This is a genomic window from Bacteroides sp. 90-K9/2 (assembly GCF_047310725.1).
GTDB lineage: Bacteria > Bacteroidota > Bacteroidia > Bacteroidales > Bacteroidaceae > Bacteroides > Bacteroides vicugnae.
In genome coordinates, this window is sequence record NZ_JBCGVL010000014.1 from 57,672 (window position 1) to 115,342 (window position 57,671).

Annotated in this window: 40 protein-coding genes and 2 pseudogenes (1 of these 42 only partly in view); 10 read left to right on the plus strand and 32 right to left on the minus strand. The window is 42.4% G+C overall.

The window, feature by feature from the left end:
• Positions 1-191 precede the first annotated feature (191 nt).
• The gene (locus AAHJ11_RS21030) at positions 192-1,151 is read right to left on the minus strand and encodes a tyrosine-type recombinase/integrase (RefSeq protein WP_217722661.1); all 960 of its coding nucleotides are present in this window, start codon (positions 1,149-1,151) and stop codon (positions 192-194) included.
• A gap of 140 nt (positions 1,152-1,291) precedes the next feature.
• Between AAHJ11_RS21030 and recO the strand changes: the two genes are divergently transcribed.
• The 3 genes from recO (at position 1,292) to AAHJ11_RS21045 (ending at position 4,393) form a co-directional block, all read left to right on the plus strand.
• On the plus strand, positions 1,292-2,020 hold the full coding sequence (recO, locus tag AAHJ11_RS21035; RefSeq protein WP_004298226.1) for a DNA repair protein RecO: 729 nt from the start codon (positions 1,292-1,294) through the stop codon (positions 2,018-2,020).
• A 185-nt stretch (positions 2,021-2,205) separates the two neighbouring features.
• Entirely contained in the window at positions 2,206-3,159 is a 954-nt protein-coding gene (locus tag AAHJ11_RS21040; protein ID WP_320974356.1) for a hypothetical protein, read from the plus strand.
• 7 nt (positions 3,160-3,166) lie between these two features.
• The gene (locus AAHJ11_RS21045) at positions 3,167-4,393 is read left to right on the plus strand and encodes an acyloxyacyl hydrolase (protein ID WP_413580080.1); all 1,227 of its coding nucleotides are present in this window, start codon (positions 3,167-3,169) and stop codon (positions 4,391-4,393) included.
• Between the two features lie 361 nt (positions 4,394-4,754).
• On the opposite strand, the pseudogene AAHJ11_RS21050 reads toward AAHJ11_RS21045, so the two are convergent.
• The 18 genes and pseudogenes from AAHJ11_RS21050 to AAHJ11_RS21135 form a co-directional block, all read right to left on the minus strand.
• Positions 4,755-5,369, minus strand: a pseudogene (locus AAHJ11_RS21050) (DUF5036 family protein); the annotation flags it as partial.
• Positions 5,369-5,722, minus strand: a pseudogene (locus tag AAHJ11_RS21055) (hypothetical protein); the annotation flags it as partial. The pseudogenes AAHJ11_RS21050 and AAHJ11_RS21055, both read right to left, overlap by 1 nt.
• Before the next feature lie 500 nt (positions 5,723-6,222).
• Complete coding sequence (locus AAHJ11_RS21060; RefSeq protein ID WP_004298215.1) at positions 6,223-6,672, minus strand: GatB/YqeY domain-containing protein; 450 nt, start codon at positions 6,670-6,672, stop codon at positions 6,223-6,225.
• Positions 6,673-6,757: 85 nt separating this feature from the next.
• Positions 6,758-8,068, minus strand: a complete 1,311-nt coding sequence (gene ftsZ, locus AAHJ11_RS21065) for a cell division protein FtsZ (protein WP_004307359.1) — start codon at positions 8,066-8,068, stop codon at positions 6,758-6,760.
• Positions 8,069-8,125: 57 nt separating this feature from the next.
• Complete coding sequence (gene ftsA, locus AAHJ11_RS21070; RefSeq protein ID WP_074558442.1) at positions 8,126-9,571, minus strand: cell division protein FtsA; 1,446 nt, start codon at positions 9,569-9,571, stop codon at positions 8,126-8,128.
• A gap of 92 nt (positions 9,572-9,663) precedes the next feature.
• Positions 9,664-10,401, minus strand: a complete 738-nt coding sequence (locus AAHJ11_RS21075; RefSeq protein WP_004298212.1) for a cell division protein FtsQ/DivIB — start codon at positions 10,399-10,401, stop codon at positions 9,664-9,666.
• A gap of 74 nt (positions 10,402-10,475) precedes the next feature.
• Entirely contained in the window at positions 10,476-11,852 is a 1,377-nt protein-coding gene (murC, locus tag AAHJ11_RS21080) for a UDP-N-acetylmuramate--L-alanine ligase (protein ID WP_148364153.1), read from the minus strand.
• 30 nt (positions 11,853-11,882) lie between these two features.
• Positions 11,883-12,269, minus strand: coding sequence for a GxxExxY protein (locus AAHJ11_RS21085; RefSeq protein ID WP_195648902.1), 387 nt, complete (start codon positions 12,267-12,269; stop codon positions 11,883-11,885).
• Between the two features lie 31 nt (positions 12,270-12,300).
• Positions 12,301-13,431, minus strand: a complete 1,131-nt coding sequence (gene murG / locus AAHJ11_RS21090; protein ID WP_074558447.1) for an undecaprenyldiphospho-muramoylpentapeptide beta-N-acetylglucosaminyltransferase — start codon at positions 13,429-13,431, stop codon at positions 12,301-12,303.
• 35 nt (positions 13,432-13,466) lie between these two features.
• Positions 13,467-14,795, minus strand: a complete 1,329-nt coding sequence (locus tag AAHJ11_RS21095) for an FtsW/RodA/SpoVE family cell cycle protein (RefSeq protein ID WP_413580081.1) — start codon at positions 14,793-14,795, stop codon at positions 13,467-13,469.
• 36 nt (positions 14,796-14,831) lie between these two features.
• A complete protein-coding gene (gene murD, locus AAHJ11_RS21100; RefSeq protein ID WP_004298208.1) occupies positions 14,832-16,166 on the minus strand; it encodes a UDP-N-acetylmuramoyl-L-alanine--D-glutamate ligase in 1,335 nt (444 codons plus the stop codon).
• Between the two features lie 180 nt (positions 16,167-16,346).
• Positions 16,347-17,615 carry a phospho-N-acetylmuramoyl-pentapeptide-transferase gene (locus AAHJ11_RS21105; RefSeq protein WP_148364151.1) on the minus strand — a complete coding sequence of 423 codons (1,269 nt, stop codon included), beginning with the start codon at positions 17,613-17,615 and terminating at the stop codon, positions 16,347-16,349.
• A 90-nt stretch (positions 17,616-17,705) separates the two neighbouring features.
• Positions 17,706-19,154: a UDP-N-acetylmuramoyl-L-alanyl-D-glutamate--2,6-diaminopimelate ligase gene (locus tag AAHJ11_RS21110; RefSeq protein WP_217722694.1), complete on the minus strand. Its 1,449-nt coding sequence runs from the start codon at positions 19,152-19,154 to the stop codon at positions 17,706-17,708.
• 29 nt (positions 19,155-19,183) lie between these two features.
• On the minus strand, positions 19,184-21,310 hold the full coding sequence (locus AAHJ11_RS21115; RefSeq protein WP_195648970.1) for a penicillin-binding protein: 2,127 nt from the start codon (positions 21,308-21,310) through the stop codon (positions 19,184-19,186).
• 70 nt (positions 21,311-21,380) lie between these two features.
• Positions 21,381-21,737 (minus strand): FtsL-like putative cell division protein, encoded by a 357-nt coding sequence (locus AAHJ11_RS21120; protein ID WP_148364150.1) that lies wholly within the window; start codon positions 21,735-21,737, stop codon positions 21,381-21,383.
• Between the two features lie 6 nt (positions 21,738-21,743).
• Positions 21,744-22,658: a 16S rRNA (cytosine(1402)-N(4))-methyltransferase RsmH gene (gene rsmH / locus AAHJ11_RS21125; RefSeq protein ID WP_148364255.1), complete on the minus strand. Its 915-nt coding sequence runs from the start codon at positions 22,656-22,658 to the stop codon at positions 21,744-21,746.
• Positions 22,645-23,115: a division/cell wall cluster transcriptional repressor MraZ gene (gene mraZ, locus AAHJ11_RS21130; protein WP_004307337.1), complete on the minus strand. Its 471-nt coding sequence runs from the start codon at positions 23,113-23,115 to the stop codon at positions 22,645-22,647. Before mraZ ends, rsmH begins: the two co-directional genes overlap by 14 nt.
• 395 nt (positions 23,116-23,510) lie before the next feature.
• On the minus strand, positions 23,511-24,014 hold the full coding sequence (locus tag AAHJ11_RS21135) for an RNA polymerase sigma factor (RefSeq protein WP_004298201.1): 504 nt from the start codon (positions 24,012-24,014) through the stop codon (positions 23,511-23,513).
• Positions 24,015-24,273: 259 nt separating this feature from the next.
• On the opposite strand from AAHJ11_RS21135, the gene AAHJ11_RS21140 reads away from it, so the two are divergent.
• Positions 24,274-25,092, plus strand: coding sequence for a 1-acyl-sn-glycerol-3-phosphate acyltransferase (locus tag AAHJ11_RS21140; RefSeq protein ID WP_148364149.1), 819 nt, complete (start codon positions 24,274-24,276; stop codon positions 25,090-25,092).
• Positions 25,093-25,118: 26 nt separating this feature from the next.
• Positions 25,119-26,135, plus strand: coding sequence for a GNAT family N-acetyltransferase (locus AAHJ11_RS21145; RefSeq protein WP_148364148.1), 1,017 nt, complete (start codon positions 25,119-25,121; stop codon positions 26,133-26,135).
• Here AAHJ11_RS21145 and AAHJ11_RS21150 read toward each other — a convergent pair.
• Complete coding sequence (locus AAHJ11_RS21150; protein ID WP_148364147.1) at positions 26,107-27,453, minus strand: deoxyguanosinetriphosphate triphosphohydrolase; 1,347 nt, start codon at positions 27,451-27,453, stop codon at positions 26,107-26,109. The two genes, AAHJ11_RS21145 and AAHJ11_RS21150, sit on opposite strands and share 29 nt — an antisense overlap.
• A 126-nt stretch (positions 27,454-27,579) precedes the next feature.
• Here AAHJ11_RS21150 and dut point away from each other — a divergent pair, with 126 nt between their 5' ends.
• From dut to AAHJ11_RS21175, 5 genes are read left to right on the plus strand one after another with little or no spacing between them, the layout of a single operon-like run.
• A complete protein-coding gene (dut, locus tag AAHJ11_RS21155) occupies positions 27,580-28,011 on the plus strand; it encodes a dUTP diphosphatase (protein WP_004307331.1) in 432 nt (143 codons plus the stop codon).
• A gap of 24 nt (positions 28,012-28,035) precedes the next feature.
• A complete protein-coding gene (locus AAHJ11_RS21160) occupies positions 28,036-29,808 on the plus strand; it encodes a tetratricopeptide repeat protein (protein WP_148364146.1) in 1,773 nt (590 codons plus the stop codon).
• The gene (locus AAHJ11_RS21165) at positions 29,805-30,380 is read left to right on the plus strand and encodes a DUF4292 domain-containing protein (protein ID WP_148364145.1); all 576 of its coding nucleotides are present in this window, start codon (positions 29,805-29,807) and stop codon (positions 30,378-30,380) included. Before AAHJ11_RS21160 ends, AAHJ11_RS21165 begins: the two co-directional genes overlap by 4 nt.
• A complete protein-coding gene (locus AAHJ11_RS21170) occupies positions 30,377-31,678 on the plus strand; it encodes a murein hydrolase activator EnvC family protein (protein WP_148364144.1) in 1,302 nt (433 codons plus the stop codon). Before AAHJ11_RS21165 ends, AAHJ11_RS21170 begins: the two co-directional genes overlap by 4 nt.
• 24 nt (positions 31,679-31,702) lie before the next feature.
• Positions 31,703-35,719 (plus strand): two-component regulator propeller domain-containing protein, encoded by a 4,017-nt coding sequence (locus tag AAHJ11_RS21175; protein ID WP_413580082.1) that lies wholly within the window; start codon positions 31,703-31,705, stop codon positions 35,717-35,719.
• Positions 35,720-35,813: 94 nt separating this feature from the next.
• Here the strand turns inward: AAHJ11_RS21175 and AAHJ11_RS21180 are convergent, their stop codons facing one another.
• From AAHJ11_RS21180 to AAHJ11_RS21235, 12 genes are all read right to left on the minus strand, one after another.
• Positions 35,814-37,499, minus strand: a complete 1,686-nt coding sequence (locus AAHJ11_RS21180; RefSeq protein WP_148364142.1) for an arylsulfatase — start codon at positions 37,497-37,499, stop codon at positions 35,814-35,816.
• Positions 37,500-37,511: 12 nt separating this feature from the next.
• Positions 37,512-38,873, minus strand: coding sequence for a sulfatase-like hydrolase/transferase (locus AAHJ11_RS21185; RefSeq protein ID WP_320996080.1), 1,362 nt, complete (start codon positions 38,871-38,873; stop codon positions 37,512-37,514).
• A gap of 236 nt (positions 38,874-39,109) precedes the next feature.
• Positions 39,110-40,051 carry a hypothetical protein gene (locus tag AAHJ11_RS21190; RefSeq protein ID WP_320996081.1) on the minus strand — a complete coding sequence of 314 codons (942 nt, stop codon included), beginning with the start codon at positions 40,049-40,051 and terminating at the stop codon, positions 39,110-39,112.
• A gap of 35 nt (positions 40,052-40,086) precedes the next feature.
• Complete coding sequence (locus AAHJ11_RS21195) at positions 40,087-41,796, minus strand: RagB/SusD family nutrient uptake outer membrane protein (protein WP_195648895.1); 1,710 nt, start codon at positions 41,794-41,796, stop codon at positions 40,087-40,089.
• A gap of 19 nt (positions 41,797-41,815) precedes the next feature.
• Positions 41,816-44,932 carry a SusC/RagA family TonB-linked outer membrane protein gene (locus tag AAHJ11_RS21200; protein WP_148364138.1) on the minus strand — a complete coding sequence of 1,039 codons (3,117 nt, stop codon included), beginning with the start codon at positions 44,930-44,932 and terminating at the stop codon, positions 41,816-41,818.
• 32 nt (positions 44,933-44,964) lie between these two features.
• Entirely contained in the window at positions 44,965-46,719 is a 1,755-nt protein-coding gene (locus tag AAHJ11_RS21205) for a RagB/SusD family nutrient uptake outer membrane protein (protein ID WP_148364137.1), read from the minus strand.
• Positions 46,720-46,723: 4 nt separating this feature from the next.
• Positions 46,724-49,531 carry a SusC/RagA family TonB-linked outer membrane protein gene (locus tag AAHJ11_RS21210; protein ID WP_148364136.1) on the minus strand — a complete coding sequence of 936 codons (2,808 nt, stop codon included), beginning with the start codon at positions 49,529-49,531 and terminating at the stop codon, positions 46,724-46,726.
• A gap of 92 nt (positions 49,532-49,623) precedes the next feature.
• Positions 49,624-51,189: a sulfatase gene (locus AAHJ11_RS21215; protein ID WP_148364135.1), complete on the minus strand. Its 1,566-nt coding sequence runs from the start codon at positions 51,187-51,189 to the stop codon at positions 49,624-49,626.
• A gap of 75 nt (positions 51,190-51,264) precedes the next feature.
• Positions 51,265-52,203, minus strand: a complete 939-nt coding sequence (locus AAHJ11_RS21220) for a DUF1735 domain-containing protein (protein ID WP_413580083.1) — start codon at positions 52,201-52,203, stop codon at positions 51,265-51,267.
• 14 nt (positions 52,204-52,217) lie between these two features.
• The gene (locus AAHJ11_RS21225) at positions 52,218-54,014 is read right to left on the minus strand and encodes a RagB/SusD family nutrient uptake outer membrane protein (RefSeq protein WP_148364133.1); all 1,797 of its coding nucleotides are present in this window, start codon (positions 54,012-54,014) and stop codon (positions 52,218-52,220) included.
• Between the two features lie 19 nt (positions 54,015-54,033).
• The gene (locus AAHJ11_RS21230; RefSeq protein ID WP_320974367.1) at positions 54,034-57,105 is read right to left on the minus strand and encodes a SusC/RagA family TonB-linked outer membrane protein; all 3,072 of its coding nucleotides are present in this window, start codon (positions 57,103-57,105) and stop codon (positions 54,034-54,036) included.
• Between the two features lie 18 nt (positions 57,106-57,123).
• On the minus strand, positions 57,124-57,671 hold the 3' end of the coding sequence (locus AAHJ11_RS21235; protein WP_148364131.1) for a RagB/SusD family nutrient uptake outer membrane protein. The gene runs 1,333 nt beyond the window's last position; the window shows 548 of its 1,881 coding nt (coding positions 1,334-1,881); its start codon lies off the right edge, out of view; it ends in the stop codon at positions 57,124-57,126.

The following is a 57,671-nucleotide window of genomic DNA, read 5'->3' on the forward strand; positions in this document are numbered from 1 at the left end:
ATAGTTGGAACATGAACTAAAAGTGATTCGTGTTCTCATATCTTATTTTATTCTTCGGAAGAAGTTGAATAAAATAATCTATAATTAATTTGGAATGTAATACTCTTTTTATATATCTTTGTGCAGTATTTATATCCGTTACCTAAGAAGTAATGGATAAGGTAGATTGCTGATAGATAGCTGCTTATATTTTATTGATGACTTGTGCTGTAAGATTCTACGTAAAAACAATTCAATTGGTTGGCTTCTGTTCTTTTCTTCAAACCAAAACCTTTCAGATAAGTTTGTGTGGTTTTTATTGATTTATGTCCTAATGATTCACTGATCATTTCAATAGGGATTCCCTGGTATTTGGCATTTGTTGCCCAAGAATGCCGGATGGTATATGAACTGACAGGTGATTTTAGGTTTAGTTCTCTTGACAGGCTTTTTAATTGATTGTTGAATCGGCGGAGGGCTGACTGATATTCCTTATATATGCCTTCTTCTTTTCGTCTCTTATCTCCTTTCATTATATTAAATAGGTAGTCTGGGCAATCTTCTCTCGGCGGATTGTTGTTACGCAGTCTGTTTATCTCTTTCTTGGAGGTGTCCAGGATTTCAAGGCTTATTGGTGTGCCTGTTTTTATGCGATTGTATCTAAGGATTCCGTGTTCCAATGCCGATTTTTCTAAATGTGCGAAATCAGAGAACGGCATACCGCAGAATTGGAACATCAACCGTGCGATAGCTTGCGTACGACTTAAGTGTTGGGATTGAGGAGCTTTGTAGAGAAGTGTATGCAGTTCGCTGACAGGGAGTGCCCTTTTCTGCCGTACATCTACGCCAGTGTATACGTCGCGAAACAACCGGGGGATGAAGCGGGCTATACCTGCCTCCACACCACGGTTATAGATGCTGCGCAACATACGCATATAGGTCGAAACAGTGTTTGGTTTCAACCCATGTTCGTGGAGATGCTGTCCGTATCGTCTCAAACTATCGCGGGTGACCTGTCCGAAAGCTATGCCGGGAGTACCGCAGAACCTCGTGAATGACAGAATTGCATTCTTATACACATGTGCTGTCGAATAACGACCTTCTTCCTGTAAATTCCGGATATATGCTTTGGCGCATCCGGTAAATCCGTTTTTATTACTTTTTCGTTTCATAAGCTTGTTTATCTTTACTTGTTATTCAGGGACTATAACAAAAGTAGTTATCTTTTTTGTTGTTAATGCCTTTAAAAACTCTCTGATTACTATCTATTTTTTGTAGTTTTGCTTCGGATTGGAAACGAGGTTATTTGGTTATGTTGCAAAAAACGAAAGGAATAGTTCTTCATACATTAAAATACAATGATACTTCTATCATTGTAGATATGTATACAGAGTTGTCCGGCAGGGCTTCTTTCCTTGTAACAGTACCCCGTTCACGGAAGGCGGCTGTAAAATCCGTACTTTTCCAACCGTTGTCTTTTATCGAGTTCGAGGCCGACTATCGGCCCAATGCAACACTCTATCGTGTGAAGGAAGCGAAATCCTTTTATCCATTTTCTTCCATACCTTATGATCCGTATAAGTCTTCGATGGCACTTTTCCTGTCGGAGTTTCTTTACAGGGCTATCCGGGAGGAGGCGGAGAACCGTCCGTTATTCGCCTATCTGCAACATTCTATCATTTGGCTGGACGAGTGTGGAGAGGGATTTGCCAATTTCCATCTGGTTTTCCTGATGCGTCTTTCGCGTTTTCTAGGGCTTTACCCGAATCTGGAAGATTATCATACCGGCGATTACTTCGATTTATTGAATGCCTGTTTCACTTCCATTCGTCCCCAGCTACATTCTTCTTATATCAATCCTGAAGAGGCCGCCCGTCTCCGTCAGTTGATGCGCATGAACTATGAGACCATGCATCTTTTCGGTATGAGCCGTGCGGAGCGTACTCGCTGCCTGACGATCATGAATGATTATTATCGTTTGCATCTGCCGGACTTTCCGGCATTGAAATCACTGGAGGTATTGAAAGAACTGTTTGATTAATTAGTAACTTCTCTCCATCTGCTTGCTATATATTGTTTTAGCTCCGTTTTAGCGTCCGCCACTGTATATGGTAATTAATCAGGTGATAATAACACTTCTTAATGTGGGTTTGTATGCTGTTCCTGAAAATATATGTTACTTTTGTCCGTAGAGAATAAAAGAGCATGAACAAGAGAGAAAACAATATGAAAAGATTCCTATACCTGACAATCTGTCTTCTTATCCTGGGGGAGTTTTATGGTTGTAACGGAGACGTATTTGTCGACGACTTCCGTCCTTCCGATTCCGAACTGATGTTGGACGGGAACGGGGATGTTGCCACTATTCAATTTGCAGCTGCCAATTGGGATTGGTTAACAATGTATACAGCTTCCGGTTTTCCCTTTCAATATAAAGTATATGATGCGGACAATCGCCTGGTAACAAATGATCAAGGTCCATTGCTGAACGGATTAGGCAAGATTGTGTGTGTCGGGGAGATGATTGATTTCACCATCGAACGTGTTCATCCCGAAGAAGTGAAGATAACGGTGGGCGAGAATGCCCTTTCCGCTCCTTTTCAATTTCAACTCACGGCAAGCAACGAGTATGAGTGGCAGGAGATACACGTCGAGATCTCTCCGGCAGACAGATATGTAATGGACAGTATTATTTATTCTTTGGATGCATATTCTTACGATCCGGAAAACAAGATAGAGAAAAAAGAAGGCGTCTCCTTTCATAACTTAACAAGTGTTTCGTCTACATACACGTTTTTTCCTTTCGAGTCTTTTTACCATTTTATAAAATTCAAAAGCGATGTGCCCGAAGCTTTTCAGCTACTGGGCGAAGCCGGTCTGACAGTGGAAATACCAAGTATGAAAGACGGATATTTAGTGATGAACGGCAAACGGGTGCCATTCATTTCTGAGCAACAAATGTTGCCTTCCTCCAATACGGAACAGAAAGAAGACATAATTCCTCCCCGAACTTCTCGATATTACACTTTATTGATGATGTATGACTGGCTGGAAACCAGATATACCCTCTATGTTTCTCACTCCAAATCCAAGAAACAACGAATCGTAACCGGCACGTTACAAAGCAGAATGCCTGTAAAATATAACATAATACACAAGGATATCCCTTTCAATAACTAGCATATCAATGATTAGAAATAGGAACGCCATACGGTTGCTGTGCCTCCTTTGCCTCCTGGTACATCCGGCAATCAACGTAAATCTGGAAGCCCAGACAATCATCGGACAACGGAACGACAGCGTCAGCCATCCCTTGATCCGCCATCAGCTCGGCTTTGACATCCGTCCGGGCTATATCGTCTCCACCCATAGTTTTCTGCAAGGAGACAATGCGCAACAAAAGAAAATCGACCAATCGCTTTCTTTCCATTTCAAGTACGCTTTCAGATTCGGCAAAGAATCCAATCTAGGCAGGCTCTTTCCTCATACCTATCAGGGTATTGGCGTTTCCTACCATACCTTCTTTAGTCCCGTTGAATTGGGAAATCCGGTGTTGGTATACGCTTTTCAAGGGTCACGTATCGCGCAACTGTTGCCCCGCCTATCGCTCGATTACGAATGGAACTTCGGAGCTTCTTTTGGCTGGAAGAAATATGACGAACTATCCAATCCGCAAAACGTGTTGGTTGGCTCCAAGATCAATGCATACATCAATCTCGGCTTTTTGCTGAACTGGCAAGTTCACAGGTATTGGAAACTGGCGGCAGGCGTAGATCTCACCCATTTCTCCAATGGAAACACGCATTATCCTAATGGCGGTCTTAATGTTATTGGAGGAAGAGTCGGCATCGTACGTACTTTGGGCGCGGATGAGGCGCCCGGTTCCATCACTCCCGGACGGCTCTTTATAAAGCCTCACGTCAGCTATGACTTGGTAATTTACGGAGCCACCCGCAAAAGAGGACTGATTGGAGACGATGTGTCGAGTCTGATTCCCGGTTCGTTCGGCGTGGCGGGCATCAATTTCGCCCCGATGTATAATTTCAATAACTATTTTCGGGCAGGGCTTTCTGCAGATGCGCAATATGATGAGAGTGCCAATCTTAAGGAGTATAGAGTGGGCGAGTTCTACTCGGGTGATTTGAAGTTTCATCGTCCTCCTTTCCGTAAGCAATTTGCCATGGGGTTATCTCTTCGGGCAGAACTGGTGATGCCTGTTTTCTCTATCAATGTCGGCGTCGGTCGGAACCTGATATACAGTGGGGATGATACAAAAGGGTTCTACCAGATTCTGGCTCTCAAAACTTATGTCACCCGGCATTTGTTTTTGCACGTGGGATATCAGTTGAGCAAGTTTAAAGACCCCAGCAATCTGATGCTGGGACTTGGATATAGATTCCATGACAAACGATGAAAGGGCAATCTTCGTTTGTTAATAACCTCCTTTTTTCAATTTGATTAAAATGTAAGTCCTCCTAATTGGATTATCCCATTGTCCTTCCAAACATGATTCACTTTTACTTCTGTGATACCGGCGTCAGGATATCGTTGCTGATATTCTGATGTTTTATCACTCTGTAGAATATATCCGTATGACATTTTTGTAGCAAATTTAAAACCGAATTTCTCTGTTTTATCGTCATACATTAGGGTTAAAGAGGTAATCTTTTCAGGTTCGTACGACTGCTCTTCAGAACAACTGTATGAAGATACCAATAATTAAAGAGATGTTTATTCCTCTCCTTTTCCCTTAGTTCTACTGGATAATAAAGCTCTTATTTCACATTCACTTCTACGACTGTAAAGACATTATTTGAACGGATATAAAGGTCGAATGTTCCATAAGGTCCGTAGACTATGTCAGGTGCTTTAGTTAGGGTTATTCTTAATTTGTTATTGGCAGATGTTACATTTAATCCTTTTTTTCCTGCACTATGTTCTTTCAAGAAAAACTCAATATTTTGGGGTAATGCTAATTCAACCGTTTCACCTATGTAGTGAAGGCTTCCAATATTATACTTATATGCAGGCAGTTCATTATTGTCAGGGACAATTGGTATGTATTTTACAATTGCACCGATAGTCATGTCGCTATTTAATATTTTAGATACAACATAGGCTTGGTAATAACTTGCTTCTACTTGAATAGCACGATTACCTGACGGAAAATCTATAAGTGTATTTTTATCCAAAATCTGATAAATATGCCCCGGCGTAACCGCTACTTCGTGTGTGAGGTTGGTTAGCGAGGGTAGAATATTTGCTCCAACTCCTGCGCCATTTCCTACGTCAGAAATGAAATTAGAAGATGTGACGAAGTTATTAGCTTCATTGATATAAGTTCCTGATTCGCCTAAATAAGTTTTTCCATTGTGCTCATTAAGCATATCTTATAGTATGAAAAGAGATCGTTCATATAAAAAATGGTATCATTTGTAATTTCAGTATTCAAGAATCCGTCTTTTGAACAAGGGTCTTGTAATAAAAAGTAGACTTTTATATTCTCATTTTTTCTTGTGATCAATTCTTTCCCTTGCATTTGTTTTTCTTCTACAATCGTTTCTCCTGGCTCGATGGAATGAATGAAATGTGATATATCCATTTTATATGAATTTAGAGAGTCGGCATTATTTTCATATTCAAGATTTATAGTGTTTCTTGAATTATTTGTTTTATTATGACAACTGATTAGTGTGAATAAAACAAAGCCAATTGTTATCAATGTAGATATTAATTTGAACATAATTTTAATATGGAATGAGCATTCAGTTTTGATGCTATATTATCAACCTTATCTATTCTTTCAGTACGGAAATGGATTAAACTTATCCTCCGCTTGGCTTTCATTATATATTTCCTTTGTCCCATATATTGTGGGAAAAGATTCCCAGTCAATTGGGAAAGTATTCCCTTATTTTGTGGGAACAAATTCCCTAAATATATAGGAATACTTTCCCACAATATATGGGACAATCAGAACGAATGCTTATCTTGAACCAAGAAGAGGAAAGGGATGGTATCTGACTATGAGAAAAACATAAGGCAGTTTATTTCAATCTTGCAAAAAATGCGGTGAATCGGGTGAAACCTATGTGAAAGGAAGCCCTTCACCCGAAATCCCTTTATTCATCGATGTTTCAGAGTGGTGAAGGAGGTGAATGCCGTATTTAAAGAAAGTTGCAGATGTGTGTAAGATAAAACATCTTGCACACATCTGCAACGGTATCGTGAAAGTTCCGGAAGTTATCCCAAAAGCTCTTTCACTTTTGCAGAAATGGCACGTCCTTCTGCAAGACCTGCTAACTTCTTGGAGGCAACTCCCATTACTTTACCCATATCTTTACCGCTTGTTGCACCTGTTTCAGCAATAATTTCCTTTAAGGCAGCTTCCAGTTCTTCAGCGGTCATTTGTTTCGGCAGGTATTTCTCCATAACGGCTACCTGGCCTAATTCTACGTCAGCCAAATCCTGACGACCTTGTCCGATATAGATTTCAGCAGAATCTTTTCCTTGTTTCACCAGTTTCTGGATAATCTTCAGAGCAGCATCATCTGTCAATATATCGTTAGCTCCCGGGGCTGTTTTAGCTTCGAGGAAGAACTTCTTTATATTTCTCAAAGTTTCAAGGGCTACTTTGTCTTTCGCCTTCATTGCGGTTTTAATGTCTTCGCTGACTTGATCGAATAAATCCATACTATTGTAATTAAAAATTAAAGATTAAAAATTAGATCTGAAGCCTGATTTTGCGAGTTTATAATTTTCGTTCTTAGTTCTTTGTTTAGAACGTAATCACACCGTTGTCATCTGTAGCTTCTTCCGTGGCTACTTCCTCTTCCAGAGCGGCTTTCGTCCGGATTTTGGTAAGAGTAGTCTTGTCACGCATATAGGTGGGAGAATCTTCTACCATGGCGATGATGTCGTCGTTGTCCAGATCTTCCGTGTTGAAAAGATAGATGTGGCGGCGTTTGCGGAGGCTCTTGCTTCCGATGTTGCTGGCACTTTCACCGTATGCCTTGCGGATACGTTCCTTGTTCTTTTCTTTTTCCTCTTCCAGTTGCAGTTGGCGTTCTTCCTCTTCCTGGCTGCGTGCAGCGTGCAGGCTGTCCATTCCGGGAACGTCTTCCACACCGAATCCTGTTGCCAATACGGTGATTTTTACTCTTGTTTCCAGTGAGTTGTCGATGGCAACACCCCAAATCACTTCCACCCCTTCGCGGAATTTGCTCATGAACTCGTGTATCTCGTTCATTTCCTCCATCATCAGTTCGGACGACGGGCAGAAAGATACGTTCAACATTACTTTCTTGGCATTGAAGATATCATTGTTGTTGAGCAACGGAGAATGCAGGGCATCGTCGATTGCTTTCGTCACACGATTTTCTCCTTCACCGAATCCGGTACTCATGATTGCTACTCCACCATCTTTCAGGATGGTTTTCACATCAGCGAAGTCAAGGTTGACCGTACCCCGCATGGTGATAATCTCGGCAATGCTCTTGGCAGCAATGGAAAGAGTATCATCGGCTTTGCCGAAGGCGTTCATAAAGGTAAGGTCGGCGTATATTTCACGCAGGCGTTCGTTGTTGATAACCAGTAGGGCGTCAACGTGCTGGGCGATACGTTCAACACCGTCCAATGCCTGGATAATTTTCTTTTCTCCTTCGAAGATAAAGGGAATGGTGACGATACCGACAGTCAGAATATCCATTTCCTTCGCAATGCGGGCGATGACCGGGGCAGCTCCCGTTCCGGTTCCTCCTCCCATTCCGGCGGTGATGAATACCATTTTGGTGCCGTCGTTCAGCTGGTTTCTGATATCTTCTATACTTTCTTCGGCGGCGTCGCGTGCCCGTTCGGGACGGTTGCCGGCTCCAAGCCCTTGCGTGATGCTACGACCCAGTTGCAGTTTCACCGGGACAGGTGATTCGGCTAGTGCCTGGTTGTCCGTGTTACAAAGAACGAACGTTACATCATGGATGCCTTCCCGGTACATGTGGTTTACAGCGTTACCACCACCACCACCTACACCAATCACTTTGATGATCTTCGGTGAATCTGTCGGGAAATCGAATTGTACTATCTCGTCCATATCTTGATTGAATTATGAATTACGAATTATGAATATTGATTAACAAGCTGCTGAAGGTTACTTCATATCGTCGTCGGAGAAGATTTCTTTCGTCAACGAATCGATCTTGCGTTGAATCCAGCTCGGACCCGCTTCTCTTTTCCGTCTTTCTTTCTCTTCCTTTTCCTTTTGCTTGCGAAGTTTTTCCGCTTCTTTGGCGGCTAACTTGGCTTCCCGCTCTTCTTCCTCTTTCTTGAGACGGGCGATGCGGGCCTGTTCTTTCAGTTCCTGATCGTCCTCAAACATATCTACTGTATGCACTTCCGGCTCCGGTTTGGAGACTGATGGTGCAGGAGCTTGTGGAGCAGTTTCGGTCAGGCAGCAGTTCTGGTTACCTTCAAACAGGAGTCCGAACAAAGTGTTCTGCGAACCGTCTTTCTTCAGTATGTTGCTGGGCGCATGAACCGTATTGCGTGGGAGTTTCGCCATCCGTATCTTTTCTATCTTGCTGCGTTTGCGCAAGGTTTCGTCCAGATTCTTCAGGTTGGCGGCTCCTCCTGTCAGGATGATTCCTGCCAGCAGTTTGTCCTCGTAGCTCGATAGTTGTATCTGGTTCCATACGTTGGCAACGATTTCCTCGACACGGGCTTCGATGATATTGTTAAGATCCGCCACTTTGATGATACGGTTGTCATCATCCAGTTTGCAGGTTGCTTCTTCCTGTTCGGGGTCCTCTTCATAGAGGGCGTCACCGTAGGCTTTTTTCAGGCGTTCGGCTTCTTCTTCCTCCATTTGCAGGGTGGTGATGTCACGCGTGATGCTGTTGCCTCCCAAAGGCAATACAGTCAGGAAGCGGAGAATGTTATTCTTGTATACAGAGATGGTAGTTGTGTCTGCTCCGAAGTCGATCAGTGCACAACCCGAACGGCGTTCGCTTTCTGTCAGTACGGCATTTGCGGTTACTAACGGAGCGATCAGTTGGTCGGCAATATCAATTTTAGCCTGTTGGAAACAGTGCTCCAGGTTCTTACGTACGGAAGCACGGGCAACGATATTGAGGAAACGTCCTTCGATGTGGCTTCCTACCAGACCTACCGGATTGGCTTGCAGGTTATTGCCCACCTTATATTCTTGTGGAGCTACGTCCAATATATCCATATCGACCACCGGGATGGCAATGTTCTCATCACCGATAGCGCTTACAAGCTCTTCGGATATGATAGCTTCTTCCTCCAGGTCGCGGCTTACTACATTGCGGACGGTGCGGAGTGATTGTCCGCCGATGCCTACATATACCTTGGCTATTGAGTTTTTCAACTCACCTTCCAGTCTGTTGATGATTGAAGTCAGGCTTTGCGCTGTCTTGTCCAGATTAAAGATTACTCCTTTACGAATGAACGTAGAAGAGTCTTCTTGGGCATACGCTAATACCTGCATGCTTCCGTCACTGTTCTTTCTTCCGGCCACACCGGTTATCTTCGATGAACCAAGTTCAATAGCGGCGATAAATTCTGTTGTTGCCATATATATTTATTTACGATTTTACGATTTACAATTTACGATTGAAAAAAGACTATTCACTCATCACCTATCATCTATCACCTATCATTTATCATCTACTCTCGTTTTGTGCAGATAATCTGGTTGCTGAATTCGAGGTTGATACGTGAATATTTGTTCCAGCCTACCCGGTTGAGTCCTTTTTTGTAGAACTCCTTCAAACGTGCCAGTTTATCTTCAAAATTCTCCAGTTTTCCAAGATAGACCAGATGATCTCCCACACGCGGCACCAATTCGATATTCTGGTCGGGCAACACATGGATCTGCTCTATCTGGGCGTCCCAGAATTTATTATTATGCAAAAATACACCAAACTTATATAAATCCTTCATTGCAAACGACTTTTCTACGTTTCCGGTGACAATTACCCGATGAGCGACACATTTTGCTTCCGGTGGCATGATAGTTCCTTTGTTGTCAAGGTAGTAGTTTTGGCCGTTGGCACTCATGACGCGAAGGATAGGAATACGCTGTGTCACTTCCACGCACACTTTGCCACTGGGTGTTTTGTAGCATTCGGCTTCGTCAATCAACGGATGTTTGCTTAGTTCCCGTTCCAGTGACTTGGTGGAGATGCGCTCCATCTTCTTCCCGATGGGATAGATCCCTTTCTGCTGAAGGATACCTTTCAGCTCTTCTTTGGTGATGAAGCCGGCGTATGCGGTATCCTTGATAACCAATTCCATGTCACGGCAGGTCTGGTCGGCAGGCTTGCGGTTGAAAGCGGTGATAGCTACGGCAAGGTAGGCTATGAGCACCAGCATGACGATGGATAGAAGGATTCTTTTAATCATAATCAAAAATTAAAGATTAAAAATTAAAATGCTTGCACTGTTTCGGACAGGCTGCCGGATGATTATTCATTTATTTATCTTTTTTCTAATAGTTCCTTTATTTCGGGGACATAGTTGTCGATGTCTCCGGCTCCTAAAGTTATTAATACTTCAATGTTTTTATCTTTCAGAATGTTCAGTATCTCTTCCTTTTTGCACATACTTTTTTCGATACCCGGACGGAGATTATCATAAATCAGTTTGCTGGTGACGCCCGGGATTGGTGCTTCACGTGCCGGGTAGATGTCTACCAGAATCACCTCGTCGAGTAGCGACAGGCTATCGGCAAAGTCCTGATAGAAGTCGCGGGTACGGGTATAGAGATGAGGCTGGAAGATGGCTGTGATCTTCTTGTCCTTGTAAAGTTCGCGCATAGACAGCACGCTCTGTTTGATTTCAGAGGGATGGTGTGCGTAGTCACTTAGAAAGACAATCCGGTCGTTCTTGAGTTTGAAGTCGAACCGGCGGTCTACTCCGCGGAAACTTGCCATACCTCTTTTTATCTCTTCATCGGTCACCCCGTTGAGGTGTGCCAATGCCATGGCGGCTACGCCATTTTCTATGTTGATACTTACCGGAATTCCCAGTTGGATGTCGTTGATACGGGTGTCCGGAGCAACAAAGTCGATGAATATCTCTCCGTTTCCGATGCGGATGTTTTCTGCATGGAAGTCGCCTTCGTCACGTGAGTAAGTGTAGACACGAACGCCCGGCTGCACTTTGGGTTGCAGGGAGATGCCTTTGCGGATAATCAGTGCGCCACCCGGTTGGATTAGCGTGGTGTAATGTTCGAAACTTTCCAGGTAGGCTTGCTCTGTTCCGTAGATGTCCAGATGATCGGGGTCGGTAGACGTGATTACCGACATATAAGGCGACAGCCAGTGGAAAGAACGGTCGAATTCATCCGCTTCAATCACTGTGTAAGGGCTTGCTTGAGAGAGCAGCAGGTTGGTGCTGTAATTTTTCGAGATTCCTCCGAGAAAAGCGGTACATTCCACATGTGACTGGTGAAACAGATGGGCTGTCATAGTCGATGTGGTTGTTTTCCCGTGAGTGCCTGCCACACACAGACCTTTGCTCGAGTGGGTAATTGTTCCCAATACTTGGGCGCGTTTCTGTATTTCGAATCCGTTGTTACGGAAATAAACGAGTTCTTCGTGTTCCTGCGGAACGGCCGGAGTGTATATGACTAACGTACTTTCCTTGTCTTTGCAGGCTTCGGGAATCAGGTCGACGTTTTCTTCATAATGTATTTGTGCGCCTTCGGCAATCAGCGTTTCAGTCAATGGAGTAGGAGTGCGGTCATATCCGGCCACTACCTTTCCTTTGAAAAGGAAGTAGCGTACAAGTGCACTCATACCGATGCCGCCGGCACCTACGAAATAGACTGATTTTATCGTTTCTATATTCATTTCTTTTTATTTTTTTATTTTAGGCACGGATTACACGGATTTCACGGTTTCATGATGTGTCAATATTTTACGTTTAATCTCTGCTGTTACACCAAAATTTAGTAGTAATCCAACTTCTATTCCTGTTGCTTTTAGATAATTTACTAATTGCCATTCATGTTCTGGACGAAGAGTTGTTACTGCTTTTAATTCAAGAATGATTTCATTATTTACTATCATATCTGCAATATACCTTCCTACAATTTCACCTTTATAATATACTTTCATCTCTTTTTGAGTTTGGCAGAAGAGTCCTCTTTTTAAGAGTTCCTTATAAAGTGCATTTTGGTAGACCTGCTCTAGGAATCCGAATCCTAATGTGCTGTGTACTTCATAAAAAGCACTTATAATCTCTTTTGTCAATTTCTCGTGTATCATTCTTAAACCGTGTAATCCGCGTAATCCGTGCCTAATTGTTATTATTGTTTTTTGCTTCCGCCAGCTTAATGACCTCTTGTGCGATGATTCTCGCTGAATCGGGTAAAGCCAGTTTGGCGATATTCTCTGTTAGTTCTTTCAGTTTCTGCTCGTCGTTGACAGTGGACAGGGCTACGTCCATCAAAGTGGTTGCCGCTTCACTGTCTTTGACGTAGATAGCTGCCTGCTTGTTCACCAACGCCAAGGCATTCTTCGTTTGGTGATCTTCCGCCACGTTGGGCGAGGGCACTAAGATAACAGGTTTGTGCAGCAGGCAGAATTCAGAAATGGAACCTGCTCCCGCACGGGAAATGACCAGATCGGCGGCAGCATAAGCGGCTGCCATATCTTTGATGAAATCCGTTACATATAAATTCGGAAGTGCTCCTGCCGCTTTTACGGCTTCTGTCACTTGCGGGTAATAGTATTTGCCCGTTTGCCAGATGAATTGCACGTCCGTGTTTTCCTTGATAATTGCCAGACCGGCTGTCAGCGTATTGTTGATGGTGCGTGCACCCAAGCTGCCACCTACAATCAGTATTGTCTTTTTGCCGGGCTGTAAGTGGAAGGAACGTAACGCTTCTTCTTTGGACGGCATATCCTTTGTCAGGTTTTGGCGGACGGGATTGCCCGTCATGATGATCTTGTCGGCGGGGAAAAACTTTTCCATTCCGTCATAAGCGACACAAATCTTACGAGCTTTCTGTGCCAGCAGTTTATTGGTAACTCCGGCATATGAGTTTTGCTCTTGGATTAATGTGGGGACTCCCATCATGCCGGCAGTCTTTAGTGTCGGCCCGCTTGCATATCCGCCTACACCTACCGCCACTTGCGGACGGAAGTTTTTGATTACTTTGCGCGCCTTCCATTGGCTGCGCATCAGTTTAATCAATACGGATACATTTTTCCATAAATGTTTGCGGTCGAATCCGGCTATCGGAAGTCCGATAATCCGGTAGCCTGCATCGGGAACCCGTTGCATTTCCATACGTCCTTCAGCGCCTACAAAGAGAATCTCTGCGTCGGGGCGTAGCTCTATTATAGCGTTTGCGATAGAGACGGCAGGAAAGATATGTCCTCCTGTTCCTCCACCGCTGATGATAATTCTAAGTTCTTTTTCCATCATACTGTTTTCTTCTGTTCGTTCTTTCTCAACATTTACCGTTCGTTGTTTCTGCTATCATGCTCATCTTCAAATTCAGCGTCGCTGTTCAGAATCTGCGCTGTCGGTTCGGCTGCAGCCTGTGCTTCGGAATTGGCTGCGGCATCCGCCTCTATTTGCAGTTGGATCTGTGCATCGTGCGCTTTCTGTTCTTCCAGATGAGCGGTATATCGGCTTACGCTTAATATCATTCCGATATAAGCGCAGTTGATTAGCGTACTTGTACCTCCTTTGCTGACCAGAGGCAGAGGCTGTCCTGTGACGGGGAATAACCCGACGGCAACCATCATATTCAGTATTGCCTGTGATACCAACAACAGCGCAATACCCATAACGAGAAAGGCGGGGAAGGTTCGCTCGCACTTCTGGGCGATTCGTCCGGCTCGCATCAGCAACCATAAATAGAGGAACACCACAAATATTCCTCCTACCAATCCCATTTCTTCAATCACAATCGCGAAGATAAAATCGGAGAATGCCTGGCTAAGGAAGTCACGCTGTATCGAGTTTCCCGGACCTTTGCCTACTACATGGCTGGTAGCAATGGCGATTCGCGCATGTGCAATCTGTGCGTCTTTGTCAATATCAAATTTGGCTGCCGGCACTTCTTCCTTCTCAAAGAAACCGGAAACACGATTCTGCCACGTCTCGAAGCGGTGAAGTCCCGGAGTGCTATGCAGTGTTTTGGCGGGAATAGCCATCAGTACACCTACCGCAACCCCACCTATAAGTCCCAATATTCCCAACAGTCCGACCAGCTTCTTGGAAGATACCCGCCCGATGAACATCATCATGCATACCACTCCGAACAGCAGCATTGCTGTTGAAAGGTTTTCCGGTGCGATGAGCAGAAATACCAGTCCGGTAAGGATCATGATATATTTAAAGGCTTTCGGATTGGCCCCGTATTCGTCCTGTTTTTTGGACAGGATGAATGAGACGGCAATGATTACCGCCATCTTTGCCAATTCCGATGGCTGGAATTGCAATCCCATAAAGGTCATCCAGCGGGCTGCTCCGTTGACACGGTCGCCTGTGATGATACCCATCAGCGTGACAAATGCCAGTAGAACCAGAGATACCGGATATAGAAAGACCGGAAATACCTGGAACCATTTGTAGGGAACATTATGCAGAAATACGACTACCACAGCTCCTACCATCAGAATGATGGAGTGTTGCGTAATCGGTCCCCAATGGTCGCCGCTTTTGTAAGTCAGCGTCGACGCTGCCGAAAACACCTCGATGATCGAGATGAGGCAGAGACAGAGGAAGATAATCCAGATTACCTTGTCACCTTTGAATATGTTCTTTAATAAATCCACTTCTTAAATTGAGAATTGAGAATTAAAAATTGAGAATTAAAGGGCACGGACACATTCTTTAAATTGATCGCCACGGTCTTCGTAACTCTTGAAGAGGTCGAAAGAAGCACAGCAAGGACTTAATAATACCGTTTCACCTTTCTTTGCCAGTTTATAGGCTGCTTCTACGGCATCTTTCATGCCGGTTTGCACATCGGCTACCGGCAGGCCGAAACGGTCGAAGAACTCGTGGAGCTTTTCGTTATGAAGTCCCAGATATACCAGTGCTGAACACTTTTCGCGTACCAGGTCTTCAATTTCAGTATAGTCGTTTCCTTTATCTTTACCACCGAGAATCAATACCGTTTTGGTAGTCATGCTTTGCAGGGCATACCAGCAGGAGTTGACATTCGTGGCTTTAGAGTCGTTAATAAAATCAATTCCGCGCACACGTGCCACCTTTTCCAACCGATGTTCCACTCCCTTGAAGTCGGAGAGGGCTTTCCGGATGTTTTCTTTGGCGATGCCGGCAAGGTTTGCCGAGATACCGGCGGCTAAAGAGTTGTACAGGTTGTGTTGTCCTGTCAGGGCCAGTTCCTCCTGCTCCATGTTGAAGGCAATCGGTTCGGTGATTTTCACTTCGTGATCTTCTACGTATGCAATCGCTCCATCCTCTTTTACAGCGGCAAAAGGATACAGGTGGGCTTTCAGACCATGTTTCGCCAGTTCTTGTCTGATGATAGGGTCATCGTTCCAGAAGATGAAAGCATCGTCCGGTGTTTGGTTCTGGGTGATGCGAAATTTGGCGTCGATGTAATTCTGCATACAATGGTCGTAGCGGTCAAGATGGTCCGGCGTGATGTTCATCAATACGGCGATGTTCGCACGGAAGTTATACATATTATCCAACTGGAAAGAGCTAAGTTCGATAATATAGTAATCGTGGTAATCTTCGGCTACCTGCAAAGCAAGGCTTTTGCCGATGTTGCCTGCCAAACCTACGTTCAGACCTGCGCTTTTGAAAATATGGTAGATCAGGGAAGTTGTTGTTGTCTTTCCGTTAGAACCTGTAATACAGATCATTTTGGCATCAGTATAGCGTCCGGCAAACTCTATCTCGGAGATCACCGGTGTGCCTTGAGCTTTCAGTTTCAGGATGATCGGGGCGTCATTCGGGATACCGGGGCTTTTGATCACCTCGTCGGCATTCAGAATGAGTTCTTCGGTATGGTGTCCTTCTTCCCAGGCAATCTGATGGCTGTCGAGAAGTTCCTTATACTTGTCCTTGATGGCGGACATGTCCGAAACAAACGTCTCAAATCCTTTGACTTTAGCGAGTACGGCTGCACCTGCACCGCTTTCGCCAGCTCCTAAAATTACTATTCTTTTCATCTACAATAATGTGCCCTTATTTTCTAATTGATTGATCTTATTAGCTGTGCACATCTTTAAAAGTTAATAATCGGGTTAATACTCTCTATATCTTTAATTAGGCACGGATTACGCGGATTTCACGGTTTTAAGGGATATGCAGTTAAAACCGCGTTAATCCGTGTAATCTGTGCCTTCTTTTTATCTTATTTTAAGCGTTATAATTGTTATTGCTGCCAATACAATCGTTACAATCCAGAAACGGACGGTAATCTTTGATTCATGAAACAGTTGGTCGGGTTTGGTGAATTTCACCGTGCATCCCGGTTCAATCAGGTTCATCGAAGTGCGGAAGTGATCGTGAATCGGTGTGCGCTTGAACAATCGTTGTTTCACACCTTTTCGTTTTCCCGCCTTATAATAAGCCCGTTGCAGGATGACCGACAGGTTTTCTACCAGGAATACACCGCAAAGAATCGGTATCAGCAACTCTTTGTGGATGATGATGGCAAACACTGCGATAATACCACCGATAGTAAGACTGCCTGTGTCTCCCATAAATACTTGTGCCGGATAGGCATTGTACCATAGGAAACCGATCAGTGCACCGATGAAGGCGCAGATATAGATTACCAGTTCTTCCGAACCCGGAATATACATGATGTTCAGGTAGCCTGCAAATTCGATGTGCGATGATACATACGCCAGTACCCCCAGCGTTGCACCGATAATTGCCGAGTTCCCGGCTGCCATTCCGTCCATACCGTCATTCAGGTTGGCGCCGTTTGATACGGCGGTAACTACAATGATGGTGACAATGACGAACAATATCCATCCGGCTGTTTGCGCATGTTCTCCCATGAAAGATACCAGATCGGCATAATCAAGGTTGTTGCTCTTGAAAAAAGGAATCGTTGTCTGGGTAGATTTCAGGTCATTCGTTCCGTGTATTACTTCCATCTCCTGTCCCGGATTATGAACTTCGATATTTTCGCGGATCACTACGTCCGGACTAAGGTATAAAGTCATTCCGACAATTAAGCCTAAACCAACCTGACCGATGATTTTGAACTTGCCATGCAAACCTTCCTTGTCTCTTTTGAAGATTTTGATATAGTCGTCTGCGAATCCGAGTGATCCCAACCATATGGTGGTGATCAGCATCAGTATCATATATATATTATGCAGTTTACCTAACAGTAAACAGGGTATCAGGATGGCTACAATGATGATAACACCACCCATGCTCGGGACGCCTACTTTGTTGACTCCGAACGGGTCGGTTTTAGCATCACGTTGCGTTTCTGTGATTTGTTTCCTTTTGAGTAGGTTGATGAACTTGTCTCCCCAGATACTTGAAATCAGTAACGCGAGGATAACTGCCATCAAAGCACGGAATGAGGTATATCCGAACATTCCCGCTCCTGGAAAATTGAGCTTATGTAGCCATTCAAATAGATAGTATAACATAAATAATTTGCCAATTTATTGATGTGTTGTTATGCCGGTTGCTGTCGGATAGATAACGAAGCCGGTCGGCATATTAGCACAGTCTATTCATTATTTAAAAATTTCTTTGAGTACTTCTTTGTCATCAAAATGATGTTTCACTCCTTTTATCTCCTGGTAATTCTCATGTCCTTTTCCGGCAACGAGAATTACATCTCCTTTCTCTGCCAGCATGCAAGCCGTGCGAATTGCTTCTTTACGGTCGGCAATGCTTAGTGTTTTCTTCATATCTTCCGCATCCAGTCCGGCAAGCATATCATTGATGATGTCTTGCGGCTCTTCAAAGCGCGGATTGTCGGAAGTGATGATGACGCGGTCACTCGCTTTGGCAGCTTCTTTTGCCATGATGGGGCGTTTGCCCTTGTCGCGGTTGCCGCCGGCGCCTACCACAGTAATCACTTTTCCTTTTCCTTCAAGCACTCCATGAATAGCGTTCAGTACATTAATGAGAGCATCCGGGGTATGTGCATAATCAACAATCGCCGTAATTCCCTGCGGTGAGCGGACCGCATCGAAGCGTCCGGCTACCGGATGAAGTGTGCTAAGAGCTACAAGCACCTCTTCCTCTTTCTTACCTAACAGAACTGCCGCCCCGAATACCGCCAACAAATTGGAAGCATTGAACTTTCCGATAAACTGAACTGCCAGTTCATGATTGTTGAAGTCGAGCAGCATCCCTTCAAAATGAGACTCCAATACCCGTCCTTTAAAGTCGCTAAGACTTCTCAATGAATAAGTATAGACCTTCGAACGTGTGTTCTGCGTCATTACCAGTCCGTTTTTATCGTCCAGATTGGTCAGGCTGAATGCATTTTTCGGCAGATCGTCAAAGAACTTTTTCTTCGCTTTCAGATAATTCTCTACTGTTTTATGATAGTCGAGATGGTCGCGGGTCAGATTGGTAAAGATCCCTCCTGCAAACTTTAATCCACTGATACGTTTCTGTGCAATCGAGTGGGAGCTGACTTCCATGAAAACATATTTGCATCCTTCATCTGCCATCCGTCCCAACAGACAGTTCAACGTGATTGGATCAGGAGTAGTATGTTCTGTCGGAATCGGTTCGTCATCGATATAATTGCAAACGGTAGAAATCAATCCTACCTTATATCCGAAATAACGGAATGTATTATATAATAAGGTAGCGATTGTTGTTTTTCCGTTCGTTCCGGTAACACCGACCAGTTCCAACTTGGAAGTCGGGTCTCCGTAAAAGGTAGTGGCAATCTTTCCTACCGCATCTTCGCTGTCTTTTACTTGTATATAGGTGATCCCCGCTACGGGTTTTTCCGGCATATCCTCGCAGAGGATGGCGATCGCTCCTTTTGCAATGGCAGCAGGTATATAAGCATGGCCGTCGGCTTGTGTGCCACGCATTGCCATGAATAGCTGTCCGGCTTCCACTAGACGGGAGTCGATGTTGACACCGGTGATTTCTATGTTTGAATCTCCGGCTATCTCTACCGGTTGGATTGCTCTCAGTAACTCATTTAATAACATCACTCTATTCAATTTTTAATCTTTAATTTTTAATGAAGCGTAAGCGTCACCGTCTGTCCTTTCTTTACAATCGTTCCGTTGGCTATCGACTGGCTTTTTACTTTGCCCACGCCGACCAGGTTGACTTTCAATCCTTTGCTTTCCAACAAGTACACAGCGTCTTTCGCTCCCATACCTATCACACTGGGTACAAAATTCTGCATATTGCTCCGGCTTTCAAGAACTACAGCTTGTGGGGCAGAATGGGTATTTCCCCAAACTTCTTTGCCCGAATCAGCAATTTTGCCTTGTACATTAATCTGCAGCTCTTCCAATACCCGTTGCGCTTCGCGCATCTCTCCGGCTTTTACATTCGGAATGACTACGGAATTAGTATCAATCGCATTGGTCAGCGGTAACCGCAGGTCTTTGGCATACACCCTTTCTGCAATCTTGCTGAACACACTACCTGCCATCAAACCTCCCGAAGCCGGTAATCCCGGTTTCTGGATAGAGACAATCATGCTATATTTAGGCGCTTCTGACGGGAAATATCCGCAAAAACTAACCAGATAATTCGTTCTTCCCGTTTTGTATCCGGCTGCTCCCTGTGAGATCTGCGCCGTTCCTGTTTTTCCTGAAACGTGGAACTGCTTGCTTCCCGCAGGTTTGGCAAGTCCTTCACCGACCACTTTCCGGAGAATCTCACGGATCTGTGCCAAAGTCTTATCCGAACAAATCTTGGGATTGATCACCTCTGTCGGATATTCTTTCACGATTTCCCCATCTTTCACGGCAGCTCTGACAAACTTCGGACGTACGGTGACTCCATTGTTGGCTATCCCATTATAGAATGTGAGAATATTGATCGGCGGAACCTGTGTCTCGTAGCCGATACTCATCCACGGCAAAGTTGTCTTTGCAAAATAACGTTCTTTCGGACCGCGTATATTCGGTTTTCCTTCTCCCGAAATTTGCAGGTGTAACGGTTGGTCGATGCTCATCCGTTTCAATCCGTCTACAAATTTCTGCGGGTTGCTGCCGTAGAAATGGTCTATTATATAAGAGGTACCGACGTTGGACGACACTCCCAGGATTTCCGTGACAGTCAGTTTTCCGTATCCTCCGCGATGCCAGTTGTGGTCTTTCATGACACGTCCGTACATCGGCATCTGTCCGTTACCGGTGTCTACCACATAGTCCGGAGTGATCTTTCCGTCTTCAAGAGCTACCATGATAGAGGCAGTTTTGAAAGTAGACCCCGGCTCAAGCATATCGCTGATGGCATTGTTGCGCATTTCGTAGTATTCACCATCTTTGCCTTGCATCATGTTGACGATGGCTTTCACCTCTCCGGTAGCTACTTCCATCAATACCACCACACCCACACTGGCATTCAATTCTTTTAGTTTATCCACCAACGCTTTCTCGCAAATATCCTGCATACCTACGTCGATAGTACTAATCAGATCGCAACCGTCAACCGGCGGCACATCGACAATGTTCAGGTATTTGTTCATCACCTTTTGACGGTGTGTCAATCCGTCCCGTCCTTTCAGGATGGTGTCGAAAGCAAGCTCGATACCATTTCTCGCTCCTTTGGCTGTGTCTGCATACACGTCTCCCAATGTACGGGCAGCCAGTGAACCGAACGGTTTCTTACGCTGATTGTAAGCCTGTTCTTTGAATCCGCCTTTATACCGGTTCAAACAGAACACAGGTAGTCTCTTTACCTCTTTATATTGTATATAGGAGATACGTTTCGGATAAATCAGATAATTGCGGCTTTTTGCCTGGCGTCCTTTTTTGAGATGTGCCTTGAATTGTGCCACGCTCTTGTCCGGGAATATCTTGTGAAGTCCGATACAGATAGAATCCATGTTCGCGTTGAGGATAGAATCACGTCGTGCCTGATCTTTCTGCCTGCGTTTTTCATCTTTTTCACCAGACATAAAGTCCATATATATTCTGTATTCGGGCAGAGAACTGGCCATTAGTTTACCGTCAGAAGAAATAATGTTTCCACGATTGGGTTTCACCGTCACATTTTCTTTTACGAAACGATCAGCCACATCCTGCCAGTATTGTCGTTCGGCAAACATGGTGATGCCCGCTTTTACAACAATAGCTACTCCTATTAACGCCATCAACAGGATGACGAAGAAGTAACGGGTCATTATGTTCTTTTTATTAACTGCCACAGCGCCTTTCTTTTTTAACTATCATTTATCAACTATCCACTCTCACTTATTTAATAAGGTAGGGAGGATTCGTCGATGTCTGCAAATCGCTTTCCTTACTTGATATATAATCTTCAATGCGCGACTGGCGGCTCTTTTCCATTAGCTCCGAACTGCGTGTCAGCGCGTCATATTTAATATCTGTCAATTCTTTTTTCAGCCGGTCTATTTCGATCTGCTGTTGTTGACTGGCATAGCGATTATGAATATAGAAGATGATAAATACCATGATAAGTACCAGCAACTTCGTTTGACGGCGGAAAAAATCGGTAGCCAGAATGTCTCCACCCAGAATACTCTTCAGTGAGGTACGTTTTTTCTTCTTGCCCTCTTCTGCTTTCTTATTTACTACTTCTTCTTCCATATCTTTTTACTTCTTTTCTGCAATTCGTAATTTGGCACTTCTCGACCGCGGGTTTCGTTCTATTTCTGCTTCGTCGGGAACGATTACCTTATTGTTGACAAGGCGGAAAGGTGTTTGCAGATTGCCGAAGAAGTCGGTTTCCGCTTTTCCTTCTACATTGCCTGTCTTCATGATGTTTTTCACCATACGGTCTTCCAACGAATGATAGGTGATAACTACCAGTCTGCCGCCCGGCTTTAATGCCTCCGTAGCAGCCTGCAACATCTCCTTCAATGCTTCCATCTCTTGATTTACTTCAATTCGCAGTGCCTGGAACACTTTTGCCAACTCTTTCTTTTCGCGTTCACGACCGAAAAGCGGTTTGATGATTTCCAAAAATTCACCGATGGTCCGGATATACTGTCCGCTTCTGGCTTTAACGATGACAGAAGCCAGTTTGCGGCTATTCTTTAGTTCTCCATACAGGTAGAGGATGTTTGCAAGGCGTTCTTCATCATAAGTATTCACGATATCTGCTGCTGTCATTCCGGCACGCTTGTTCATGCGCATATCCAGTGCCCCGTCAAAACGGAAGGAGAAGCCACGCTCGCTATCGTCGAAATGATGGGAAGATACGCCGAGGTCGGCCAGAATCGCATCTACCTGCTCGATGTCGTGATAACGCAGGAAGTTGTGCAGATAGCGGAAGTTACTGCGCACGAAGATGAAATGAGTATCGTTGACAATGTTCCGTTCAGCGTCCTCGTCCTGGTCGAAACCCAGCAGACGTCCGCCTTCTCCGAGCCGTGAAAGGATCTCGCGCGAATGTCCCGCTCCTCCGAATGTGACGTCTACATACGTTCCATCCGGTTGGATATTCATACCGTCAACGCTTTCTTTCAGCAATACAGGTACGTGATATGTCAATTCATCTTTCTCCATCTTGTCTATTATCATCGTTCATAATTTCTTCTAATGCTGCACCGAACTCTTCGGGTGACATGAAAGGCTGTTCTGCCCGTTCTTTCGCCCAGATCTCTATCTTGTTGTCGATGCCGATAAAGCGGATATCCCCATGGATACTGCAAATCTGTAAATACCGTTTCGGAATTAATATGCGCCCATTGCTATCAGGTGTCACTATTTCAACGTCGCTCACGAATTGCCTGAAAATAAGTTGGTGTTTGCTATTCCATTTGTTAAGTCTACTACGTAGCTCGTTCAACTCCTCGTTCCACACGCTCTCGGGGTACAGGGTTAAACAGTCCTGAAATACGTCTTTACGCATAATAAGCCTCTCTTCAGAAGCGGCTTGTAATTGCTTCCTGAAGGTGGCGGGTATGAACACCCTTCCTTTGGCGTCCGCCCTGGCTTCAATATTTCCTAAAAAACGTATCATTACCTTATTATAATAAGCGACCGTAAAAGTATGAAATTCCCCACAATTCCCCACAACTTTCCATAAAAAAACTTCAGAGAAGTTTTCAACAGAATGTTAAATGTCTATTTGCTTGAAAATGATGTGCCTTCGAGAATGCTTTACTGGTGGGGAGCTTGTGCCCGCAGAACGAAAAAAATGTCTGTATAGGTAAAATTTGATAATATAGAGAAAAGAGTTTTATTTCTATGCAATAATAAATAGACTGACACCCGGGTGTCGGACAACTAATCTTTGCAATAAAAGAAAAGGCAGAATATACCGGAGTATTTCTGCCTTTTAATCATTATCAAAACTAAAAATCTGTATTAAAGAAATATGTGACTCAAAATCACTAAGTTTTATATAGTTAAGGTTTAGCGGAAGTCTTTCAATTCTTCCTGTAATTTCTGGCGCGTGAAGAAAATACGGCTTTTCACTGTACCCAACGGCAGGTTCAATTTTTCCGCAATTTCACGGTATTTGAATCCTGAAACGTGCATCGCGAACGGGACCCTGTATTCTTTGGGGAGTTTGTTGACTACACGGTGCATCTCTTTCAGGTCGTATGCTCTTTCTGTATTTTCAGAACTTCCGTCCTGTGGCAAATTCAGATGATAAAGATTGTCAGTCTGGTCGATGAATGTCTGGTCGCGGACTACCTTGCGGTAGTTGTTTATGAATATATTGCGCATGATGGTATACATCCATCCTTTGAAATTTGTATCAGGGGTATATTTATCTTCATTATCTAATGCTTTTAATGATGTCTCCTGCAACAAATCGTTTGCTTCTTCACGGTCAGTTGTCAGTTTATAAGCGAAGCGTAGTAATTCATCTTGTACTCCTACTAAATCTTTTCTGAAGCTTAAACTTTTCATAATGTGTTGCTTTTTAAAGGTGAATATTCGTTTGTTATTTTCGATGTTGCAAGTTTACATGAATTTCTGAAACCCGGTAGGGGAAAAACAGACGTCTTTTTACCCGAAAACTATCCGCGGATAGTTTTTAGGTCATTTTTGATAGTTTTTGGGTGGTGTTTTTTTATCTTCTGAACTTAAATCCTGCATTTTCTACCAAATTATTGCGATTAATAAAAAAGAACCGTTAATTTTGTGCCATCATTTTTATTTGAAAAGAATGACTGATGACTCTTTATTTTTGATCGATGTCGATAAGATACTTCGGACAAAGGCTCCGAAGCGTTATAAGTACGTCCCTAAGTTCGTGATTTCTTACTTGAAGAAAATTATTCATCAGGATGAAATTAATGTATTCCTGAATGAGTCGAAGGATAAACTGGGAGTGGACTTTCTGGAAGCGTGTATGGATTTTCTGGATGCGAAAGTGGATGTAAAAGGCATTGAGAATTTGCCTAAGGATGGTCTGTACACTTTTGTTTCCAATCATCCGCTGGGCGGACAGGATGGTGTTGCGCTTGGTTATGTGTTAGGAAAACATTATGATGGGAAAGTGAAATACCTGGTGAATGATTTGTTGATGAATCTACGCGGGCTGGCTCCCCTTTGCATACCTATTAATAAAACCGGCAAGCAAGCAAAGGATTTCCCGAAGATGGTGGAAGCCGGATTCCATTCCGACGATCAGTTGATTATGTTTCCTGCCGGACTGTGTTCGCGCCGTCACAATGGAGTCATTCGTGACGTGGAATGGAAAAAGACATTTGTAGTAAAGAGCATACAAACAAAACGTGATGTAATACCCGTGCATTTTGGGGGTAGGAATTCTGACTTCTTTTACAATCTGGCAAATGTTTGCAAGGCACTGGGCATTAAGTTTAACATTGCTATGTTGTATCTTGCGGATGAAATGTTTAAGAATCGCCACAAAACTTTTACTGTCACTTTTGGAAAGCCCATACCCTGGCAGACTTTTGATAAATCGAAAACTCCTGCGCAGTGGGCTGAATACGTAAAGGATATTGTTTATAAACTGTAACTGATAGAACAACTATAACAAGGAATATGGAAGAGATTATTAAACCGGTAAGCAAAGAACTGCTAAAAGCAGAATTGACGGAAGACAGGCGCTTACGAATGACGAATAAGAGTAATAATCAGATTTATATTATTACTCATCAGAATGCTCCTAATGTAATGAGAGAGATTGGTCGTTTGCGTGAGATAGCTTTCCGTGCTGCTGGTGGAGGTACAGGTCTGTCAATGGATATCGATGAATACGACACGATGGAACACCCCTATAAGCAGTTGATTGTATGGAATCCGGAAGCGGAAGAAATTCTGGGTGGTTACCGGTATTTGCTAGGTACGGACGTGCGTTTTGATGAAAAAGGTGCTCCGATTCTGGCTACTTCCCATATGTTTCATTTTTCTGATGCTTTTATTAAAGAATACTTGCCGCAGACAATTGAATTGGGGCGTTCGTTCGTTACGCTTGAATATCAGTCTACCCGTGCCGGAAGCAAAGGTTTGTTTGCCTTAGATAACTTGTGGGATGGATTGGGAGCGTTGACCGTGGTTATGCCGAATGTGAAATATTTCTTTGGTAAAGTGACCATGTATCCGAGCTATCATCGTCGTGGGCGTGATATGATTCTTCATTTCCTTAAGAAGCATTTTTATGACAAAGAGAAACTTGTCACTCCGATCGAGCCTCTGAAACTTGAAACTTCCGAGGCAGAGTTGAAATCTCTCTTCTGCAAGCATTCTTTCAAGGAAGACTATAAAATATTGAATTGTGAAATCCGTAAACTGGGGTATAATATACCTCCGTTGGTAAATGCATATATGAGCCTAAGCCCTACGATGCGTATGTTCGGAACAGCTATCAATTATGAATTCGGCGATGTGGAAGAAACCGGTATTCTGATTGCTGTAGACGAAATTCTCGAGGATAAACGGATTCGACACATCCAGACGTTTATTGAAAGCCATCCGGATGCGTTGAGATTGTCTTCTTGTGGAGGGGAAGAAGTGTTTACTCCTAAAGTGGTTACACCGCAGGCAGACTGTTCCCGTTAATTTTACGATAAAGATCAAGAGCAAAGACATCGGTCATTCCAGATATATAGTCAAGTACCGCCTGTATTCTTTCATAGAGTACGGGCGATTTTATATTGTATTGGCTGGAAACCCGGTCGATCAGGAGTTTGGAATAAGCCTTTTCGGGTGAAGTTACGGCATCTATCATCAATTCTAGTAAGGTGCTGATGATGCGGAACCCCGCCAGCTCGATGTCCAGTACATCCCGTGAACGGTAGATTTTGTTGATAGATACTTCGACGCTGTGTTTATAGGCTGCTGCCGGACGCTCGGCTATGCGCTTGATCAGTGATCCTTCGAACGTGCCGGACAGTATTTCTTGTTCATGATCTAAAAAGACACGGGTACACTCCCGGATTAATAAACCGATGACGGAAGAACGCAGGTAGGCGATTTGCTCGTTGACATCGTTGACGATCAGGAATGTTTTCCGGAGATGTTCCTGTCGTTCTTCGCTGAAATAGGCCATTAATAGCTCCTTGGTTTCTTCTGTGGTAAGAATCTTCAGTTTATATGCATCCTCAATATCCATCATCTGATAGCAAATGTCGTCTGCTGCTTCAACCAAATAAACTAACGGGTGGCGCGCATACTTCAAAGGATGTTCGTTGAGCAATATCAGTCCTAATTCTGTTGCAATTTTGTGGAAGCTTTCTTCTTCGCTGACGAAAAAGCCAAACTTGGATTTTGTTCCTGCAAGGCTCGATGAAAAGGGGTATTTTACAATAGAAGCCAAGGTGGTGTATGTTAGAACGAATCCGCCTTTGCGACGTCCCTCGAACTGATGTGTAAGTATCCGGAAGGCATTTGCATTTCCTTCAAAATGTGTCAAATCTTCCCATTCCATCGGAGAAAGTTGCTCTCCGTCGGGCTGTTTCTCTTTCAGACGAACTCCTTTCCCTTCAGAGAAAAAAGTGGAAATGGCCTTTTCGCCTGAATGACCGAAAGGCGGGTTGCCCAAATCGTGTGCCAGGCAAGCGGCTGAAACGATAGAGCCGATCTCCGGCAGGAAAGAATCCTGAAGTTCCGGATGACGTTCCAGAAGTGCTTTGGCAACATCGTCCCCGAGTGAACGACCGACGCTGGCGACTTCGAGACTGTGCGTAAGGCGGTTGTGTACAAAAACGCTGCCCGGTAGAGGGAATACTTGCGTTTTGTTCTGTAATCTGCGGAAAGGAGCCGAAAAAATAAGACGGTCATAGTCCCGTTGGAATTCGGATCGGTTTTCCTGTCGTTCCTCATGGAATTCTTCCATTCCGAAACGTTTCGCTGATATTAATTGGTTCCAATTCATCATTTTATTTACGATTTGACTATATTTACTATTTACAATTTAGGGAACGGTACATTATTTAACTGCAAACTTAACTATTTTTCAGTTCAAAATGTGTATTTTCGCCCGTTAAATAGTAAACATGCATTTATGAATATTCAAGTTATCAATAAATCGAAGCATCCGCTTCCGGCTTATGCCACTGAATTGTCCGCAGGAATGGATATCCGTGCTAATCTTTCTGAACCTATCACACTGGAACCGTTGCAACGTTGTCTGGTGCCGACAGGACTGTATATCGCCTTGCCGAAGGGATTTGAGGCACAGGTTCGTCCACGTAGCGGACTGGCAATCAAGAAAGGGATTACGGTGCTCAATTCTCCGGGTACGATTGATGCGGATTATCGTGGGGAAGTTTGTATCATTTTAGTCAATCTCTCCTCTGAAACGTTTGTGATTGAAGACGGTGAACGTATCGCGCAGATGGTGATAGCGAAGCACGAACAGCCTGCATGGCAGGAAGTAGAGGTGCTGGATGAAACAGAACGGGGAGCCGGTGGTTTCGGACATACCGGAGTATGATGAATGCTTAATGGAGAAAATAGAATGAAGATAAAAATAGGATGGCTGTTCGTGACGGTATTGATGCTCACTTCGTGTGGGGGAATCCGGTCTGTGCGTACAGCAAAAACAACAGCGAAAGCAGATGGAGCTTCTTTGATGAAGGAAACATGGCTTTCTGCTGAACAACAGCGTAAATATGACTACTTCTTCTTGGAAGCCATGCGGATGAAAGGAAAGAATGAGTATGATGCGGCATTTGGATTGCTACAGCATTGTCTGGATATCAACCCCACTGCTTCTTCTGCGCTTTATGAAATATCGCAATATTATATGTTCCTTCGCCAGGTGCCGCAAGGTCAGGCTGCTCTGGAGCAGGCAGTGGCTTTTGCGCCTGATAACTATTGGTATAGTCAGGGATTGGTCAGTCTGTATCAGCAACAAAATGAATTGGATAAGGCTGCGGCTTTGCTTGAGAAGATGGTCACCCGTTTCCCGTCGAAACAGGACCCTTTGTTCAGCCTTCTTGATATTTACAGTCGCCAGGAGAAGTATAATGATGTCATTTCCACATTGAACCGTTTAGAGAAACGTCTGGGTAAGAATGAGCAGCTGTCTATGGAGAAATTCCGGATTTATCTTCAGATGAAAGATGATAAGAAAGCATTTCAGGAAATAGAAAGTCTGGTACAGGAATATCCGATGGATATGCGTTATCAGGTGATCCTGGGAGATGTATATCTTCAGAATGGGAAAAAGCAGGAAGCTTATGATGTATACCAGAAAGTTCTGGCTGTAGAACCTGATAATCCGATGGCTCTTTTCTCGATGGCTTCTTATTATGAACAGACCGGTCAGAAAGAATTGTATCAACAGCAACTGGATACGTTGTTATTGAACAAAAAGGTGACTTCTGATACTAAAATCAGTGTCATGAGACAGGTGATTGCGGAAAATGAACAGTCATCCGCTAAAGATAGCACTCAGGTGATTGAGTTGTTTGACCGGATGATGAAGCAGGATATGGATGATCCGCAGATACCGATGCTTTATTCTCAATACCTGTTGTCGAAGAATATGGAACAGGAAGCTGTGCCGGTATTGGAGCAGGTGGTTGATCTGGATCCTACTAATAAGGCTGCCCGTTTGATGCTAGTCAGTGCGGCGGTGAAGAAGGAAGATTACAAGCAAATTATCAAGGTCTGCGAACCGGGCATTGAAGCCACTCCGGATGCGTTGGAACTTTATTATTATCTGGCTATCGCTTATCATCAGGCAGAACAGGGAGATAGTGTATTGAGTGTTTGTAATAGAGCATTGGAACATATAGCTCCTGATACGAGGAAAGAAGTCGTTTCAGATTTTTATTCTATCATGGGGGATATTTATCATACCAAGAAACAGATGGCGGAGGCTTATGCTGCTTACGATTCGGCTTTGGTATATAATCCTTCCAATATTGGCGCATTAAATAATTATGCTTATTATCTGTCTGTGGAACGTCGTGATTTGGACAAAGCGGAGGAGATGAGTTACAAAACGGTGAAAGCTGAACCTAATAATTCAACCTATCTCGACACTTATGCCTGGATTCTTTTCGAAAAGGGAAACTATGCCGAAGCCCGTATCTACATTGATAATGCGATGAAGAACGATGGTGAGAAAAGTGATGTGATTGTGGAGCATTGCGGAGATATTTATTTTATGACCGGTGATGTGGAAGGTGCGTTGAAATACTGGAAGAAGGCACTGGAAATGGGTAGCGAGTCGAAGATGTTGAAACAGAAAATAGAAAAGAAGAAATATATTGCGGAATGAAAAGAATAGTTTATCTATTGTTGGTGGTGGTAGTGTTGGCAGGCTGTAAGAGTTCGAAGCATTTAGCGACCTCGGAAACTAAGACTTCGACAAAGACGCAGACCTCCAGTTATTTGGCTTCCAAGCTTCAATTGACCATTCCCGGTAAGAAGGGGAGTATGTCTGTAGGGGGAACCCTAAAAATGAAAACTCATGAGCGGGTACAAATCTCCTTATTGATGCCTATTCTCCGTACGGAAGTGGCACGTATAGAAGTAACTCCCGACGAAGTGCTGCTTGTAGACCGGATGAATAAACGCTTCGTTCGTGCAACAAAGGCTGAATTGAAGAATGTGTTATCGAAGAATGTGGAATTCTCCCGTTTGGAAAAGATATTGATGGATGCTTCTCTTCCTGGCGGAAAGACAGAACTGACAGGAAAGGATATAGGAATCCCCTCATTGGAAAAGGCTAAAGTTCAACTTTATGAGTTTTCGACACAGGAGTTTTCAATGACTCCGACGGAACTGACGTCTAAGTATAACCAAATTCCTTTGGAAGAATTAGTAAAAATGCTGGTAGCTTTATTATGATGAAACGTTTCTTTGTTATTCTAATCAGTTGCCTTTGGTTGGCAGTTCCTCTTTTCGCTCAATCGAACAAGTTGATTCGTGAGCTGGAAAGTAAACGCGGCACGCTGCAAAAACAGATTGCCGAATCGGAATCTATATTGAAGAATACAAAGAAAGATGTGGGAAGCCAGTTGAACAGCTTGGCTGTGTTGACGGGGCAGATTGAAGAACGGAAACGCTATATCATGGCTATAAACAATGATGTGGAAGCTATCCAGCGTGAACTGGCGTCATTGGAACGTCAGTTGAGAGGGTTGGAGAAGGATTTGAAAGATAAAAAGAAGAAATATGAAGCTTCTGTCCAGTACTTGTATAAGAATAAGTCGATAGAGGAGAAGCTGATGTTTATTTTTTCGGCAAAGAACTTGGGACAGACTTACCGCCGTATGCGCTATGTCCGTGAATATGCTACTTATCAACGTCTGCAAGGGGAGGAAATCCTGAAGAAACAAGAACAGATACGCAAGAAGAAAGCGGAACGGCAACAGGTGAAAGCTGCCAAGGAGAGCCTGCTGCAGGAACGCGAGAGCGAAAAGGTCAAGCTGGAGGAACAGGAAAAGGAGAAGCGTACGTTGGTGACTAATCTGCAAAAGAAACAGAAAGGATTGCAGAATGAGATTAATAAAAAACGCAGGGAAGCCAATCAACTGAATGCCCGTATTGATAAATTAATTGCGGAAGAAATAGAACGTGCCCGTAAGCGTGCACAGGAAGAAGCCCGTCGTGAAGCCGCTGCACGTAAGAAAGAGGAAAGTAAGGAGGGGAAATCCACTGCAACGGAAGCGGCTGCGAAATCGAAACCTCTTGATGCTTATACCATGAGCAAGGCGGATCGGGAATTATCGGGTAATTTTGCTGCTAACCGCGGAAAACTGCCAATGCCTATATCCGGAGCTTATATCATTACCAGCCGTTACGGGCAATATGCTGTAGAGGGCTTACGCAACGTGAAACTGGATAACAAGGGTATTGATATTCAGGGAAGACCGGGTGCACAGGCACGTGCCATTTTTGATGGAAAGGTGGCGGCTGTATTCCAATTGAACGGATTATTTAACGTTCTCATTCGTCATGGTGATTATATTTCTGTTTATTGCAATCTTTCTTCTGCCTCCGTTAAGGCTGGTGATACGGTGAAGACGAAGCAGTCTATCGGCCAGGTCTTTTCCGACGCTACGGATAATGGGCGGACGGTATTGCATTTCCAGTTGCGCAGGGAGAAAGAAAAGCTGAACCCTGAACCTTGGCTGAATCGATAATTGAATTAAAAACACACACAGAGAATGAAGTTAACTAAAATACTAATATGCTTGCTGGTCTTCTGGGCCGGAACATTATCTGCGTCTCCTTATTTTTCATTCAAGAAATACCAGGTGGAGGATGGGTTGTCTCATAATACCGTGTGGTGTGCCCTTCAAGACAGTTATGGCTTTATCTGGCTGGGTACCAGTGACGGATTGAACCGTTATGACGGACGAGGCAATAAAGTGTACCGGAATGTTCTCAACGATAAATTTTCATTAGAAAATAATTTCGTAGAAGCCTTGATAGAAGTGGACAAGACTATCTGGGTCGGAACGAACTCCGGACTTTATATTTATGACCGCGATACCGATCGTTTTTCTTATTTTGATAAAACTACGCAGTATGGTGTATATATCAGTAGTGAGATTAAAAAGATTATAAAGACGGAAAATGGTCTTATCTGGATTGCGACTTTGGGACAGGGATTTTTTATTTATGATCCGAAAACAGAGGTGTTGACTCAAAATAGTGTCCAGACTTCTTTTGTGTGGGACCTTTGTCAGAGTGCCGATCAAAAGAGGGTGTATATCTCTTCTCTACAGGAAGGATTGTTGTGTTTTGACGAGAATGGCAAGTTTCTCCGGGCATACGAAATCTCATTGGAAACAAATGCCTCCGATAGTTATAAGGTGAACTGCATTCAGAATATCGATGGAGAAATCTGGATTGGTGCAGGAAGCAATCTGCTGAGTCGCTTGGATGAACGAACCGAAGCTATAGATAACTACAGTGGTTCGGCGTTTAATTTCGGAGCTGTTCATTGCTTGTTGAAGTATACGGACAAAGAGTTGTTGGTAGGGACTGATAACGGGCTTTATCTGTTCAATCAGAATACAAACACATTCCAGCGGGCGGATAATCCGGCGGATCCGAGAAGTTTGAGCGATCAGACCATCAATGGAATGATGTGGGATGCTGAAGGAGCTCTTTGGGTGTTGACCAATCTGGGAGGAATCAACTATATGTCCAAGCAAACTAAACGCTTTGATTATTATTCGCCTGCCTATTTGTCCGGGGTGCCGGGAGCAGGGGAGGTGGTTGCTCCTTTCTGTGAGAGTAAAGATGGGAATATCTGGATTGGAACTCAAAGCGGTTTGTATTTCTTTAATGCTGCTACCCAAGAGCTTTCTCCCTATGCTATTGGAGGAGCTAAAAGTCAGAAATATGATATTCGTTCTTTAATGTTGGACGGCGACTACCTATGGATCGGGACTTATGCCGGAGGAATACGGGTTGTTAATTTGCGCACAAGAGCAGTGAAGGCTTATACTCACTCTCGTGGAATCCCGAATACAATTTGTAGCAATGATGTGTTATGTATCTATAAAGGACGGAAAGGAGATATCTATGTAGGGACGAGTTGGGGATTATGCTGTTATGACTCTGCGAAAGATAACTTTATGACTATCACAAGTGTCGGTTCAATGGTTTCTGTTGTCGATATATATGAGGATATGTACAATCATCTTTGGATTGCGACTTCCAATAGTGGTGTGTTTTCTTACAACACGATGAATGCCCATTGGAAGCATTATCAGCATGAACGGGAAGACTCGACCACAATTACCAGCAATTCGGTCATCACTCTGTTTGAAGATGCGAAAGGAACCATGTGGTTTGGTACTAATGGAGGAGGGTTGTGTTCCTTTGATCCTAAAACGAAAACATTCATTGAATTTGATCCGCATAATACCTTATTACCTAATAAGGTTATTTATGCGATTGAACAAGATCAGGGAGGTGATTTCTGGATATCCAGTAATGCCGGAATTTTCAAGATTAATCCTCTCACTAAAGATCATTTCCGACAATTTACGATTAATGATGGTTTGCAGGGAAATCAGTTTATGGCTCGATCTTCATTGAAATCATCCGAAGGAAAATTGTATTTTGGTGGAATAAATGGCTTTAATGTATTTCAGCCCGAACAGTTTGTGGATAACAAATACATTCCTCCGGTTTATGTGACCGACATCCGGTTGCCTTATCAGACTGATGAACTGGAAGTAAAGAAACTGCTTCAGTTGGATAAACCGCTTTATATGGCCGATAAGGTGACTTTATCTTATGAGAACAACAGTTTCTCCATCCGATTTGTCGCTCTTAGTTTTGAAGATCCGGCAAAGAACCGATATTCTTATATACTTCGGGGAGTGGATAAGGAATGGATTATGAATACCGAGAATAATGTGGCTTCTTATACCAATTTGCCTCCCGGTGAGTATCTGTTCGAAGTCAGAGGTTCTAATAATGACCGTCAGTGGAATGAGAAGACTACTACTTTAAAGGTGGTGATTACTCCTCCCTGGTGGCGTAGTACTTTGGCTTATGTTGTTTATGTTCTCATGTTATTGGGATGGATCGGCTGGATGGCCTGGCGATGGAATCTCCGCGTTAAACGCAAATATAAACGGCGGATGGAAAAATATCAGACTGCCAAGGAACAGGAAGTTTATAAGTCGAAGATTAGCTTCTTCATCAATTTGGTGCATGAGATACGTACTCCGCTTAGTTTGATACGTCTTCCCTTGGAAAAACTGTTGGAGAAAGAGCGTGAAGGGAAAGATCTCAAGTATCTGTCTGTGATAGATAAGAATGTAAATTATCTGTTGGGAATTACTAATGAATTGCTTGACTTCCAGAAAATGGAGAGTGGCACGCTGCATTTGAATTTGAAGAAGAGTGATATTAAGGAACTTGTCAGTGATGTTTATAACCAATTTACAAGCCCTGCTGAATTAAAGGGAATTGATTTACAATTGACTGTTCCAGAACAAGAGCTGGTGTCTACGGTGGATCGGGAGAAATTAAGTAAGATTCTTGTTAACCTGATGGGAAATGCCATCAAATATGCTCATGCGCATATTGAATTGAAACTAGTTGTCACTGATAAAGGATATGAGATACAGGTGAATGATGATGGTCCCGGAATACCGGATGAACAGAAACAAAAGATATTTGAAGCTTTCTATCAACTGCCTGATGATAAGGTGGCTACGGCTGTAGGTACCGGTATCGGATTGGCTTTTGCAAAGTCTTTGGCGGAGGCTCACCAGGGAGATTTGTACTTGGAAGATAATGTTGGAGGCGGTTCTTCATTTATATTGTCTCTTCCGGTCAAAGAGTGGGAGACGGAGAAAACGGCTGATATTGTAGAAATGCATCCGGAACATGTGGATGTTTCTGATGCTGTATCTTCGGAGTATTCAGGGAAGAAGTTTACGGTTCTGCTGGTTGAGGATAATGTTGATTTATTGAATCTGACTCGCGAGTCGTTGGCAGAATGGTTCCGTGTGTTGAGGGCTTCCAATGGTCGTGAAGCACTTGAAGTGCTTGCGCAGGAAAATGTAGATGTCATAGTAAGCGACGTTATGATGCCGGAGATGGATGGTCTGGAACTTTGTTGCAAAGTGAAGTCTGAAATCTCTTATTCCCATATTCCGGTCATTTTATTGACGGCAAAAACCACTTTGGAGTCTAAAGTCGAAGGACTTACATGTGGAGCAGATGTATATGTGGAGAAACCATTTTCTATCAAACAACTTCATATGCAGATCGAGAATTTGCTGAAGTTGAGGCAGTCTTTCCATAAATTGATGGTGAGCCTGGCTGGGGATACGGTGGCTGTTTCGACAACGGACTTTGCGATGTCGCAGAAAGACTGTGAATTCATTGCGAAGATACAAGGGGTGATAGCCGAACAGCTGGCAGATGAGAACTTTTCGATAGATACCTTGTCTGAACAGATGAATATGAGCCGTTCCAATTTCTATCGGAAGATCAAGGCTTTGTCCGGAATGTCACCTAATGATTATTTGAAGACACTTCGTATGAATAGAGCTGCTGAACTGATTATGAGCGGTACCCGGATTTCTGAAGTGGCAGCACAGGTGGGATTTACTTCTTCTTCTTATTTTGCGAAATGTTTTAAAGCGCAATATGGCGTATTACCTAAAGAATATAATGGTCAGCCTCCGGTTTCAGGTGAGGAGTGATAGATTGCATAAAGCATATAAAAAGACTCCTGCCGGGAAATATCTTATGATATTGCGGCAGGAGTCTTTTATAAAATAATCAATTGAATGCTTTTTATTTCTTTTTTTGTCCCGGATAAGGTTCTACCATACAACGTTTCGCCCACGCTTCGTAAGCTTTTGTCATTTCCGCTACTTTTTCAGGGTGTTGCGCTGCCAGATTATGCATTTCGCTCCGGTCTTCATTCAGGTTGTATAACTCCCATTTAGCGTTTTCTCCCGGACGAACCAGCTTCCATCCATCTTTAGAAAGAAATGCACGTTCATTGTAATGCTCGAATCCCAAATAGTCGTGTCCTTCACGATGTCCGTTCTTGAAAATAGGAACCAAGCTCTTACCTTCTAATGGAATGATGTCGTTTCCTTTGTATTTGGTAGGATAAGTAGCTCCCGCCATATCGATACAGGTTGCCATAATATCCATCACATGCCCGATTTCAGGAGTCATCTTGCCGACATTCTTCTTGATACCTTTCGGCCAGTGAGCAATCATCGGAGTACAGATACCTCCTTCATAAGATTTAGCTTTCCAGAAACGGAACGGTGTATTGGCTACGTTTGCCCAACGTGCTCCCAGTGAAGCATAAGTTGTTTCCGGTCCGGGTAGTACTTCTTTGTTATGAGGATAAACCATTTTCTCCCCTTTACGTGTCATGTCAGGACGGTCGTTTTCTCCAGGAGAGTAGTTCTGACAATTTTCATTGCTGCATCCGTTATCGGAAAGGAATAGAATCAATGTGTTTTCAAGCTGTCCTGTCTTTTCCAGAGCATCGATTACTTGTCCTATTCCCTGGTCCATACGGTCGATCATGGCTGCATGAACAGCCATGGCGCGAGCATCCCATTCAGCATGTGGATTATCTTCCCATTTATCTTTGAACTGTCTGTCAGACAGGAAATTATCCATGTCAGGGAATATACCCAGTTGTTTCTGACGTTCGTAACGTGCATTACGAATGGCTTCCCAACCTACTTTATAGGTATCCTTGTATTTCTCAATATCTTCCGGCAATGCGTGCAACGGCCAGTGTGGTGCTGTGTAAGCCAGGTACATAAAGAATGGTTTATCGTCTTTGGCATACTCTTTCACTTCTTTCACTGCACGGTCTGAAAGTGCCTGTGTGATGTAATATCCGTCGGGTACTTCTTTTACGGGTACTTCTCCTTCTACTAGACTGAATGGATCAAAATAATCTACCACTCCATAAATCGTACCATAATGGGTGTCAAATCCTCGATTCACCGGATAATGACAGAGGTCAGAGTAGGTTTCGTGGTATACGTGGTGTGCGAGCCATTCGCGTTGGTCTTTGCGTAAGGGAGTCTCGGCGATATGCCATTTACCTACCATGCTGGTTGCATATCCTGATTCTTTCAATACTTCAGCAATGGTAACTGCATTGCGTGATAGTGTACCCCGGTATCCCGGCAGGTGGTCATCGAAAGTCATTCGTCCGATTCCTGCCTGATGTTGATAAAGTCCTGTTAATAAGGAAGCGCGTGTCGGACAGCTCCGACTGGTGTTATAGAAATGATTGAAACGTACTCCTTGTTTTGCCAGTTTGTCCAGATTAGGTGTGTGGATTTCACTACCGTAGCATCCCAAGTCGGAATAACCGAGGTCATCCGCCAGAATTACCAGGATATTAGGTCTCTGATCAGACTTTTTTCCTTTGGCGTTTGCTGCAGTGTTGCCGGCTATCATTAGCGCCGCCGGCAGAATAAAAGCTTTAGAATTCATGAATATTATTGTTTAATTAGAGGTTTGTAGTCCTTTGTCTTTGTTTTCGGCATACCATTGGCATACCTTTTTGCTCAACTTGGTAACCAGATCAGGATGCTCACTTGCGATATTGCTCTTTTCAAACTTGTCCTTTTCCATGTCATATAGTTGTGCATCACTTCCGTCGCCATTCACTAATAATTTCCATTTTCCGCTGCGTATAGCTAAATGAGGGCTTCTGTCATAAGGATTTCCTGGAAAGCCAAAATGTTTGTTTCGTCCGAAGTCCCACATTAAATCAGTCTTGCGTTTAGCTTCCGATTTACCGAGAAGAATTTTTGCATAGTTCTGTCCATCACCTTTGTAACCTTTTTCTGTTTTGATTCCGGCTACAGAACACAAAGTCGGATATAAATCTACAGCGCATAATACGGACTCGTTATTTACCTGTCCGGCTTTAATTTTCTTTGGATATCTAACGATGAACGGCATACGGATACCTCCTTCATAAAGACTATTTTTAGTTCCTCTCAAATATGCGGAACGTACAGATTTAAAGCTAGGTGCGGGACCATTGTCGCTAGTGAAAATAATGATTGTATTTTCTCCCACTCCCAACTCATCCAAAGCTTTGATGAAACGTCCGAGTTGTTTGTCCATTTCTGCAAGTACAGGAGCAAACGCTTCTTGTGTTTCCCAGCTTTTTCTTTCCTTTTGTTTGAATTCCGGTACCCAAGGGGTATGCATATCATCCGGCCATAGGTTTAGGAAGAATGGTTCGTCTTTGTGCTTTTTTACAAACTCAATACTTTTATCTACAAAGTATTCAGTACGTCTCCAACGTTTTACGCTGTCTTTATCCGACCATATCCACTTGGTTGCAGTGATTGTCGGGTCCGGGTCCGGACTTTCGTAGGTTGATATGTATTCGTCAAAACCGTAATTCTTAATAGAAGGAGCATTGTGCACGTCACGTCCGCCTCCCATGTGCCATTTTCCGATGTGTCCGGTTGAGTAACCTGCATTTTGGAAGGCACGTGCCATTGAAGGCAACTTATCATCAAGAAAATTACGTTGTTCGCATCTCTTATTAGCAGCTTTGTCGTTCAGGAAAGTGTTGATTCCCACTTCAAGAGGAAAGAGACCTGTTGTCAGTCCACAGCGGGATGGAGAACTAACTGGTGCAGAAGAATAGTACTGGTTGAATAATAGTCCATCCTGTGCCAATTTATCAATATTAGGAGTAGGAGCGAATTTTCCTCCATAACAACCTATGTCACCGATACCCATATCATCGATATAGATAATTACTACATTAGGTTTTGTTTCTGCTTGTGTGTTAGCAATGGGGAGTAGGGCTCCCAGCCAGGGTAAATGTTTTTTTAGGTTCATAATTATTGTGATTTAATTAACTTTGTTTTTCATGATGTTGCACAAAAGTAGGGAAGATATCAGAGAAGGAAGGAAAAATACTAATCAATAAAGGAAAAAAAATGGTAGAATGATAGATTTCTCCTTTCTTCTGTTAATAAAACAGGAATAGAGAAGCTTGTAGAAACCAAAAACTTCTCTATTTTTCTAATTATTCTATGATACTATCATTGGAGAAAGTATCTTAAATGGGAACTTTACTTTACCATGGTTTTAGTCAGTAATTGTACCCATGAGTATTTTGTGTTTTCTACCCAATTATCCGGTGATACTTCGATCGTACCTGTTTTTGCTGTTATTTTTTGTATGCAAATCAATCCTTTCTTTCCATTGGCTGTTTTGAACAGGTAAACTTTATTTGCTTGAATAGCTAAAACTTCGGAGGTCGGATCTGCCAGACTTTCTATTGGGGTTGCATCTACCTGTGAGATTGCATTAAACTCCGCTTGTGATAAAGAGGTTTCAGCAAATAATGTGTGTTGCAAGCCGCTAATTGTCATCAAACCATACTCACTTCTTTTAGCTGGTGAAACAAAGGCAGGTACTGCTTCACTTCCCGAAGACAGGATAACATCTCCGAGTGAGAAATCTACTTCGTTTGTATATTTCATGGCATCAGCAGCTATATAGGTGCGTCCAAGAAGCCATGTTGCATAATAACAACCATAGTAGGCCGAGGCTGTTTCCACTATTTCTCCATCTTTTCCGTAATCCGGATCGGAGAATAAGACAGAAGGAGTAATCTCTACCAATAAGTTACGTTGGTACGTATGACCGTCAGCACCTAGAACGACTACTGTAATACAGGCATTTTCTTTTAAAGAAGTAAACTGGTAAGTTGTCTCATAATTAGGGGTTCCGTCTGCAAATGACTGGGCAGTTTCTTCTATCAGACTTCCTTGCATTCCGGTTTTAGAATCTGCCTGGTAGATTTCAAAACTCATGATTTCTCCCTGAACTTTGACAGTTGCTGTGTATTCTGCAACTCCTTTCTCTAATGATACTCTATTGTTCTGATCGACACCTGCAAATTCAATCTTAACAGGTGCTTCATAATCAACTTCATATTTATCTGCACAGCTAAATAGTCCGAATGAGCTGATTGATAAAATTAATGCAATTATACTATTTGTTTTCATGACTTTATTTTTTTTAAGTAAACATTCTATTTAGATTAGTATCCCGGATTCTGGTAGATATTCGGGCAGTTATTAACTTCATCCTGTGGTATTGGAGCCAAGTTCATGCGCTCGTTATAATTACGTGTATCCAAAGTTACCCGTTGATATTCACCGTTAATTTTCTTTATTCCGACAGCCGGTAATCTCATTACATCTTTTGCTATCAGCCATCTTCTTATATCAAAGAATCGATGATCTTCAAAACAAAGTTCTACACGGCGTTCTTTGCGTATGCGTTCCCGAAGGGTTGCCTGATTATAATCTGCGGCCAGTAAGTCTGTCGTGATACCGGCACGGCGACGGATCCTGTTAAGTTGGGCTATTGCTTTCTCTCTGGCTGTGTTCGTATCTTCAGCTTCATTCTCGGCTTCTGCATAATCAAGCAGGATTTCTGCATATCTCATCATTGGAAAGTCCATGTAAGTGGTACCACCTTTTCGATGATCGATACGGTCATCCAGGAACTTTGTCAGGAAGTATCCGCTTCCCCATCTATATGATTTTGACAGGTCTATTGTAGCTGGCTTACCGTTGACCAGAGGCCAGGTAGCACCATCACATAGAATGCTTTGCGCCAAACGGGGATCCCTGTTAGCATAAGGAGAATTTTCATTGTAACCGGAATTCGGGTTGATGATGGCTTTCGTATTTGATTCGTAACCGAGAATGGGCTGTGAACCGTCGAGCATATCATAACAATCTACCAACCATTGGTCCGGGCAAGTCAGTAGCTCCTTATTTACATTCCAGGGGTCAAAGGCAGGCATCATTCCGTAAAGATCATTTGCCGGTGCGCGGAGAAATCCCATGATTACCTCACCATTGGCACGAGTATTGAATAATCGTGTGTAGCTCTTTTCCGGAGTGGTCGGATCTTCATATAAACGATAGAAATCTCCGTTGTCAGAATATTCAATCATATCGTAGGCAGCATCAGCAGCTTCCCTCCAGGTCACTCCGGACGCATTGTGTAAGGGACTTGCTGCATAAAGTAATGTGCGTGCCAGATAGCCTAGGGCTGCTCCCCGGGTAGCTCTTCCGTAGTCTGCCGCATCGTATTTGTCCGGCAATACTCCCGGTTCTGCAAGTTCTTTGAATTCATTAGTAATCCAACGGACGGTGGTCTCTAACGATTCACGTTTGATTTCATCATAAAGCAACGGATCGAGTTCTTTGTCTCCGATTACTAATGCTCCGTAGAAACGAAACAGTTCGTGGTGATACAATGCACGCAGAAAACGTACTTGATTTTTCAAGGAGATCTTCTCTGCATCCTCCAGAGGTGAACGGTCTACGTTGTTTAGGAAGGTGTTTGCAGAACGAATGGCCTTATAGTAGAATATCCAGGGATGGTCACCGCCAATCAAACCTTTGGAAGCATCAATTCCTCCCTTGATAAATTTTTCGAGTTCGGGAATGACTGCACCTCCGGCACGGGTTGTATTTCCGGCTCCATCGTCTGTTGCGTTGTCAAGCATACAAGGTGAACCGCCAATGTTTGCCAAAAAGCCAAAGCTGCCCAGGCGGTCTCTCCCCATGCGCATACGTGCATACAAGTCGTATGCAACTTTGCGGGTCAAGGTAATGTCCGAATAAACTTTCTCTGTATCTGTAAGATCCAGTTCGGTTTCTTTCATCAGGCTATCTGCACTACAACTGGTAAGCAGGACAGCCGTTACAAAGGATATAAATAGTTTTCTCATAAATTATTCATTTCAAACATTAGAAATTCAGGTTGATACCAAAATTTATTACTTTTTGTTGTGGATAGAATTGTCCATTGCTATTGTTCGATGATTCAGGGTCTACCTTTTTTACGTTATCCCATGTAAAGAGATTGTAGGCATTCGCATATACTCTAAGTGAACGTACTCCGAATTTTTTCAATAGTTTGCGAGGTATAGTGTAGCCTAACTGAATGTTTTTCAGACGCAAGTATTTGGAGTCTTTCAACCAATAGTCGGATTTATAATAATTAGGATGTGCGGCAGTGGCTGCTTTTGTGAAACGTGGATATGTTGCTGTTGCCGCTGTCTCCGGTGTCCATCTTCCGATATGCTCTTCGTAATAATTCCCCCAGAAATTATCCCATGCAATATCTTGTTGCAGATAGATAGATGAACGGGCAGCTCCCTGAAGTAATATGCTAAAATCAAATCCTTTCCAGTTCAAACCGGCGGCAAGAGAGAAGGTCATCTCGGGCACCGGATTGTAACCGATAGGAGCCTGGTCGTTGGAATCGATCACTCCGTCATGATTCAAATCTTTGTATTTAATATCTCCTGGTCGGCTTACTTGTCCGAATTGAACGGGAGAACTTGCTATGTCTTCATAAGAACTGAAGAATCCGTCGGAAATATAGCCGATAAACTGTCCGATAGGATTGCCGGTTTGTGACATATAGGAATAGGGTTTCACTGATTCACTTTTCTCTACAATCTCATTGTGGGCATATCCGTAAATCCCTTTTACGGAATATCCAAAATCTCCTTTTTGATCTTGATATCCTATTTCCAGATCATATCCCTGATTTGTTACGACACCATAGTTTATGGGAGCCAGTCCGTTTGAACCGGCTGCCTGAGAATATCTTTCCGGTTCACATAAGATGTTACTGCGACGTTCTTTAAAAAAGTCGATACTGGCAGATATTTTGTCTTTCAGCCATTTTGTCTCAAGTCCTAAGTTGTATTTCCGTGCAACTTCCCATGTGATGTTTTCATTGGCACTTTTTCCTTGAATCAGACCTTTAATCGCAGGATTGTGTGTCTCTCCAAAAGTGTACCCTAATCCTTCATCATATCCTGAACGATAATAGTAAGAGAAGCCTCCCAGCTTGTCATTACCAACTTCACCATAAGAGAAGCGTAGTTTAGTAAAACTTAAGATAGGGTTTTCTTTAAAGAAAGGTTCATTAGTCAGTACCCATCCCATTGATGCTGCAGGGAAGAGCTGATAACGGTGTCCTTCCGCAAAACGGTTTGAACCGTTATAACCTGCGTTAACTTCGAGCAGATAGCGATTTTCATAATCATAGTTTACACGTCCTACTAAAGCCTGATAGATATGAGGCACGTAAGAATAGCGTCCGCCGGGGGTGGAGGTGTAACTCATATTATAAAGTGCCAGTCCGGATACGTTATGTCCGGAGAAGGACTGTTTATAGCGAACTGCTGCTTCAATATACTTACGGTGTGTAGCTGCCGTTTTGTTAGTGGCTTTTGTTGGCAACACCATTTCAAGCCCTTGTTTATAGGTTTCGTTAACAGGATTATATTGATAGATATTGGGACGCTGCTGTATGCTGCGGTTATTGCTCCAACCGGCATCGTAAGAGAACTTTCCGTCTATACTTAATCCTTTTAACAGTTTTCTTAGGTTATATTTGAAAGCAAAATCTGTCTCAAGCTTATTGTTGAAATCAAGAAAAAAACCTGTATAACATAACGTTACGAGTGGATTTTGTCTCCATATCCCATCGGCAGCGGCATAGGTACCATTCGCATTCAAGATGGGGAATGCTTGAGGAGAATTGCGGTAGAACATACCGAACAAACGCATGGCTTCCTGTCCATCAGCATCGTAGCCATAGGGACGGTTCTGACTTCCGAAACGATAAGCAAGATTCACGGATACTTTAAAATCTTCAGTCAGATTGATATCGATATTTGAACGGGTAGTGAGCCTATTGTACTTGTATTCTGAATTATAGCCTTCTTTGTACAAGCCTTTTGCTACATCTGGTGAGGCTGCTAAAAGAGCTTGTATCGTTTCGTGTTCTTTAATTTTGTCCACATCTGTCTCAAACATACCTGTTTGAGTAAAGTATCCCACAGAGACAAAGTAGCGTACTGTCTTGTTTCCACCGGATAAGTTGACGTTGTATTTTTGTTGGAAACCATTCTTCGTAAACATATCTACAAAGTCATTGTCCGGGTGTGTGAACGGACTTTTTTGGGTACGATAGAGATAGTTATCGTATTCTGAAAGAAAAAGGCTTCGGGTATTACCTGTATCGGAAGGGTCAAAGCCGTCATTGATAGCACCTTCACGCATGAATCTTGAAACGGATTCTGCACTTAGAGTTTGAGATATACGATTGAAGGAAGTAACACCGAATTCAGACGAGAAAGAAATTTGAGTTTCTCCTTCACGACCTCGTCGGGTAGTCACCAGTATCACACCATTTGCTCCTCGTACACCGTATACCGCCGTTGCAGAAGCATCCTTTAACACGGAGATGGTTTCAATATCATCAGGGTCGATTTGTGCCATAGGGCGTTCTACCCCGTCAATCAGTACCAAGGGGCTAGAATCGTTCAATGAAGCGCGACCACGAACAAACATCGTAGCCTGATCGCCACCGGGACGTCCGCTTTCCTGTCGGGTTACTAGTCCCGGGATGCGGCCGCCTAAAGCATTTGTGACACTTGATACAGGCATACTTTTCAAGTCTTGCGTCCCGACATTAGAAATGGAACCGGTGAGAGATACTTTTTTCTGTGTGCCATATCCTACAACAACGACTTCATCCAATTGCGCAACATCTTCTTCTAAAGTGACATTGATAAAAGGATGATTCTTTTTTATGGCAATAGATTGTTCAATAAAGCCAATCATTGAGATAAGAATTGTCTGTTCTGCTTCGTTGGACAATGTAAGAGTAAATTTGCCATCCAAACCAGTCACTATTCCATTATTAGTCCCTTTCTGAAGGACAGTAGCGCCAATCATCTCCATTCCTTGGGCATCTTTGACAATTCCGCTAACTTTGGTTTGTGCATAGACATGCCAGATGGAACTGGTTAAGCATATGAATAATATTATTATTTTTTTCATGTTTTCTATCTATTAAATAGTTTTGATCCCCATTACCAACCCGGATTTTGTTGAATGGAAGGGCTTTCCTTGATTACTTTCAGAGGAATGGGATGATAATACATGTAATCCTTAAAATTGCGTGCTTCATCTACTGTAAAGCGAGTATAATGAAGTCCGGAAACATTTTCTTCTACTTTCATTCCGACAATAGGTTCTCTTAGTTGATTGCCATCCATCCAACGTCGCAAATCAAAGTAACGATGTTCTTCAAAACAGAGTTCGATACGACGTTCTTGCTTCACCTTTTCCATGAAGTTATCATCTGTCACCCCATTAAGAAATTTATCATCTGTTCCGAATCCGGCTCTGGAACGTATTTTCTGTACGGCTTCTATTGCTGTCAAACCATAGCCTTCAGGGTCCGCATTCATGCCGTAAGCGTGATGCATGGCTTCTGCGTAGGAAAGTAGGATATCAGATAAGCGAATCATCGGGAATAAGTGGAAAACAGTACCTACATTAGCCTGTCCGAAGTTCAGGGTTTTGTCCAGGAACTTAGCCAAATAATACCCAGTATTGGTCGAACGGTTTTTCACTTGGTTGAGTCCGTCTATGGTTGTATTATCACTAATTCGCGTATAGATGGTATTCTTTCCATAAACCGAACCGTCATATCCAATAATTGCTGCCAGACGTGGGTCTCTGTTATTATACATGTTCTCGCCATCAGAAGAATGGGTATAATTACTTCCATCTTTCATAGTAAATGCATCGATTAATTGCTGTGAAGGTACTGTACCTCCTCCCTGATCTTTGGAAATAGTAGGGGGATAATGCCTGTTTTCCAGAGCATTGTCTTTGGCAGCTGTGTAGAACAATATGTATTCCTGATTAGGGTTAGCATGGATAAAGATCTTATCATACGTTTTAGCAGCAGTAAGAGCTATCAGGCTATATTTCTTATTTCCATTTGGGTTTATAGTTCCATCTGCATTCAGGTTAATTACATCTGCACAAGCTTTGGCGGCAAGTTGCCAGCGTTCTGTCACATCCGAGCCGTCAGTATACCCTAGTACTGGGTCATTATTATCTGTTCTGTTATAGAGTGGGCTTGCGGCGTAGAGTAACGTCTTGGCTTTAATGGCAAGTGCCATTCCTTTAGTCATACGGCCATAAGAACCATTCCCACCTTCCGGGTCAACTTTCAACACAGCGGCAGCACTCTCACACAACTGTACGATGTGATTGACACAGTCCTTGAAAGAGTCTCTTGCTTTTGTTTGCAGTTCAGGATCGTCAACTTCATAAATACGATCGACAATAGGAAAACCTCCGTAGTGTCTTAACAGGTTAAACTCAAATAAGGCCTGTAAACATTCAGTTTCCGCACAATAAGTGTCCTTAAATGCCTGGATATCTTCTTCTGTCTTATTTTGTAACACCAAGTCGGCTTCACGCAAATACTTGCGAGCAAAAACAGCTTGTTGGATTCCCTTGTATGAATTATTCCAGCATTCTTCAATCGGATTTGAAGAAGTGATATATCCACGAGACAACTTATGGATATCCGAATCTATGATTGTGCTTATTCCATCATTAGTGGCTGCATCTAAAAAGGCATTTCCTACGTGGTTGAAGCCTTCGGGAATATATGCATAAACCTGATTGATAGGTTTCAGATAGTTCTGCTCATTCGTAAAAATATCATCAGGTTGTGCCCAGTCATAGGGCATGTCATCCAGATAATCACAACCGGAAAGTGTAAGTGTTACGCTTATTGCTAAATAAATTATCGATTTTTTCATGCTATCAGAATTTTAAGGAACAACCTATACTCATGTTTCTCGTCAAAGGAGCCGCCAGTGAAGGCGCTTCAGGATCAACCCATTTATATTTTGTCCAGGTAATCAGATTCGTTCCGCTAAGGAAAAGTCTCAATCCCTTAAGATGGATTTTCTGTATCATTTTTACAGGAAAGTCATAAGAAACTTCCAACGTTTTCAATCTTAAGAAATCAGCATCTTTCACATTTAATGTACTTATCTGCCTGTTGTTAAGATTGGCATTGTCCAGTGTTGTTAAACGTGGGAATGCTGCATTCTGGTGTTCGGGTGTCCAATAATCAAGTTGATGCTCAAATATGGTTCCGTTGTCTGTAAAAGGATTCATTACGATGTCCGAATATTGATGAGAGACTTTTGCTGCTCCCTGAAACAATGCGGTGATCGAAAATCCTTTGTAGCCGACTCCTAGATTAATGCCATACATCATTCTGGGAATATCTCCATATCCGATAGGTATCATATCGTTTACATCGATCTGTCCGTCTTTGTTTATATCTTCATAACGTACATCGCCTGGTTGGACATCAGAGAATGTTTGTACAGGAGAGGCTGCTATTTCTTCCCAAGAGTTAAAAAAGCCTTTTGCGATGTATCCTCGGTTTTCTCCCAAAGGACGTCCCTGATTCTTCAACCATTCGTATGGCTGATCTACTTCGCCATTTGCAATCAGCTCATTCGTGGAATAAGAGAATGTACCTCCTATGAAATAGCTCCAATCTGCGATATTTGAATTCCACATGGCAGATAAGTCTACTCCATGGCTATTGATCTTGCCTATATTCTGCTTAAATTCTTTTACATTACCGACAAGAGAGCTGATTTTATTATTAACTACGTACATATCATGACGGTTGTCCTTGAAAAATTCAGCTGTAACAGATAGGTGGTCTGAAAATAGTCTGGTATCTATTCCGATGTTCAGAATTCTTGCTTTTTCCCAAGTCAGTCCGGGATTTGGAAGTATATCCTGAATATATCCTCCAAGTTTTGTTCCCATGTTTACCCCTGTGATGTAGACATCGTTTTGCGGCCACATACGTCCCCTGTAATAAAAGGCATCTACACCCGATGAGTTGCCGACTTGTCCATAAGATGCTTTTAGTTTCAGGTAGGGCACTAATTTTTGGACATCTTTCCAAAAGGATTCGTTAGAAACAGTCCATCCGGCAGATACTGTAGGGAAGAAACCGAATTTGTGTCCCGGCCCAAATTTGTGAGAACCTTGATAAGCTCCGATAACATCGATGCCATATCTTTTATCATAATTATAGCCGAACCAACCGTTTACGCTTTGGAAGCGGGTTGGTAATACCATTTCATCATTGCTTTCATATTGTTCATAGAAAGCTAAAGCCGAAACTCCATGTTTTCCAAAGGTACGGTTATAATCTAATTGAGCCACGATACCGGTCCGGCGGAAAGAACTGGTATTATCTACCTTGTTTATCATCGAGTCATCCTCGCGGGTCCGGCGGAGAACGTTCTCATTCGTGGCGTCCTTTTCGTAATATGCGAAAGTTATTGTACGTCTGATAGAAGAAACTGTGCGTGAATCCATAGATAAAGCAATAGAAGCTTTTAATCCCTCTGTTATGAAGGAAAGATCCTGTGAGAGTTTCGTACGGAAAGAACCATACAATTGTTTGTCCTGGAAGTAACCGGAGCGGTTTAGCATTGCCCATGGATTTTCACGGAATGCATTTCCTGCTACAATTTTTCCATCTTCTGTATTGATAATATTGCCGTATTGATCTGTATACCCTTGATCACTGTACCATTCAGGGAAGATTCCTTGCGGTAATGTGACCAGGTTTTTATAAATGTTTTCGGCTCCACTGCCAGGCCCGTTCTGGCTTTGATACCAGCCATACAAATTTACGTCCAGTTGGGTGGTGCGAGTTACAGCAAAATCAATATTGGAACGGATATTAAACCGTTCGGCAGAGTGATTGGTACTATAATCATGTGAATCATCCGTATTGAAGTAGCCATTGTTACGAGTGTACATTGCATTCACGAAATATGTACTTTTTTCAGTCCCTCCTTGGATATTAAGATTATAGCGCTGGCTCCATCGGGTATCTTTCAAGTATTTATCGGCCCAATCTACATTGGGATACAATATGGAATTAGGGTCATTGTTTGCATAATTCATAATGTCATAGTTGGAATACAGTGGATCCATATTGTCATTGTGACGGGCAATGTTATGCTGTCTTGCGTAATCGGCTGCATTTAATGACTCTAACTCTTTAAGTGGCTGTTGAGCTATTATTTGAGCTGTTAATTCAACCTGTGGTTTCCCTTTTATTCCTTTACGGGTTGTAACCAGAATAGCTCCACTGCCTGCACGCATTCCATATAAAGCTGTTGCTGCAGCATCTTTCAATACGGTAATTGATTCTACTTCGTGTGATGACAAAACAGCAAAATCCCGTTCTTGTCCATCAACCAGTACTAGCACATCGGATGAATTACTTCTCTGTCCTCTTATCCAGAATGAATTCTGTTCATTCACCAATCCACCACCTTGGACCTGCCGGGCAAAATAACCAGGTACCAATCCTGCTAATACTGCCGAAAGATTTGTAACGGGTAGATTACGTAACTGTTTACCCGAGATAGTGTAGGCTGAACCGTTATAATCTCCCATAGGAAGTACACGATAACCTAAATCTAAAGGTAAATCTTCTTTGTTTTGGACATTTTGTGCCTGGCTTATAAGAAAACCGGGTAATAGTCCAACTAACAAAATTTCTCTTAAGAACTTCATACGTATAAATTTTGAGTTAACACCATAGTAGTTTTATTGATTATTCTGAACTTTGTCCATTAATATTTTCATCAATATATTTATAGACAGGATCAGAGGGTTTCCTTTTCTTTTGTGAAATGGTAATTAAAAGGATTTCTTTTGAAATGATAACGATTCCGTGGTACTGGCAACGGGTCTTGCATACGTAACTCCCAAGTCATCAACTCTTCCAGTAATTCCATTTGTTTGGAAGTATATTTCTTTTTATTATAAAGATTATTAATCTCGGAAGGGTCAGTTTTCAAATTATACAATTCGCCACGACCATAGTTATCAAGCACTAATTTCCAGTCGTCTTTGCGAACCATTCGTTCTGTTCCGCTCTGAGTCCAAGTATTCAGTTCGTCAAAGTGTGCTATTTTATTGGGTTGCAAGGCACCTTCTTTAACAAATGTTAGAGGTTCATCCCGAGTGAAATCTTCACCGCCAAAACCCTGTTGAACTATTATGCTCGAAAATTCTCTCTTTGGGTATGACTTGCCAGTCAACATAGGCCAAAGGCTACGTCCCTGCACTCCGAGTGGTATATCCGCACCAATAGCCGTGCAAATGGTAGGAAAGACATCGGCAATAGAGACATGTGCATCCATAGGGGCACTTTGAGGATGAATACCACATCCCGCCCAAATCATCGGGATACGAGTCAGACATTCAGGAACTCCGGCACCTTTACGAATCAAACCGTATTCCCCGCAATAATCTCCATGGTCCGACAAGATTACAAAAATGGTATTTTCATAAAGCCCGGCAGCTTGAAATCCTTCAATCAGACGTTTAGTCTGATCGTCAATTAGGCGGAGCATCCCCAAATAATTACCACGCAAACGAGGAAGATCTGTCGCAAGGTTTGGACAAGCAGTATCTTCCAATTCTGCCAAGATAGCATATTTGTCTCCTTTTTTAGACAGGTCTTTCCGGCTTGTCAAAGTTGCAGGTATCTTTTCCGGAGAAAACATCGAAAAATAAGGTTCCGATATCTGATAAGGGTTATGCGGTTCAGGCATTGAAACCCACATAAAAAAGGCTGAGTCTTTTTGCGCTTCCGCCCAGGCTAAAGCTTTAGTGACAATTTTTACCGGGTTCTGCGCTTCTGACGGGAAAGGAGTGGCTTCCAAATATTGTCCACGAGCTTTGTTATTTAGGAAGAATGCAAAATCCTTATCTTCTTGTGTATCTCGCTGATTTTTTCCCCAATGGAAATATTCCTCACAATAATCGAAATCTTTTCCTTTCACATGTGCATGATTCTTACCTACTAGTGCAGTCTTATACCCTTGTTCCTTAAATACTTCAAGCATATCTTTCTTGTAATACATGTCGGGAGTGTTGTGATTGGTACGGACATGAGTGGCAGTAGGAAAACGTCCTGTAAACATGGAACAACGCGCAGGCATACTGGCAGGAGCCACCGTATATGCCTTGTCAAACCACACATTACTCAATGCAAGAGAATCGGTAAAAGGAGTTACAGCCATTGGGAAGCCTTCACGACCACATAAATCTGCCCGTTGCTGGTCAGTCATGATAATAACAACATTGGGTTTGTTAGTTTGGGCAACTCCTGTGGTTATACAGAGTATGCTGGAGACAACTGATACAGCTAATTCTTTTTTCATATACTTTTTTGCTTTTACTGTTATCTTTTTGAGACATGAAAAACCGATATAGTTCCTCATGTCTCAAGTTTTAAATTACTTCCATGATTCTACTCGTAAATCGTTCACAGGATCGCGACGTAACACTAATTGTTCTTTCACTTTATAACGTTTGCCTGCTAATTCATAGGTGTAATTCAAGTTGATTTCCGGACAAGGTTTGTCTCCACTATTGAAGGTGTAAGTCGGACTTTGGGCAATGTAGCTGCCATTTCCTTCAACGATTGTGACTCCTCCTTCTATACCTTCTATTTGAACATTGTAGTCCGGACCTGATTCGCTGTTGTTGTCGATTGTCAATTGGAAACGATTGGCATTGCTTTTCGTTAAGTTCGCTACTCCGGGTCTTAATAATTTATTTTGGGCGAGAGTGCTTAGTTCCAGAGTATTATTATTTATCAAGTCTTTTTCTTTATACACCACAGTGGTACTTTCTATAATATTTCCATTATCATCCACTTCACTTACTTCACCTTGAAGATAGTAAACGCCGGAAAAGGAACTGACATACTTTATTGCTACAATAGAATAATCCGCTCCTTCGCGAATAGAGTTCATGGAACTTTCTATAACTCTGAAAGGGAGGGCATAATGTGTAGTCAGACTTAATGGATCTGTATAAAAAGCATCTGTAAACTTGATTTCAACATCTGCTACAGGTAAATTAGATTTCCGCACTTTAAATATCTCCGGATCTTCCAATGTATAATATTCTTCGGGGAGAAGTGTAAGAGGAGTACCCTCTAATAAAGAAGCATCCAAGGTAAATTTAGCCCAATCATTCATGTCAACTTCCCGTTTACCTCCTAATGATACTCCCACATATATAGGCATATCACGGTCTGATATAACTGTACGCAATGGGTTTTGTAAAGCAAAACCAACATTTGTTGTTTCATAATCATGGGTATAATCTTCATAGCAAGACACTAAACAAGTCGTCAAAGCGAGCAATATTATTTTTGCAATTTTCATAATCGTATATAATATTAGTTATTATTCCACCCCATATTATTTTTGAGGTTTGGATTCTTTAATAATTCGTCGTTAGGTAACGGCAAATAGTAATAGCGAAGTGCATCCAACGGACGTTGTTCTATTTCTTTTATTTCATAAGAAAGACCATTATCCGTTCTTGTCACTTGTATTCCTTCAATAGTGGTATCTAGGGGAAGTAAACAGCGGCGTAAATCCCAAAAACGGTGATCTTCGAAAGCAAATTCTATACGACGTTCATTTTGGATTAATTTCCGGAATGCGTCTTTACCTTCAGAAGCTACTTCTGACAAATAGGTAGCATCTGTGATACCACCTGATTTTTCACGTATGATTTTTAAGACATCATAAGCGCTATATTTGCAGTCGTCACCTTTACCTTCAGGTCCCCATGCTTCATTGGCGGCTTCTGCATAATTCAGCCAAACTTCTGTTTTACGTAATAATGGGTTAAAGTGCCGAGAATTCAATGTTTGAATCGGATCCAGCATATTTTTTTGTGTAGTAGACAAGAATTTGGATAAATAATATCCCGAACGACTGGCATAAATGTGAAAACTCTCTGAATCTTTTCCACCTTCAGATACATCAATGTTTGAGTTATAAGCTCCAAACTTTTTTCCTTGATAATATAGATTCATATTGAATCGGTTATCTCTAGCTATCAGATACGGATCTTGCTCGTCATATAATGAACGTGAATCTGTTATTGGATAGCCATTTTTGGCGGGAAAGGCGGCTGCTAAATTATGGGAGGGAATTGTTTGTGCATTTCCCAAATAAAAAGGAGGATAGTGTCGACTCTCCATACCATGTACAAGTCCCATGTAGGTGCGGAAAATAAAATCGGCCGGGGTATCACTGCCAGCATCAGCCAAGTCTTTAGCAGCCATCGCTGTAAAGGTATAGTTTATCCCTGCGTTTTTGAGCACTTCATTGGCAAAAAGAGCAGCACGCTCCCAACCTGCTTGATAAGTAGCTTCATTCAATACAGTAAAATTACCCATGCCATTTATTTGAATCACATCTATGTTCTGATAAGCCGGACTTGCTGCATAGAGCAAAGTTCTTGCTTTAAGAGCATTTGCCGCTAATCCGCAAGCTCTACCAATTTTAGATTTTCCGACAACTACATCATCTCCTGTGTAAGTTACAGGTAAACGTCTGGCAGCTTCTTCACAATCGGAAACAATCTGGCTGACGCAATCTTTATACGAGTCACGTTTAAACAGACTTGGCTTTGCAGATTCCTTATCGCTAATGAAATGGTTGGTGATCGTATATCCCAATGCTTCTCCTTCGTCTGTTCGTCCTCCATAAGTTTGTAACAATTTGAAGCTACACCATGCTCTTAAAAAATAGGCTTCACCAAGTAAACGAGTCTTTATTGCCTGGTCAGTTTCTTTACTTACACGATTGTATATCACATCATCTGTAACTCCTTTTTCTATGAATAGATTGATGCTTTGTATCTTATCATACATATTGTCCCAATTTCCAAGTGGATTTGTTGATCGGCTGAATGCTCCCATACTAGCTCGGTATACACTCGAACCATAATTTCGGGTTAGTGCATTGTCTGTTGCAGCATCTAAGAAATTATCATCATAATGATCCGGAACAACCATTAAATCAGCATATGCTTGAGTCAAAACGGCTTGTGCCATATCTGGATTAGTCCATACGGTCTCACTGGACCATTCATTCGTCAATTTAGGGTCAAGCAGATCTTCACAAGAAACAATACTTCCCCAAACACAAGTTAACAGTATTAATTTGCTTATTTTCATATTTTTATATTTTTTAAGTTTAGAAAGAGACGGATAAACCGCCGGTTAGAGTCATATAGGCTGGATAATTTGTGATTCCGGCATTTAATCTTTCCGGATCCAGATCCTTTATTTTAGAGAAAGTAAGCAGATTTGTACCACGAACGAATAGTTTACATTTATTTGCAAAGAATCTACCAGCTTTATTTTCAAATGTATAACTAAGTTCTACATTTTTCAAACGGAAAAATGATCCATTCTCTGTCCAAAAACTGGAATCACGAAAGTTATTGCTTTCTGTCGTTGTTGTTAATCGGGGCATTGTACCTGAAGGATTATTAACCTCATGGTAGCGATTTAATGCTAATTCAGAGTATCCATTCAGACCATTATTCCAATAATAAGCGTTTGTACATAATTGAGTAATACCTGTATGAAGAGTTCCTAACATATAAAGTCCAAACCCTTTGTATTTGAGGTCTACATTGATTCCCCAAGTAGTTACAGGAAAACTTTGTCCTAGACTCATACGGTCATTATCATCTACAATCCCATTGTTGTTTAAGTCAGCGTATGCAATATCGCCATTTTGATATATACCGTATGATTGCAATGAGTGACCTTCTAATGGAATGTCTTTTCCAAATAATCCTAGTGCTTGTAAGCCAAAAATAGTACTAGTAGGTCGCCCAATGGCTTTACGATAGCTTTCCACTCCTTCTATTTCATTCCATTTATCTAATTTATTTTTCGAATAAGTCATATTGGCTCCGACTGTGTATAAAAAGTCTCGCCCGATATTTCCTTTCCAGTTGATTGCAATATCTATACCTTGATTAGTCACCTGACCGATATTTTCATATATTGTATAATTCCCTGCTGTAGCGGCATATTGGGCATTATTCACTCCAATGATGTCTTTTCTACATTCATGGAAATAATTAAGTTCTGTGCTTAAACGATTATTAAAGAATAACCCTTCGATACCAATATTAAACTCTTGAGAGTATTCCCATGTTAAATCAGGATTTCCCCAACGAGCTAAACTAACTTTATGATCTGTTTGATCCTGAAAGAAATTATAGTTGCCATTATTATTCCAACCAGTTTGATACAAGAAGAATCCTGTATTACCTGTATAGCCTAACACACCGTAACTTGCTTTTAGCTTCAGGAAGTTAACTGCCTTTACTTCTTTCATGAAACTTTCGTTAGAAATTATCCATGAAGCTCCTATAGCCGGAGAAAAGAAAAAACGATCGTTTTTATCAAATTTGTTAGACCCCATACCAGCCAGAGTAAGCTCGGCTAGATAACGTTTGTCATAACTATAGTTTAGACGCAGAGAGATATTGGCATCTTTAAAATCTTGTGTCATTCCTGTCATCTCATTCTTTGTATAGCGGAATGCTCCAATTGCTGAAAAGTCATGCACTCCTAATGTACGTTCATATCCTATATCTGCACGCATACCAAAATAGCGGTAGGTATTATTGGAGGCTATCTTTTGCGTTTTGGGCAAATCCAGCTTTTTCATCTGTGTATATCGGGTGATAGTTTCACCGTCTAAATCACTATAAGTGTCAATAGCATAGGTTGGATAAGTATTCCTTAATTCTTGACGTAAATAACTATAATTGTCAAAAGTTACATAAGCATTAAATGTCAATCCCTTAACGTATTTATTGAAGTCAAAATTTGCTCCAAGGTTTGTCTGGCTATTTACATACCTTTCGGAAGTGTCACCTCCATAAACCATATCTGCATATAAATTGTCTACTATCCGTGTGCTGGCTCCGAAGAATGGCGTCCCGTCTTCATTGGGGGTAAACTGTCCCGATAATGTTTCATTAGGAATGATGAAAGGGTACTCATTGGGACGATTAGAAGATAATGTGCTGAATATACCTGCGCCATCTTTGGCACCCCAGTTTTTCAGTTCCACACGAGCTGCAACATCTGCTGTTACAGTAAGAAAATCTGTGATTTTAATATCCAGATTACCACGTGCATTCATGCGGTGTAAGGCCGAACGTTCTCCAACTTTTTCTAATCCGGAACCGCCGGTATATCCACCAACTAACGCGTATTTCACACCTTCATTACCTCCATTAAACTCAATTGTACCTTTTCGGTAGATATTTTGGTTCAATAAGAACTCATTGTAATAATCAACATTTGGATACAATACGTCATTGATTCCGCTACTATTTCTATATCCTTCTAATTGTGTGTCAGTGTAGTAGGGATTCATACCATCGTTTATACGAGCTTCGTTAAACAGTTTTGAATAATTGTAGGAATTCAGATAGCTAGGTACACGTGTAGTGGGTTGTACGCCATATTCTACCCCGACACGTACAATTCGTTTATGTGCCTCTCCTCTTTTTGTACGTACTAAGACTACTCCGTTTGTGGCAGCTGCTCCATACAGGATTTTGGCTGTGGCATCTTTTAAAACTTCGATGGATTCTATTTCTTCCGGTAAAATATCATCTATTGGGCGTTCTATTCCATCAATAATGACTAAGGCTGTATTTGTTCCATTATTGTGTTGTCCGCGGACATATAATGTTGATGCGTTATAGCCCAAGCCGCCGTCACCGGAAATAGCAATTAGTCCGGCAGCTTGTCCTTGTAAGGCATTGGATAATTGTAAATCAGGGTATTTTAATACATTCTCCATAGATAACTTGGATACTGTACCTACCAGATCCCGCTGATACGTTTTTCCACCGTCTGCACGTTCGTGTATGTCTCTTTCTGAAGCATATAGATCTTCATTTTGTAATTTAATAACAGTGGGTTGTTCTTTTGCGAGGTTTATTACAACATCTTTATAACCGAACGCTTCAATTAATAAGGTTCCATCAGCTTTTGTTTTGAATGCAAATTTTCCATTTGCATCTGTATAGTTAATAATAGAACCTTCACCGCTCAATACTGTTACTCCGCTTAGCGGTTTACCACTGTTGTCTGTCACCAGCCCTTTCACTTCAATAAGGGCTGTTTTTTTCTTTTTGGGTTTATCCTGTGCTTCTAGCGAAGTGGCTATGCCGGATAATATAGCAGTGACAAACAGAATAAATATGAATTTATTATATCTTTTCATTTGATTAAGCCATTTTAATTACCAATATGGGTTTTGTTGCAAATTATTCAATGCGTCTACATCATGTTGAGGCAAAGGATACCAGTAATTCTTCTTTGTAAAAGAACGCACTTCCGGAGTTATATCGATTTGTTCATAATCATAAGTCAATGTAGACTTGTCCGTGATACTTCCATGATTGGATTCTCGTGGTGTGAATAATGCTCCCTTAATAGGATAAGTATCCTTGAATGTTTCTTCTAAGATCATCCAACGGCGGATATCCCACCAACGATGATTTTCAAACATTAATTCTACAGCACGCTCACGGCGATAAGCTGCACGGAATTTATCAGGATCGGCTACAATATCTGATGGCAGATCTGTTAAGCCAATTCGTCTGCGGAGAATATTAATAGCTTCTGCTGCTGATATGGGACATCCCTCAATAGTTGCCGTAGCACTTCCACAACCCTCGAATAGTGCTTCTGCATAATCTAAATAAATTTGCGAAGCACGGATATATATGGTGAGGAAGCGATAGTCCCACCAACAATTCGGATTGTTCTTTTCAAGATATTGGTTAC

What these genes read in the sequence shown, in the direction of transcription:
- AAHJ11_RS21030 (WP_217722661.1), bottom strand. Translation starts at nt 1,151, where the DNA reads ATGAAACGAAAAAGTAATAAAAACGGATTTACCGGATGCGCCAAAGCA.
- recO (WP_004298226.1), top strand. Translation starts at nt 1,292, where the DNA reads ATGTTGCAAAAAACGAAAGGAATAGTTCTTCATACATTAAAATACAAT.
- AAHJ11_RS21040 (WP_320974356.1), top strand. Translation starts at nt 2,206, where the DNA reads ATGAAAAGATTCCTATACCTGACAATCTGTCTTCTTATCCTGGGGGAG.
- AAHJ11_RS21045 (WP_413580080.1), top strand. Translation starts at nt 3,167, where the DNA reads ATGATTAGAAATAGGAACGCCATACGGTTGCTGTGCCTCCTTTGCCTC.
- AAHJ11_RS21060 (WP_004298215.1), bottom strand. Translation starts at nt 6,672, where the DNA reads ATGGATTTATTCGATCAAGTCAGCGAAGACATTAAAACCGCAATGAAG.
- ftsZ (WP_004307359.1), bottom strand. Translation starts at nt 8,068, where the DNA reads ATGGACGAGATAGTACAATTCGATTTCCCGACAGATTCACCGAAGATC.
- ftsA (WP_074558442.1), bottom strand. Translation starts at nt 9,571, where the DNA reads ATGGCAACAACAGAATTTATCGCCGCTATTGAACTTGGTTCATCGAAG.
- AAHJ11_RS21075 (WP_004298212.1), bottom strand. Translation starts at nt 10,401, where the DNA reads ATGATTAAAAGAATCCTTCTATCCATCGTCATGCTGGTGCTCATAGCC.
- murC (WP_148364153.1), bottom strand. Translation starts at nt 11,852, where the DNA reads ATGAATATAGAAACGATAAAATCAGTCTATTTCGTAGGTGCCGGCGGC.
- AAHJ11_RS21085 (WP_195648902.1), bottom strand. Translation starts at nt 12,269, where the DNA reads ATGATACACGAGAAATTGACAAAAGAGATTATAAGTGCTTTTTATGAA.
- murG (WP_074558447.1), bottom strand. Translation starts at nt 13,431, where the DNA reads ATGGAAAAAGAACTTAGAATTATCATCAGCGGTGGAGGAACAGGAGGA.
- murD (WP_004298208.1), bottom strand. Translation starts at nt 16,166, where the DNA reads ATGAAAAGAATAGTAATTTTAGGAGCTGGCGAAAGCGGTGCAGGTGCA.
- AAHJ11_RS21105 (WP_148364151.1), bottom strand. Translation starts at nt 17,615, where the DNA reads ATGTTATACTATCTATTTGAATGGCTACATAAGCTCAATTTTCCAGGA.
- AAHJ11_RS21110 (WP_217722694.1), bottom strand. Translation starts at nt 19,154, where the DNA reads ATGTTATTAAATGAGTTACTGAGAGCAATCCAACCGGTAGAGATAGCC.
- AAHJ11_RS21115 (WP_195648970.1), bottom strand. Translation starts at nt 21,310, where the DNA reads ATGACCCGTTACTTCTTCGTCATCCTGTTGATGGCGTTAATAGGAGTA.
- AAHJ11_RS21120 (WP_148364150.1), bottom strand. Translation starts at nt 21,737, where the DNA reads ATGGAAGAAGAAGTAGTAAATAAGAAAGCAGAAGAGGGCAAGAAGAAA.
- rsmH (WP_148364255.1), bottom strand. Translation starts at nt 22,658, where the DNA reads ATGGAGAAAGATGAATTGACATATCACGTACCTGTATTGCTGAAAGAA.
- mraZ (WP_004307337.1), bottom strand. Translation starts at nt 23,115, where the DNA reads ATGATACGTTTTTTAGGAAATATTGAAGCCAGGGCGGACGCCAAAGGA.
- AAHJ11_RS21135 (WP_004298201.1), bottom strand. Translation starts at nt 24,014, where the DNA reads ATGAAAAGTTTAAGCTTCAGAAAAGATTTAGTAGGAGTACAAGATGAA.
- AAHJ11_RS21140 (WP_148364149.1), top strand. Translation starts at nt 24,274, where the DNA reads ATGACTGATGACTCTTTATTTTTGATCGATGTCGATAAGATACTTCGG.
- AAHJ11_RS21145 (WP_148364148.1), top strand. Translation starts at nt 25,119, where the DNA reads ATGGAAGAGATTATTAAACCGGTAAGCAAAGAACTGCTAAAAGCAGAA.
- AAHJ11_RS21150 (WP_148364147.1), bottom strand. Translation starts at nt 27,453, where the DNA reads ATGATGAATTGGAACCAATTAATATCAGCGAAACGTTTCGGAATGGAA.
- dut (WP_004307331.1), top strand. Translation starts at nt 27,580, where the DNA reads ATGAATATTCAAGTTATCAATAAATCGAAGCATCCGCTTCCGGCTTAT.
- AAHJ11_RS21160 (WP_148364146.1), top strand. Translation starts at nt 28,036, where the DNA reads ATGAAGATAAAAATAGGATGGCTGTTCGTGACGGTATTGATGCTCACT.
- AAHJ11_RS21165 (WP_148364145.1), top strand. Translation starts at nt 29,805, where the DNA reads ATGAAAAGAATAGTTTATCTATTGTTGGTGGTGGTAGTGTTGGCAGGC.
- AAHJ11_RS21170 (WP_148364144.1), top strand. Translation starts at nt 30,377, where the DNA reads ATGATGAAACGTTTCTTTGTTATTCTAATCAGTTGCCTTTGGTTGGCA.
- AAHJ11_RS21175 (WP_413580082.1), top strand. Translation starts at nt 31,703, where the DNA reads ATGAAGTTAACTAAAATACTAATATGCTTGCTGGTCTTCTGGGCCGGA.
- AAHJ11_RS21180 (WP_148364142.1), bottom strand. Translation starts at nt 37,499, where the DNA reads ATGAATTCTAAAGCTTTTATTCTGCCGGCGGCGCTAATGATAGCCGGC.
- AAHJ11_RS21185 (WP_320996080.1), bottom strand. Translation starts at nt 38,873, where the DNA reads ATGAACCTAAAAAAACATTTACCCTGGCTGGGAGCCCTACTCCCCATT.
- AAHJ11_RS21190 (WP_320996081.1), bottom strand. Translation starts at nt 40,051, where the DNA reads ATGAAAACAAATAGTATAATTGCATTAATTTTATCAATCAGCTCATTC.
- AAHJ11_RS21195 (WP_195648895.1), bottom strand. Translation starts at nt 41,796, where the DNA reads ATGAGAAAACTATTTATATCCTTTGTAACGGCTGTCCTGCTTACCAGT.
- AAHJ11_RS21200 (WP_148364138.1), bottom strand. Translation starts at nt 44,932, where the DNA reads ATGAAAAAAATAATAATATTATTCATATGCTTAACCAGTTCCATCTGG.
- AAHJ11_RS21205 (WP_148364137.1), bottom strand. Translation starts at nt 46,719, where the DNA reads ATGAAAAAATCGATAATTTATTTAGCAATAAGCGTAACACTTACACTT.
- AAHJ11_RS21210 (WP_148364136.1), bottom strand. Translation starts at nt 49,531, where the DNA reads ATGAAGTTCTTAAGAGAAATTTTGTTAGTTGGACTATTACCCGGTTTT.
- AAHJ11_RS21215 (WP_148364135.1), bottom strand. Translation starts at nt 51,189, where the DNA reads ATGAAAAAAGAATTAGCTGTATCAGTTGTCTCCAGCATACTCTGTATA.
- AAHJ11_RS21220 (WP_413580083.1), bottom strand. Translation starts at nt 52,203, where the DNA reads ATGAAAATTGCAAAAATAATATTGCTCGCTTTGACGACTTGTTTAGTG.
- AAHJ11_RS21225 (WP_148364133.1), bottom strand. Translation starts at nt 54,014, where the DNA reads ATGAAAATAAGCAAATTAATACTGTTAACTTGTGTTTGGGGAAGTATT.
- AAHJ11_RS21230 (WP_320974367.1), bottom strand. Translation starts at nt 57,105, where the DNA reads ATGAAAAGATATAATAAATTCATATTTATTCTGTTTGTCACTGCTATA.